At 66.7% G+C, this 55,629-nt stretch carries 53 protein-coding genes (2 of these 53 only partly in view); 21 read left to right on the forward strand and 32 right to left on the reverse strand.

Annotated elements, in window-relative coordinates:
- Positions 1-462, reverse strand: partial view of an Hsp33 family molecular chaperone HslO gene (gene hslO, locus ACX9MO_RS08025; protein WP_462214158.1) — the 5' end (the start) only. 540 nt of this gene lie to the left of the window's left edge; the window shows 462 of its 1,002 coding nt (coding positions 1-462); it begins with the start codon at positions 460-462; its stop codon lies beyond the left edge, outside the window.
- Positions 463-594: 132 nt separating this feature from the next.
- Here hslO and ACX9MO_RS08030 point away from each other — a divergent pair, with 132 nt between their 5' ends.
- A complete protein-coding gene (locus ACX9MO_RS08030; RefSeq protein WP_222490834.1) occupies positions 595-1,035 on the forward strand; it encodes an NUDIX domain-containing protein in 441 nt (146 codons plus the stop codon).
- Between the two features lie 285 nt (positions 1,036-1,320).
- Here the strand turns inward: ACX9MO_RS08030 and ACX9MO_RS08035 are convergent, their stop codons facing one another.
- Positions 1,321-2,583 carry a PP2C family protein-serine/threonine phosphatase gene (locus ACX9MO_RS08035; RefSeq protein ID WP_462214159.1) on the reverse strand — a complete coding sequence of 421 codons (1,263 nt, stop codon included), beginning with the start codon at positions 2,581-2,583 and terminating at the stop codon, positions 1,321-1,323.
- 176 nt (positions 2,584-2,759) lie between these two features.
- On the opposite strand from ACX9MO_RS08035, the gene ACX9MO_RS08040 reads away from it, so the two are divergent.
- Positions 2,760-3,119 (forward strand): Hpt domain-containing protein, encoded by a 360-nt coding sequence (locus tag ACX9MO_RS08040; protein ID WP_462214160.1) that lies wholly within the window; start codon positions 2,760-2,762, stop codon positions 3,117-3,119.
- A gap of 136 nt (positions 3,120-3,255) precedes the next feature.
- Here the strand turns inward: ACX9MO_RS08040 and ilvA are convergent, their stop codons facing one another.
- A complete protein-coding gene (gene ilvA, locus ACX9MO_RS08045) occupies positions 3,256-4,491 on the reverse strand; it encodes a threonine ammonia-lyase IlvA (RefSeq protein WP_222490832.1) in 1,236 nt (411 codons plus the stop codon).
- A 164-nt stretch (positions 4,492-4,655) separates the two neighbouring features.
- On the opposite strand from ilvA, the gene ACX9MO_RS08050 reads away from it, so the two are divergent.
- From ACX9MO_RS08050 to ACX9MO_RS08060, 3 genes are all read left to right on the forward strand, one after another.
- Entirely contained in the window at positions 4,656-5,885 is a 1,230-nt protein-coding gene (locus tag ACX9MO_RS08050; protein ID WP_222490831.1) for an argininosuccinate synthase, read from the forward strand.
- Positions 5,886-6,077: 192 nt separating this feature from the next.
- Positions 6,078-6,557, forward strand: coding sequence for an NUDIX hydrolase (locus ACX9MO_RS08055; RefSeq protein WP_222490830.1), 480 nt, complete (start codon positions 6,078-6,080; stop codon positions 6,555-6,557).
- 25 nt (positions 6,558-6,582) lie between these two features.
- Positions 6,583-8,061 carry an inorganic phosphate transporter gene (locus tag ACX9MO_RS08060; protein WP_222490829.1) on the forward strand — a complete coding sequence of 493 codons (1,479 nt, stop codon included), beginning with the start codon at positions 6,583-6,585 and terminating at the stop codon, positions 8,059-8,061.
- A gap of 6 nt (positions 8,062-8,067) precedes the next feature.
- Here the strand turns inward: ACX9MO_RS08060 and ACX9MO_RS08065 are convergent, their stop codons facing one another.
- The 5 genes from ACX9MO_RS08065 to ACX9MO_RS08085 form a co-directional block, all read right to left on the reverse strand.
- The gene (locus tag ACX9MO_RS08065; RefSeq protein ID WP_462214161.1) at positions 8,068-8,787 is read right to left on the reverse strand and encodes a sulfotransferase-like domain-containing protein; all 720 of its coding nucleotides are present in this window, start codon (positions 8,785-8,787) and stop codon (positions 8,068-8,070) included.
- Positions 8,784-9,692: a D-amino acid aminotransferase gene (locus ACX9MO_RS08070; RefSeq protein WP_462214162.1), complete on the reverse strand. Its 909-nt coding sequence runs from the start codon at positions 9,690-9,692 to the stop codon at positions 8,784-8,786. The genes ACX9MO_RS08065 and ACX9MO_RS08070 overlap by 4 nt, the downstream gene beginning before the upstream one ends.
- A gap of 209 nt (positions 9,693-9,901) precedes the next feature.
- Entirely contained in the window at positions 9,902-10,321 is a 420-nt protein-coding gene (locus tag ACX9MO_RS08075; protein ID WP_222490826.1) for a DUF7282 domain-containing protein, read from the reverse strand.
- Positions 10,322-10,516: 195 nt separating this feature from the next.
- Complete coding sequence (locus tag ACX9MO_RS08080) at positions 10,517-11,386, reverse strand: ribokinase (protein ID WP_462214163.1); 870 nt, start codon at positions 11,384-11,386, stop codon at positions 10,517-10,519.
- Position 11,387: 1 nt separating this feature from the next.
- Entirely contained in the window at positions 11,388-13,643 is a 2,256-nt protein-coding gene (locus tag ACX9MO_RS08085; RefSeq protein WP_222490824.1) for an NADP-dependent malic enzyme, read from the reverse strand.
- A 143-nt stretch (positions 13,644-13,786) separates the two neighbouring features.
- Between ACX9MO_RS08085 and mutS the strand changes: the two genes are divergently transcribed.
- Entirely contained in the window at positions 13,787-16,408 is a 2,622-nt protein-coding gene (mutS, locus tag ACX9MO_RS08090) for a DNA mismatch repair protein MutS (protein ID WP_462214436.1), read from the forward strand.
- 169 nt (positions 16,409-16,577) lie between these two features.
- Here the strand turns inward: mutS and grpE are convergent, their stop codons facing one another.
- Positions 16,578-17,135, reverse strand: coding sequence for a nucleotide exchange factor GrpE (gene grpE, locus ACX9MO_RS08095; RefSeq protein ID WP_222490823.1), 558 nt, complete (start codon positions 17,133-17,135; stop codon positions 16,578-16,580).
- A 9-nt stretch (positions 17,136-17,144) separates the two neighbouring features.
- A complete protein-coding gene (gene hrcA / locus ACX9MO_RS08100; protein ID WP_222490822.1) occupies positions 17,145-18,203 on the reverse strand; it encodes a heat-inducible transcriptional repressor HrcA in 1,059 nt (352 codons plus the stop codon).
- A 115-nt stretch (positions 18,204-18,318) separates the two neighbouring features.
- Here hrcA and rph point away from each other — a divergent pair, with 115 nt between their 5' ends.
- From rph to ACX9MO_RS08120, 4 genes are read left to right on the forward strand one after another with little or no spacing between them, the layout of a single operon-like run.
- Positions 18,319-19,035 carry a ribonuclease PH gene (gene rph, locus ACX9MO_RS08105; RefSeq protein WP_222490821.1) on the forward strand — a complete coding sequence of 239 codons (717 nt, stop codon included), beginning with the start codon at positions 18,319-18,321 and terminating at the stop codon, positions 19,033-19,035.
- Positions 19,028-19,636, forward strand: a complete 609-nt coding sequence (rdgB, locus tag ACX9MO_RS08110) for an RdgB/HAM1 family non-canonical purine NTP pyrophosphatase (protein WP_462214164.1) — start codon at positions 19,028-19,030, stop codon at positions 19,634-19,636. The genes rph and rdgB overlap by 8 nt, the downstream gene beginning before the upstream one ends.
- Positions 19,629-20,786, forward strand: a complete 1,158-nt coding sequence (hemW, locus tag ACX9MO_RS08115; protein WP_462214165.1) for a radical SAM family heme chaperone HemW — start codon at positions 19,629-19,631, stop codon at positions 20,784-20,786. Before rdgB ends, hemW begins: the two co-directional genes overlap by 8 nt.
- Positions 20,786-21,145, forward strand: coding sequence for a YbaN family protein (locus ACX9MO_RS08120; RefSeq protein ID WP_222490818.1), 360 nt, complete (start codon positions 20,786-20,788; stop codon positions 21,143-21,145). The genes hemW and ACX9MO_RS08120 overlap by 1 nt, the downstream gene beginning before the upstream one ends.
- On the opposite strand, the gene ACX9MO_RS08125 is transcribed toward ACX9MO_RS08120, so the two are convergent.
- From ACX9MO_RS08125 to hemJ, 7 genes are all read right to left on the reverse strand, one after another.
- Positions 21,129-22,022 (reverse strand): ParB/RepB/Spo0J family partition protein, encoded by an 894-nt coding sequence (locus ACX9MO_RS08125; protein WP_462214166.1) that lies wholly within the window; start codon positions 22,020-22,022, stop codon positions 21,129-21,131. The two genes, ACX9MO_RS08120 and ACX9MO_RS08125, sit on opposite strands and share 17 nt — an antisense overlap.
- Before the next feature lie 37 nt (positions 22,023-22,059).
- Complete coding sequence (locus ACX9MO_RS08130; protein ID WP_222490816.1) at positions 22,060-22,869, reverse strand: ParA family protein; 810 nt, start codon at positions 22,867-22,869, stop codon at positions 22,060-22,062.
- Positions 22,862-23,425: a 16S rRNA (guanine(527)-N(7))-methyltransferase RsmG gene (rsmG, locus tag ACX9MO_RS08135; protein WP_462214167.1), complete on the reverse strand. Its 564-nt coding sequence runs from the start codon at positions 23,423-23,425 to the stop codon at positions 22,862-22,864. The genes ACX9MO_RS08130 and rsmG overlap by 8 nt, the downstream gene beginning before the upstream one ends.
- Before the next feature lie 47 nt (positions 23,426-23,472).
- Positions 23,473-25,341 carry a tRNA uridine-5-carboxymethylaminomethyl(34) synthesis enzyme MnmG gene (mnmG, locus tag ACX9MO_RS08140; RefSeq protein WP_462214168.1) on the reverse strand — a complete coding sequence of 623 codons (1,869 nt, stop codon included), beginning with the start codon at positions 25,339-25,341 and terminating at the stop codon, positions 23,473-23,475.
- 11 nt (positions 25,342-25,352) lie between these two features.
- Positions 25,353-26,636, reverse strand: coding sequence for a tRNA uridine-5-carboxymethylaminomethyl(34) synthesis GTPase MnmE (mnmE, locus tag ACX9MO_RS08145; RefSeq protein ID WP_462214169.1), 1,284 nt, complete (start codon positions 26,634-26,636; stop codon positions 25,353-25,355).
- Between the two features lie 124 nt (positions 26,637-26,760).
- A complete protein-coding gene (gene rho / locus ACX9MO_RS08150; RefSeq protein WP_222490812.1) occupies positions 26,761-28,032 on the reverse strand; it encodes a transcription termination factor Rho in 1,272 nt (423 codons plus the stop codon).
- Positions 28,033-28,220: 188 nt separating this feature from the next.
- A complete protein-coding gene (gene hemJ / locus ACX9MO_RS08155; RefSeq protein WP_222490811.1) occupies positions 28,221-28,670 on the reverse strand; it encodes a protoporphyrinogen oxidase HemJ in 450 nt (149 codons plus the stop codon).
- A 423-nt stretch (positions 28,671-29,093) separates the two neighbouring features.
- Between hemJ and ACX9MO_RS08160 the strand changes: the two genes are divergently transcribed.
- The 4 genes from ACX9MO_RS08160 to dnaQ are packed head-to-tail and all read left to right on the forward strand — an operon-like array spanning position 29,094 to position 31,798.
- A complete protein-coding gene (locus ACX9MO_RS08160) occupies positions 29,094-29,696 on the forward strand; it encodes a Maf family protein (RefSeq protein WP_462214170.1) in 603 nt (200 codons plus the stop codon).
- Complete coding sequence (locus ACX9MO_RS08165) at positions 29,693-30,526, forward strand: shikimate dehydrogenase (RefSeq protein ID WP_222490809.1); 834 nt, start codon at positions 29,693-29,695, stop codon at positions 30,524-30,526. The genes ACX9MO_RS08160 and ACX9MO_RS08165 overlap by 4 nt, the downstream gene beginning before the upstream one ends.
- On the forward strand, positions 30,523-31,116 hold the full coding sequence (gene coaE, locus ACX9MO_RS08170; protein WP_222490808.1) for a dephospho-CoA kinase: 594 nt from the start codon (positions 30,523-30,525) through the stop codon (positions 31,114-31,116). The genes ACX9MO_RS08165 and coaE overlap by 4 nt, the downstream gene beginning before the upstream one ends.
- The gene (gene dnaQ / locus ACX9MO_RS08175) at positions 31,109-31,798 is read left to right on the forward strand and encodes a DNA polymerase III subunit epsilon (protein WP_222490807.1); all 690 of its coding nucleotides are present in this window, start codon (positions 31,109-31,111) and stop codon (positions 31,796-31,798) included. Before coaE ends, dnaQ begins: the two co-directional genes overlap by 8 nt.
- A gap of 136 nt (positions 31,799-31,934) precedes the next feature.
- Here dnaQ and secB read toward each other — a convergent pair whose 3' ends face one another.
- Positions 31,935-32,438 carry a protein-export chaperone SecB gene (gene secB, locus ACX9MO_RS08180; RefSeq protein ID WP_222490806.1) on the reverse strand — a complete coding sequence of 168 codons (504 nt, stop codon included), beginning with the start codon at positions 32,436-32,438 and terminating at the stop codon, positions 31,935-31,937.
- Positions 32,439-32,549: 111 nt separating this feature from the next.
- On the reverse strand, positions 32,550-33,065 hold the full coding sequence (locus ACX9MO_RS08185; protein ID WP_222490805.1) for an FxsA family protein: 516 nt from the start codon (positions 33,063-33,065) through the stop codon (positions 32,550-32,552).
- A gap of 105 nt (positions 33,066-33,170) precedes the next feature.
- Between ACX9MO_RS08185 and ACX9MO_RS08190 the strand changes: the two genes are divergently transcribed.
- Genes ACX9MO_RS08190 through ACX9MO_RS08200 form a run of 3 tightly spaced genes read left to right on the forward strand, consistent with a single transcriptional unit; the run spans position 33,171 to position 35,478 of the window.
- Positions 33,171-33,833 (forward strand): Tim44/TimA family putative adaptor protein, encoded by a 663-nt coding sequence (locus ACX9MO_RS08190; protein ID WP_222490804.1) that lies wholly within the window; start codon positions 33,171-33,173, stop codon positions 33,831-33,833.
- Entirely contained in the window at positions 33,830-34,882 is a 1,053-nt protein-coding gene (gene mltA / locus ACX9MO_RS08195) for a murein transglycosylase A (RefSeq protein ID WP_462214171.1), read from the forward strand. The genes ACX9MO_RS08190 and mltA overlap by 4 nt, the downstream gene beginning before the upstream one ends.
- Positions 34,879-35,478, forward strand: a complete 600-nt coding sequence (locus tag ACX9MO_RS08200) for a Smr/MutS family protein (protein WP_222490802.1) — start codon at positions 34,879-34,881, stop codon at positions 35,476-35,478. The genes mltA and ACX9MO_RS08200 overlap by 4 nt, the downstream gene beginning before the upstream one ends.
- A gap of 15 nt (positions 35,479-35,493) precedes the next feature.
- On the opposite strand, the gene ACX9MO_RS08205 is transcribed toward ACX9MO_RS08200, so the two are convergent.
- From ACX9MO_RS08205 to hslV, 3 genes are all read right to left on the reverse strand, one after another.
- Complete coding sequence (locus ACX9MO_RS08205; RefSeq protein WP_462214172.1) at positions 35,494-36,576, reverse strand: alpha/beta hydrolase; 1,083 nt, start codon at positions 36,574-36,576, stop codon at positions 35,494-35,496.
- Between the two features lie 172 nt (positions 36,577-36,748).
- Positions 36,749-38,059, reverse strand: coding sequence for an ATP-dependent protease ATPase subunit HslU (gene hslU / locus ACX9MO_RS08210; RefSeq protein WP_462214173.1), 1,311 nt, complete (start codon positions 38,057-38,059; stop codon positions 36,749-36,751).
- A gap of 86 nt (positions 38,060-38,145) precedes the next feature.
- Positions 38,146-38,709: an ATP-dependent protease subunit HslV gene (gene hslV / locus ACX9MO_RS08215; protein ID WP_222490799.1), complete on the reverse strand. Its 564-nt coding sequence runs from the start codon at positions 38,707-38,709 to the stop codon at positions 38,146-38,148.
- 132 nt (positions 38,710-38,841) lie between these two features.
- Between hslV and ACX9MO_RS08220 the strand changes: the two genes are divergently transcribed.
- Positions 38,842-39,756, forward strand: a complete 915-nt coding sequence (locus ACX9MO_RS08220) for a hypothetical protein (RefSeq protein WP_462214174.1) — start codon at positions 38,842-38,844, stop codon at positions 39,754-39,756.
- Between the two features lie 225 nt (positions 39,757-39,981).
- Here ACX9MO_RS08220 and trxA read toward each other — a convergent pair whose 3' ends face one another.
- From trxA to regB, 8 genes are all read right to left on the reverse strand, one after another.
- Positions 39,982-40,302, reverse strand: coding sequence for a thioredoxin (gene trxA / locus ACX9MO_RS08225; protein ID WP_462214175.1), 321 nt, complete (start codon positions 40,300-40,302; stop codon positions 39,982-39,984).
- Between the two features lie 37 nt (positions 40,303-40,339).
- Positions 40,340-43,744 (reverse strand): double-strand break repair helicase AddA, encoded by a 3,405-nt coding sequence (gene addA, locus ACX9MO_RS08230; protein WP_462214176.1) that lies wholly within the window; start codon positions 43,742-43,744, stop codon positions 40,340-40,342.
- The gene (gene addB / locus ACX9MO_RS08235; protein ID WP_462214177.1) at positions 43,741-46,668 is read right to left on the reverse strand and encodes a double-strand break repair protein AddB; all 2,928 of its coding nucleotides are present in this window, start codon (positions 46,666-46,668) and stop codon (positions 43,741-43,743) included. The genes addA and addB overlap by 4 nt, the downstream gene beginning before the upstream one ends.
- The gene (locus tag ACX9MO_RS08240; protein WP_462214178.1) at positions 46,661-47,350 is read right to left on the reverse strand and encodes a nucleotidyltransferase family protein; all 690 of its coding nucleotides are present in this window, start codon (positions 47,348-47,350) and stop codon (positions 46,661-46,663) included. The genes addB and ACX9MO_RS08240 overlap by 8 nt, the downstream gene beginning before the upstream one ends.
- Positions 47,326-48,345 carry an aminoglycoside phosphotransferase family protein gene (locus tag ACX9MO_RS08245; RefSeq protein WP_462214179.1) on the reverse strand — a complete coding sequence of 340 codons (1,020 nt, stop codon included), beginning with the start codon at positions 48,343-48,345 and terminating at the stop codon, positions 47,326-47,328. Before ACX9MO_RS08245 ends, ACX9MO_RS08240 begins: the two co-directional genes overlap by 25 nt.
- Positions 48,335-48,817 (reverse strand): tRNA (adenosine(37)-N6)-threonylcarbamoyltransferase complex ATPase subunit type 1 TsaE, encoded by a 483-nt coding sequence (tsaE, locus tag ACX9MO_RS08250; RefSeq protein WP_462214180.1) that lies wholly within the window; start codon positions 48,815-48,817, stop codon positions 48,335-48,337. The genes ACX9MO_RS08245 and tsaE overlap by 11 nt, the downstream gene beginning before the upstream one ends.
- A gap of 41 nt (positions 48,818-48,858) precedes the next feature.
- Positions 48,859-50,514: a PAS-domain containing protein gene (locus tag ACX9MO_RS08255; RefSeq protein WP_462214181.1), complete on the reverse strand. Its 1,656-nt coding sequence runs from the start codon at positions 50,512-50,514 to the stop codon at positions 48,859-48,861.
- Between the two features lie 190 nt (positions 50,515-50,704).
- On the reverse strand, positions 50,705-52,117 hold the full coding sequence (regB, locus tag ACX9MO_RS08260; protein ID WP_462214182.1) for a sensor histidine kinase RegB: 1,413 nt from the start codon (positions 52,115-52,117) through the stop codon (positions 50,705-50,707).
- Positions 52,118-52,211: 94 nt separating this feature from the next.
- On the opposite strand from regB, the gene ACX9MO_RS08265 reads away from it, so the two are divergent.
- A complete protein-coding gene (locus ACX9MO_RS08265; protein WP_462214183.1) occupies positions 52,212-52,838 on the forward strand; it encodes an SCO family protein in 627 nt (208 codons plus the stop codon).
- A 114-nt stretch (positions 52,839-52,952) separates the two neighbouring features.
- Positions 52,953-53,501 (forward strand): ActR/PrrA/RegA family redox response regulator transcription factor, encoded by a 549-nt coding sequence (locus tag ACX9MO_RS08270; RefSeq protein ID WP_222490789.1) that lies wholly within the window; start codon positions 52,953-52,955, stop codon positions 53,499-53,501.
- A 306-nt stretch (positions 53,502-53,807) separates the two neighbouring features.
- Here ACX9MO_RS08270 and ACX9MO_RS08275 read toward each other — a convergent pair whose 3' ends face one another.
- A complete protein-coding gene (locus tag ACX9MO_RS08275; protein ID WP_462214184.1) occupies positions 53,808-54,287 on the reverse strand; it encodes an N-acetyltransferase family protein in 480 nt (159 codons plus the stop codon).
- Entirely contained in the window at positions 54,284-54,880 is a 597-nt protein-coding gene (locus ACX9MO_RS08280) for an HD domain-containing protein (protein ID WP_462214185.1), read from the reverse strand. The genes ACX9MO_RS08275 and ACX9MO_RS08280 overlap by 4 nt, the downstream gene beginning before the upstream one ends.
- Before the next feature lie 296 nt (positions 54,881-55,176).
- Between ACX9MO_RS08280 and ahcY the strand changes: the two genes are divergently transcribed.
- Positions 55,177-55,629, forward strand: partial view of an adenosylhomocysteinase gene (ahcY, locus tag ACX9MO_RS08285; RefSeq protein ID WP_222490786.1) — the beginning only. The gene runs 939 nt beyond the window's last position; 453 of the gene's 1,392 nt are visible here — the first part of the coding sequence; the start codon lies at positions 55,177-55,179; its stop codon lies off the right edge, out of view.

The raw sequence follows: 55,629 nt of genomic DNA on the forward strand, positions 1-55,629 counted from the left end.
TTCCGCCGCATCCGACAGCGAACCGCCAGCCAGCGGGGTGATCCCCTGGTAGGGTGCCATGCCCTGGCCCTGGTCGATCATGATCGCGAAGTAGCCCTTGCCGACCTGGTCGATCGGACGGCCATCGGTCAGCTTCTCGGGGCTGAACGAGGCATAGCCACGGATCCGCGCCGGTTCGCCGGGGGTCTCGGGGGCATAGTAATCGGTGGCGATCATCCGCACCGGACCGTCGGACTGAACCTGGAGCTGCAATTTCCAGCGCAGCTTGATCGACTCGCCGATCAGCGCCGTGAGCAGCGCCATTTCCGCCACCAGCGCCTCGACAACGGGGGGATAATCGTGCTGTTTCAGGATGCCGTCCAGCACCCCGTCCAACCGGGCCACCCGGCCGCGGATGTCGGAAACGTCCAGCTGGAACGGCAGAACCGTGTCGTCCCAGGCGAGTTTGCTGCCAATGGTCATGAGGTATCCTTCCGCACCTGTTCCTGCTCTACCCCGCCGGGGCGGCAGGAGCAACAAAGCGCGGCAGGTATGACCGATCGGCGCAGGTTTCAAGGGGCGCCCCGGGTCACCAGGTCGAAGAGAGGATCTCAGATGCGGCGCTACGGCGATACCCCCCGGACAGACCGGACCTACACATTGCGCCCCGGCGCCTACGCGATCCTGCCGCGGGACGGCAGCCTGCTGCTGACGCACCAGATGGAGCCGGAGCCCGAATTCCAGCTGCCCGGCGGCGGCATCGACCCGGGCGAGAGCGCGATCCGCGCGCTGCACCGCGAGGTCTTCGAAGAGACCGGCTGGACCATCGCCGCGCCGCGCCGCGCCGGCGTCTACCGCCGCTTCGTCTACATGCCGGAATACGACCTCCATGCCGAGAAGGTCTGCGCCATCTACATCGCCCGCCCGGTGCGCCGCCTCGATGCGCCCTCGGAACCGGGTCACCTGCCGGTCTGGATGCCCGCAGAGGATGCGCTCGCCCTGCTGCCCGATCCCGGCAGCCGCGGTCTCCTCGCCTCGGTTCTCGGCCAGATCTGAAGCCCCCGCTTCATCTTTCCCCAAATACTCCCCCGCGACCGCCCCCCCGCGGGCCGGTCGCGGCCCCTGCCCCCACACCAGCCCAGAGCACACCCTCTCCATCCCGCACCAAAAGTCTTGAACCAAGACTTTTGGGAAGAATTTTCCTTAAAATTCTTCCGCGCCCGGCATCGGCCTCCCGCCCGTCAGAAACCCGCCGCGCCACCGCCCCCTGCCCGTTTTCTGAAAAGAAAACGGACCGGAAAATGTGCATTTTCCGGCCAGCGCCGTGACCGGGCCTCTCCTTCAGCCGGTGTAGTCCAGCAGCACCGCCGAGACATCGTCCGGGAAATCCCGTTGCACGTTGTGCTCCCCCAGCATCCACAGCAGGCTCTCCAGCACGGCCGTGCCGCCCAGACCGCGCAGGCCGCGCAGCATCCGCGCCAGCCCCGCCTCTCCCAGCAGCCGCCCGGCCGCGTCGGGGCATTCGGTGATCCCGTCGGAGGGGATGACCAGCCGGTCCCCCGGTTGCAGCCGGACCTCGACGCTCTCATAGCGCGCCCCGGCGAGGAGCCCTACCGGCAACCCGCCCTGCCCCACGGTCTCGACCCGGCCGGACCGGCGCTGCACGAGGGGATGGGGATGCCCGGCCTGCACCATGTGGACCCGTCCCGTCGTCATATCCGCAAACGCCAGCAACAGTGTCACATAATGCTCGGTCTCCATCTCCTCCAGCATCAGCCGGTTCAGCCTAGCGGCGACCTCGTCCGGCGGGCGCGGGCAATAGCCGCCGCCGGGCGCGGGCGCCAGCGCCACGTTCTGATCGGGCGTCGCGGTGGAGAGATAGCCCGCCAGCCGCGCGGTCATCAGCGCCGAGGAAATCCCGTGCCCCGAGACATCCAGCGCGAAGAGCCCGACCTTGCGGCCATCCACCGGGAAGAACCCCACGAGATCCCCGCCGACCCGTCCCGCGGGCCGCAGCATCAGCGCCACCTGCGCCGGGCCGAAATCGTGGAACCGCTCGCGCACCAGTGAGAGCTGCAGCTTGCGCGCCTCCACCAGATCGCTGTCGAGCGAGTCGTAGAGCGCCTGCAACTCGTCCAGCGTGGACTTGATCAGCCGGTTCTTCTCCCGCAACTCCTCCTGCATCCGCAGGAGCCTCTCCCCCGCGCTGATCCGGGCGCGCAGCTCGCCGCTGTTCACCGGCTTGGTCAGGAAATCATCCGCCCCGTTGTCGAGGCCCCGGGCCACCTGGTCCTTCTCCTGCTTCGAGGTCAGCAGGATGAAATAGCCGTACCGCTCCAGAGCCAGCGCCCGGAAGGCGCGGCAGAAGGCCAGCCCGTCCATCCCCGGCATCATCCAGTCGCTCAGGATCAGGTCCGGCGGTGCCGCGCGGCACAGCTCCAGCGCCTCGGCGCCGCCTGCGGCCTCGCGCACGCGGTAGCCCCAGTTGCGCAGCGAGGTGGCGAGGATATGGCGCTGCATCCGGCTGTCGTCCACGACAAGCACGTCCCGCCCCGGCGGGCCGGCCAGCTGGCCTTGGCTGTCTGCGCGCGTGTTCAGGCTCACCTGCCTGCCTCATGATCGACACCGGTCTGGCGCCGGCGCGACCGGGCCTAGCCCCCCGGCCTTAAGGACCGGTGAACCGATCAAAGCCGCGCAAATTGTCTCTATTCCACAGGGATTCGAGATTTTGTTAAGCCTCCTGCGGTAGACCCGCCCCGCGAGACGGGAGGCACAGGGACATGAACGCGGGAGAGGAGACCGGCAGCGGGCCGCCGGAGATCGACTGGACCAAGGCGGGAGAGTTGCGCGACGACGTCGGCGGCGAGGCGTTCCGCGAGGTGGTCGATCTGTTCCTCGTGGAGGTGGAAGAGGCGCTGGAGGCGCTGATGCACGGGCCCGCGCTGGAGGCGCAGCTGCATTTCCTCAAGGGCGCGGCGCTGAACCTCGGCTTCACGGAATTCGCGGCGCTCTGCCAGCAGGGCGAAACCCTGGCCGGCGCGGGACGCGCCCGGGACGTCCGCCTGCATCCCCTGCGCGCCGCCTATGGCCGTGCTCGGGACCATTTCCTTGCGGAATGGGAATGGCGGCTGGCCGCGTAGGGCCAGCCCCCGTGAGCCGTGAGCCGTGAGACGTGAGACGTGAGACGTGAGACGTGAGACGTGAGACGTGAGACGTGGGTATGCGCTCGGGCCCGACCGCTGCAAGCCTTGGTCAGCACCGGCGCAGGGCTCCGGATCAGATCAGGATATCGGCGAGGATCTTGTCGTTGGTGATGTCGCGATAGGTGAAGCCCGCCGCGTCGAGCCGCCCGAAGAGCCGGGTGAAGTTCTCGGCCTCGCGGGTTTCGATCCCAATCAGGACCGAACCGAAGTTGCGCGCCGATTTCTTCAGGTACTCGAAGCGCGCGATGTCGTCCTGCGGCCCCAGCATGTCGAGGAAATCGCGCAGGGCACCGGGGCGCTGCGGCAGGCGCAGGATCAGGTACTTCTTCACGCCGCGGTAGTGCTGGGCGCGTTCCTTCACCTCGGGCAGACGCTCGAAATCGAAGTTGCCGCCGGAGGTGACGCAGATCACCCGCTTGCCGCGAATCTCCTCGGCCACGTCGGCCAGCGCGTCGATGGCCAGCGCCCCCGCGGGCTCCAGCACGATGCCTTCGACGTTCAGCATTTCGAGGATCGTGGTGCAGACCCGATCCTCGGGCGCGGCCAGAACGTCCTCGATCCGGATCCCGCGCAGCCGCTCGAAAGGCAGCGCACCGATCCGGGCCACGGCGGCACCGTCCACGAAACTGTCGACCTTGTTCAGCGTCACCGGCTCGTCGGCCTTCACCGCCGCGGCAAGGGACGCGCCCCCCAGCGGCTCGACGAAGGTCAGCGCCAGACGGTCGCCGAAGTAGCTGCGCACCCCGGCAGAGAGACCGCCCCCGCCCACCGGCAGGATGATGCGATCCGCCAGATCGGGCAGCTGGGCCTCGATCTCGGCGGCGACGCTGGCCTGCCCCTCGATCACGTCGGCATCGTCGAAGGGCGCCATGAAGTGCCCGTCGATCTGGGCGCAATGGGCCTTCGCCTCGGCCAGCGTGTCGTCGAAATAGTCCCCGACCATGCGGATATCGATGAATTCGCCGCCGAAGACGCGGGTCTTGTCGATCTTCTGCTGCGGCGTGGTCACCGGCATGAAGACGATGCCCTGCACCTCGAAGTGGCGGCACATGTAGGCCATGCCCTGCGCGTGGTTGCCCGCGCTGGCGCAGACGAAGACCGGCCGCGTGCCGGCCGCCAGCACCTTGCGCATGGCATTGAACGCGCCGCGCAGCTTGTAGCTGCGCACCGGGGTCAGGTCCTCGCGCTTGAGCCAGATGTCGGCATCGTACTTGGCCGACAGGTGATCGTTGCGCTGGAGCGGCGTCGCGGGAAAGACGGCGCGCATGGCGTGGGCGGCCTCACGGGCTGCATGTCGAAACTCATCCATGGCCCTTCACTGGCGCAAGCCGGGCGTTTTGGCAAGATCGGCCCCCCGTGCACGGCCCCCCGACGCTCAAATCGCCAGCATTTGCAGGCCCGGACGGGTCCGCATGCTTGTGCCTGACGGCAAAACCCGGTATCGCGCAGCAAACTTCTCACAAGGGAAAAGACATGTCCGCGCCCAAGAAAGTCGTGCTCGCCTATTCCGGTGGCCTCGACACCTCCATCATCCTCAAGTGGCTTCAGACCGAATACGGTTGCGAAGTCGTCACCTTCACGGCCGACCTTGGCCAGGGCGAGGAACTGGAGCCGGCGCGACAGAAGGCCGAACTGCTGGGCATCAAGCCCGAGAACATCTTCATCGAAGATGTCCGTGAAGAGTTCGTGAAGGACTTCGTCTTCCCGATGTTCCGCGCCAACGCCGTCTACGAGGGGCTCTACCTGCTGGGCACCTCGATCGCACGTCCGCTGATCTCCAAGCGCCTCGTGGAAATCGCCGAGGCGACCGGCGCCGATGCCGTGGCCCATGGCGCCACCGGCAAGGGCAATGACCAGGTCCGCTTCGAGCTGTCCTGCTACGCACTGAACCCGGCCATCAAGGTGATCGCGCCCTGGCGCGAGTGGGACCTGACCTCGCGCACCAAGCTGCTGGAATTCGCCGAGCAGAACCAGATCCCGATCGCCAAGGACAAGCGCGGCGAAGCGCCCTTCTCGGTCGATGCGAACCTGCTGCACACCTCCTCCGAGGGCAAGGTCCTGGAAAACCCCGCCGACATGGCGCCCGACTATGTCTTCCAGCGCACCGACGATCCCGTGACCCAGGCCCCCGACGAGCCCGAGTACATCGAGGTCGGCTTTGAAAAAGGCGACGCGGTCAGCATCAACGGCGAGGCGCTGAGCCCGGCGACGATCCTGACCAAGCTCAACGAGCTGGGCAAGAAGCACGGCATCGGCCGCCTCGACTTCGTCGAGAACCGTTTCGTCGGCATGAAGTCCCGCGGCGTCTACGAGACCCCCGGCGGCACGATCCTGCTGGAAGCCCACCGCGGCATCGAGCAGATCACCCTCGACAGCGGCGCGGGCCACCTGAAAGACTCGATCATGCCGCGCTATGCCGAGCTGATCTACAACGGCTTCTGGTACTCGCCCGAGCGTGAGGCCCTGCAGGCGCTGATCGACAAGACCCAGGAACATGTCACCGGCACCGTGAAGCTGATGCTCTTCAAGGGCGCGGCCCGCACCGTGGCCCGCTGGTCGGATCACTCGCTCTACTCCGAGGCCCACGTGACCTTCGAGGAAGACGCGGGCGCCTACGACCAGAAGGACGCGGCCGGCTTCATCAACCTGAACGCCCTGCGCCTGAAACTGATCGCCGTGCGCAACAAGCGCGTCAAAGGCTGATCCCTGCACGAGGTTCGGGCGGCTTTCCGAGGTCGCCCTTACCTTTCCGAAAGGCGTCCGGGATATGCCCGGATAGAGGGCGGGACATCACGAAGTCCTGCCCTTTTTCCTGTCTGAACTGGACGCGAGATTGAAACGCCCCACGTTGAAAGGCTAAACCTTCTAAACCTGTATGCAGATGCGAGTACCGCTTTGATCAACCAAATCTGGACCAACTTCCTGTCTCCCCTCCTCGTGCGCCCTGCCCGCTTCCAGAGCGCGGCACTGTGCTATCGAGAGGGAAAGGCCGGTCGCGAGGTCCTGTTGGTTTCCTCGCTCGACACCGGTCGCTGGATCCTGCCCAAGGGCTGGCCCAAGACGGGCTATGACGCCGGCGGCACCGCGCTGGAAGAGGCCTGGGAAGAGGCCGGCATCAAGCCCGCCGGGCCGCCGCCGGTCAAGATCGGCAGCTATCGCTATGACAAGCGGATGCGCGGTGGTGTTCCCGTGCCGACGGATGTGGCCGTCTTTGCCATCCAGGTGGTAAAGCTGCTGGACGATTATCCCGAGGCCGGCAAGCGCAAGCGCGAGTGGGTGACCCCCGAGGTCGCTGCAACACGGGTGAACGAAGACGGCCTGAAGACATTGCTTCTGGAGGTGCCGCAGATGGCACTGACGGGAAAGATCGCCTGACGGGGCCCCTTCGCGGAACGAGACTTTGACCGAGACGAACGACAAGACCCGCGCGTGGCAAACGCTCGACCGTGACCTGAACCGGATCACGCGCCTCGAAGCGGCCACGCTCTATACTTCGCGCCCGCTGGTCGGTGTCGGGATCTCGCTCGTCTTCGTGACGCTGGCGGCGCTGACCGCACTGATCCTGACCGGGGCCGAACCGGGCTCCTTCGTCGTGGTGATCGCGGCCGCCTTCGGTGCCTACATGGCGCTGAACATCGGGGCCAACGACGTCGCCAACAACATGGGCCCCGCCGTGGGCGCCGGCGCCCTGCCGATGATGGGCGCCATCGCCATTGCCGCGATCTTCGAAAGCGCGGGCGCCCTGATCGCGGGCGGCGACGTGGTCTCGACCATCTCCAAGGGGATCATCGACCCGGCGGGCCTCGCCAGCAGCACCTATTTCATCTGGGCGATGATGTCGGCGCTGCTCTCGGCGGCGATCTGGGTCAATATCGCCACGTGGATCGGTGCCCCGGTCTCCACCACCCACTCCGTCGTGGGCGGGGTCATGGGCGCGGGCATCGCCGCCGCCGGCCTCTCCGTCGTGGACTGGCACCAGATGAGCGCGATCGCCGCCAGCTGGGTGATCTCGCCGCTTCTGGGGGGTATCTTCGCCGCCGCCATGCTGGCCTTCATCAAGTGGAAGGTGATCTACGTCGAGGACAAGATCGCCGCCGCGCGGGTCTGGGTGCCGGTGCTGATCGGGATCATGGCCGCCGCCTTTGCCACCTACCTGGCGCTGAAGGGGCTGAAACACCTCATCCATATCGACATGGCCCGCGCGCTGATCATCGGCGGCCTCACCGGCATCGGCTGCGGTCTGGCCGCCGTGCCGCTGATCCGCCGCCAGTCGAAGGGGCTGGAGAACCGCAACCGCTCACTGAAGATCCTCTTCCGCCTGCCGCTGGTGATCTCGGCCGCGCTGCTCTCCTTCGCCCACGGGGCGAACGATGTGGCCAATGCGGTGGGGCCGCTGGCCGCCGTGGTCTATGCCCAGCAGACCGCCGGCGTCTCCGGCGAGGTCGCGATCCCGCTCTGGGTCATGGTGATCGGGGCGCTCGGGATTTCCTTCGGCCTCGTGCTCTTCGGGCCCAAGCTGATCTCCATGGTGGGCAACCAGATCACCAAGCTGAACCCGATGCGGGCCTATTGCGTCGCGCTCTCCGCGGCTGTCACCGTCATCGCCGCCTCCTGGCTGGGCCTGCCGGTGAGCTCGACCCACATCGCCGTCGGTGGCATCTTCGGCGTCGGCTTCTTCCGGGAATGGCACGCCGAACGGCGCGCCCGCCAGATGCAGGCGATCCGCCCACCCAAGGTCATCGCGCCCGAGGAACGCAAGCGGCGTAAGCTGGTGCGCCGGTCGCATTTCATGACCATCGTCGCCGCCTGGGTCATCACCGTGCCCGCCGCCGCGATCCTGTCCGGCATCTGCTTCGCGATCCTGTCGTTCCTCGGCTGAGGGACCTCAGGCCCTGAGCCGCAGCGGCGCGAGCCTCTCGTAGGAGGGCAGCGCCGCCTCGGCCAGGGCCTTGCCCGCGCCCTCCAGAACCGGCATCGGCCCCTCCGCCCCGGCAAAGCCGGTGGAGCCATGGACGGCGTTGTACCAATGCGCGGCCCAGATGCCGTCCTCCGCCTTGGGGCCGGCGGGCCAGTGCAGCATCGCCGGGTCCCAGTCAAGGCCGAGCGCGTCGCACAGTGCCCTCAGCGTCCCCTCCGGATCCGCGCGCACATCGGCACTGTCGAGGACCACGGGCGCATGGCCCTCTGCCAGCAACTGATCGTAGAGCTCCGCCTGCTGGGTGAAGCCGATCTCTGCCAGTTCCGGGTTCTCGTACTTGGCCGAGAAGGAGGCCACGACGCGCGCGGGATGGCGGATCAGCAGGATATGCTTCATGCCACCGATCCAGTCGCGGCGGATCCGGGGCAGCATGTGCTGCGCCATGTGCTTGTGATAAACGTGGGGCAGATCGCCCGGGTTCGGACCCGTCAGCGCGGCGATCACCGCCTCCGGATCCGTCGGCTGCGAGGCGAGGATCTCCTCCCCCATCGGATGCACCCGCCCGGTCATGGCGAGGTAGGCGGCATAGAAGGGCTCATCCACCGCGCCGCAATCGGCCCGGTTGGCAAAGCTGTACATCATCGCGGTGGAGATGTTCCGCGGACCGGACCAGCAGGCGATCTTCATTGCGCCGCCTCCGCCGCCACGAGGTCCTTGTAGAGCGCCCGGATCCGCTCCGTCACGGGACCGAGCTGCCCAGTGCCGATCCGGCGCCCGTCGATCTCGCTCACCGGGGTCTGGGCCCCAAAGGTGCCGGTCAGGAAGGCCTCGTCCGCGCCATAGGTATCGACGAGGGAAAAATTCCTCTCGAACACGGGGATATCGTTGGCGCGGCAGAGGTCGATCACCTTCTGCCGGGTGATCCCGTTCATGCAGTAATCCCCCGTGGAGGTCCAAACCGCGCCCTTGCGCACGATGAAGAAGTTGCAGGCATTTGTGGTGTTCACGAAGCCATGCACGTCCAGCATCAGCGCCTCGTCCGCGCCGGCCTTCTCGGCGGCAATACAGGCGAGGATGCAGTTCAGCTTGGAGTGGGAGTTCAGCTTGGGATCCTGCGTCATCGGCAGGCCGCGCTGGTGCGGAACCGTGGCCAGCCGGATCGGGCGGCCAAGCGCGGGGCGCGAATGCTCCATGATGATTGCCAACGTCGGACCGGAGCGGCTGAGCGAAGGGTGCTGGAACGGGCGCACCTTGGTCCCGCGGGTGATCATCAGCCGGGCGTGGGCGTCCGTCTCCATCCCGTTGGCGGCACGGGTCTCTTCCAGCGCGGCAATCACACCCGCGCGATCCATTCCGATGTCGAGGTCGATCGCCAGAGCCGCCTCGAACAGCCGGTCGAGGTGATCGTCGAGGAAGGCCCAATGCCCGTCATAGAGACGCAGACCCTCCCAGATGCCATCGCCCAGCATGAAGCCGCTGTCATAGATGCTGACCACCGCGTCGGCCTTGCCGACGATCCGGCCATTGAGCCAGAACTTGAGGTCGTCGTTGCGCGGATCGTGTTCCGCGTCGTGGGTCGTCTGTTCCTGCATGGGCACTCCCTTTCGGGGGCGAGGCTACGCAGGTGTCCCGGGAATGCCAAGCGGCCGGCGCGGCGGCCCGGCCATGGGTGCAAACTTCGTCACGGGCCCTGTCAGAAAGGGATCGGGGCCGAAAAAAGACCGGGGCCCCCAAAAAAAAGACCGGGGCAGGTACGGCTACCGCCCCGGCAAGTCGGGATACACGAGGGAACGTGTGGAGGTTACTTGGCCGTGATCGTCGCCATCACGAGCTTGCCGTCCGGCTTGATCGGCCCATCCTCCGTGGCCCCAAGCGTATATTCGAAGACGCCCGGCGACATGCCGCCCGCCTCCGAATGGACCATCAGCATCAGCATGTCGCCCGAGGCGACATCTTCCTGAAGGATTGCCGCGACATCATGGTTCTCACCGGCCCGCAGCGGCGCATAGCCCACCACCGGGCCCGGCTTCATCTCTGCATCGGTGCGATGCACCACCATCCAGCCATTTTCGCCGGCGGTGATCATCTCGGCGCTGACCACGCCGTTCGAAACGTCCTGATCCATCGCCTTGACCATCGGGGTCATCATGGAGCCGTGGTTGTCGGCCATCGCGGTGGTCGCGGCCATCAGCACGGCGGCGGTCGTCAGAATGGTCTTCATGTATTCTCTCCCTGGGTTCTCATAGGTCCCGGCACAGAGGCTCCGGGGCCCGGGCGATATGCCCGAACTGCCAATAGACACGTTACGCAGGGTCAGGAGTTTCGGACCAAGTGTCCGGATAACATAAGTGTGAAATACAGGATTGTTTCGCGCCGTATTTACAGGGGTTTTGGGCCCGATCAGCCCCGGCCGCGGTCACCCCGCGGCCAGCACCTCGTCCCGCGTGGGGATGGCATCGGCGGTGCCTGCACGGGTCACCTTCAGGGCGGCGGCGCGCTGTGCCAGCGTGATCGCAGTGGCCATGTCCTCGCCCCGGTCGAGCCCGGCCATCAGGTAGCCGGTGAAGGTATCGCCCGCGCCCGTGGTATCCACCACCTGCACCTTCGGCGCGGGAAAATCGCGACTTTCCCCCGATACAGTGTCGATCCAGCGGCAGCCCTCGGCCCCCAGCGTGATTACCACCTGCCTCACCGGCAGCTTCTCGGGCGCCAGCCCGGTGGCGGCCTGCAACTGCTCTGCCTCGATCCGGTTCATCACCAGCAGATCGAGAAGATCGAGCACCTCCTGCACGGCCGCCGCCTCGAACGGGGCCGCCGCATAGGCCACGGTCAGGCCCTTGGCACGGGCTGTTTCGGCAAAGGCCCGTTGCAGGTTCGTCTCGTTCTGGAAGACGGCGATATCGCCGGATTGCGCCGCGTCCAGCGCCGCCACCATGTCCGTTTCGGCAATCTGACGGTTGGCCCCCGGAAAGATCACGATAGAATTCTCGCCCTCGGGATCGAGGTAGATCACCGCGTGGCCCGAGGGGCCCTCGTGCAGCGCCAGATGGGCGACATCGACGCCATATCGCTCCAGCCGCTCCCGCATCCAGACGCCATCGGGGCCCACGGCCCCGATATGCACCGCCCGCGCGCCCGCACGGGCGACGGCGACGGACATGTTCGCCCCCTTGCCGCCGAGGCCCCGGTCATGGGAGAGCGCGGCCAGCGTCTCCCCCGGCGCGGGCATGTGCGGCAGCCTGTAGAACAGATCCGCGTTGACCGAGCCGAGGTTGAAGACCGCCATGTCAGCCGACCTTGGTGGCCGCGAGGACCGCCATGTTCAGGATGTCGTTCACGGTGGAGCCGGTGGAGCAGATCTGGATCGACTGATCCACACCGGCGAGGATCGGGCCGATCACCGTGGCACCTGCCATCTCCTGCATCAGCTTGACCGAGATCGAGGCCGAATGCCGCGCCGGCACCACGAGGATGTTGGCCGGGCCGGTCAGGCGCTGGAACGGGTAGTTGCCCTGGATCTTGGTGTTGAGCGCCACGTCAACGGTCATCTCGCCTTCGTACTCGAAGTCGGCGCCGCGCGCGTCCAGCACTTCCGGGGCGAGGTGCATCTTCTCGGCGCGTTCCGACACCGGGTAGCCGAAGGTCGAGAAGCTGACGAAGGCCACCCGCGGCTCCAGCCCCAGATGACGCGCAACGCCTGCCGCCGCCGTGGCGATATTGGCAAGGTCATGCTCGTCGGGCCATTCATGCACCAGCGTATCCGCGATCAGCACGATCCGGCCCTTGTGCAGCAGCGCGGTGATCCCCACCGCGCCATGTTCCGCATCGGCGTCGAAGACGTGGTTCACCAGTTCCATCACGTGGGCCGACTTCCGCGTCGCGCCGGTGACGAGGCCATCGCCATGGCCATGGGCCAGCATCAGGGCCGCAAAGACGTGACGATCCCGCGCCGCCAGCCGGTGGACGTCGATCATGTCGAAGCCCTTGCGCTGCAACCGGTCGTAGAGGAAGGCCTTGTAGGTCTCGAGGTGTTCGGTGTTGGCGGCGTTCACGATCTCCAGCTCGCCCACGGCGTCGGCCATGCCGGCGGCCTTCAGCTTGGCCTCGACGTCCGACTGGCGGCCCACGACGACCGCATGGCCGAAGCCCGACCGCTGGTAGAGCACCGCGGCCCGCAGCACGCGGGGATCGTCGCCCTCGGCAAAGATCATCCGCGCCTGCGCGTTGCGCGCACGGGTGTTGATCGACCGCAGGATGCTCGCCGTCGGGTCCATCCGGGTCTTCAGGCTCAGCTCGTAGCCGTCCATGTCCACGATCGGACGCCGCGCGGCCCCGGTCTCCATCCCCGCCTGCGCCACGGCGGGCGGAATGCGGTGGATCAGGCGCGGGTCGAAGGGCGTCGGGATGATGTAGTCGCGGCCGAAGGTCAGCGCCTTGCCATAGGCCATCGCCACCTCGTCCGGCACGTCTTCCCGCGCCAGTTCGGCCAGGGCCTGCGCGCAGGCGATCTTCATCTCGTCGTTGATCGCGCGGGCGTGGATGTCCAGCGCACCGCGGAACAGGTAGGGGAAGCCGAGGACGTTGTTCACCTGGTTCGGGTAGTCCGACCGGCCGGTGGCGACGATGGCATCCTCACGGACGGCATGGGCCTCTTCCGGGGTGATCTCGGGATCGGGGTTCGCCATGGCGAAGATGACCGGGTCCTTGGCCATCGCTTCGACCATCGCGGGGGTCACCGCGCCCTTGACCGACACGCCGAGGAAGACATCCGCATCCTTCATCGCCTCTTCCAGTGTGCGCAGGTCGGTCTTCACCGCATGGGCCGACTTCCACTGGTTCATCCCCTCGGTCCGGCCCTGGTAGATGACGCCCTTGGTGTCGCAGACGATGCAGTTCTCGTTCTTCGCGCCCATCCGCTTGAGCAGCTCGATGCAGGCGATGCCCGCCGCCCCTGCCCCGTTGAGGACGATCTTCACGTCCTCGATCTTCTTGCCCGACAGGTGCAGCGCGTTGATCAGGCCCGCGGCGCAGATCACGGCGGTGCCGTGCTGGTCATCGTGGAAGACCGGGATATCCATCTCTTCCTTGAGCCGCTGCTCGATGATGAAACACTCCGGCGCCTTGATGTCCTCGAGGTTGATGCCGCCGAAGGTCGGCCCCATCAGCTTGACCGCGTTCACGAAGGCATCCACGTCCGTGGTGTCCAGCTCGATGTCGATGGAGTTCACGTCGGCGAAGCGCTTGAAGAGCACCGCCTTGCCCTCCATCACCGGCTTGGAGGCCAGCGCGCCGAGGTTGCCGAGGCCCAGCACCGCCGTCCCGTTCGAGATCACGGCGACGAGGTTGCCCTTGTTGGTGTAATCATAGGCCGTCTCGGGGTTCTGCGCGATTTCCTCGCAGGGCACGGCCACGCCGGGCGAATAGGCGAGCGACAGGTCCCGCTGCGTGGTCATCGGCACGGTGGCGGAAATCTCGAACTTGCCCGGGGTGGGTTCGAGGTGGAAGGCCAGTGCGTCTTCGCGCGTGATACGGTTGCGGCTCATGTTGATCCCCTTCTGCGGTCGACGCGTCTTACACAACGTCACGCAGGCTGCCAACCGGCCCCTTTCGCCGCAGCTGCACGGTCGATAGGATGGGCGCCGGAACTTTGGGGGATGCCGTGAACAAGGCCGCAACTGTCACGCCGATGATGGCACAATATCTGGAAATCAAGGCGCAGTACCAGAACGCGCTTCTTTTCTACCGGATGGGCGATTTCTACGAGATGTTCTTCGACGACGCCGTCGCGGCGGCCGAGGCGCTCGATATCGCGCTCACCAAGCGCGGCAAGCACCTGGGCGAGGATATCGCCATGTGCGGCGTGCCGGTCCACGCGGCCGAGAACTACCTGCTGACGCTGATCCGCAAGGGCTTCCGCGTCGCCGTCTGCGAACAGATGGAAGACCCCTCCGAGGCCAAGAAGCGCGGCTCGAAATCCGTGGTGCGCCGCGATGTCGTCCGCCTCGTCACCCCCGGCACCCTGACCGAGGAGAGCCTGCTGGAGGCGCGGCGCCACAACTACCTCGCGGCCTACGCCATGCTGCGGGACGAAGGCGCGCTAGCCTGGGTCGATATCTCCACCGGGGCCTTCCATGTCATGCCCCTGCCGCCGGTGCGCCTTGGTCCGGAATTGGCCCGGCTGATGCCCTCCGAGGTGGTGATCAGCGAAAGCCAAGAGGCCGATTTCGCCGAAACAGTCTCTGAATCCGGCGCCTCGCTCACGCCCTTGGGCCGCGCCGCCTTCGACAGCACCGGCGCCGAGAAACGCCTGCTCTCGCTCTTCGGTGTCGGCTCGCTGGAGGCCTTCGGCAGCTTCACCCGCCCCGAGGTCGCCGCCATGGGCGCGATCGTCGAATGGCTGGAGATCACCCAGAAGGGCAAGCTGCCGCTCCTGCGCCCGCCCGTGCGCGAGGCCGAAGAGCGCACCATGCAGATCGACGCCGCGACCCGGCGCAACCTCGAACTGACCCATTCGCTTGCCGGGGGCCGCGCGGGCTCGCTGCTTTCCGCCATCGACCGGACGGTCACCGCCGGCGGGGCCCGGCTGCTCGAACGCCGCCTCTCCAGCCCCTCCCGCGTGCTCTCCACGGTGCAGGACCGGCTCTCCGCCGTCGATTTCGCCGTGGAACAGTCTCGATTGACGGCGGATCTGCGCGATGCGCTGCGCAAGGTGCCGGACCTCGACCGCGCCCTCTCGCGGCTCTCCCTCGACCGGGGGGGCCCGCGCGATCTCGCCGCCATCCGGAACGGGCTGACACAGGCCGAAACCCTTGCACAGACCCTGTTCGGCCGCGATCTGCCCGATCTCCTCGCCCGGGCCGCCGCCGATCTCACCGGACATGACGACCTGCTCACGCTCCTCGACCAGGCGCTCGTGGCGGAGCCGCCGCTCCTCGCCCGCGACGGCGGCTTCATCGCCCCCGGGTTCGAGCCGGAGCTCGACGACAGCCGCCAGCTGCGCGACGAGGGTCGCGGCGTCATTGCCCAGATGCAGACCCGATACGCCGAGGAGACCGGCATCTCCTCCCTCAAGATCAAGCACAACAACGTGCTGGGCTACTTCGTCGAGGTGACGGCCACCCATGCCGAGAAGATGCTCTCCGAGCCGCTGAACGAGCGCTTCAAGCACCGCCAGACCACGGCGAACCAGCTGCGCTTCACCACGCCGGAACTGAGCGAGATGGAGACCCGGATCCTGAACGCCGGTGGCCGGGCGCTGGAGATCGAAAAGCGGCTCTATGACAGGCTGAAAGAGACCATTCTGGAGAGCGCGCCCCTGATCGGCGGCACCGCCCGCGCGCTCTCCGAGATCGACCTCGCCACCGGGCTGGCCGACCTGTCGCGGGCCGAGAACTGGTGCCGCCCCGACGTGACGGACAGCCGCGCGCTCAAGATCGACGGTGGCCGCCACCCGGTGGTGGAACAGAGCCTGCGCAAGCAGGGCGCGCCCTTCATCGCCAACGATTGCGACCTTTCGGGCGGCGATCAGGCGGAGATCTGGCTGCTCACCGGCCCGAACATGGCCGGTAAGTCGACCTTCCTGCGCCAGAACGCGCTGATCGTACTGCTGGCGCAGATGGGCAGCCACGTGCCCGCCAGCTCTGCCCAGATCGGCCTCGTGAGCCAGCTCTTCTCCCGCGTCGGCGCCTCCGACGACCTCGCCCGCGGCCGCTCGACCTTCATGGTCGAAATGGTCGAAACCGCGGCGATCCTGAACCAGGCCGACGACCGCGCCCTCGTCATTCTCGACGAGATCGGCCGCGGCACGGCCACCTACGATGGCCTCTCCATCGCCTGGGCCACGCTGGAACACCTCCACGACGTGAACGCCTGCCGGGCGCTCTTCGCCACCCACTACCACGAGCTCACCCAGCTCGCCGGCAAGCTCGGCAAGGTGGACAATGCCACGGTGGCGGTCCGGGAGTACGAGGGCGACGTGATCTTCCTGCACGAGGTGCGCCGCGGCGCCGCCGATCGCAGCTACGGGGTGCAGGTGGCCAAGCTCGCCGGCCTGCCCGACAGTGTCGTCGCCCGCGCCCGCACGGTCCTCGACGCGCTGGAGAAGGGCGAACGCGAGGGCGGCACCAAGCCCAAGGCGCTGATCGACGATCTGCCGCTCTTTGCCGCCGCCCCGCCGCCCGCCGCCAAACCCGTGCCGAAAGCCTCCCCCGCGCTTGACCTCCTCGCCACGATCACGCCCGATGACCTCTCCCCGCGCGAGGCACTGGACCTGCTCTACAAGCTGAAGAACGCCAGCGGCGAGAGCTGACCCCCACATCCACTGTTCCAAAATATCCTCGGGGGGCGGGCCGCAGGCCCGGGGGGCAGACAGCCCCCTCCACCCCCGCAGGAAAGACCAACGCACACAAAAAGAGGCGCCAGGAAAACCGCGGCGCCTCTTTACATCTGTGGTTGGCGGGCCTGTTACCCGTGAAACATCAGCCCGGGTTGGACGAAACGCCGACCTGTGCGGGACGCAGCAGGCGGTCGTGCAGCATGAAGCCCTCTGCGGCGACCTGGATGATCTCGCCGGACTTGGTGCCGGGCACGGGGGCCTCGAACATCGCCTGGTGGTGGTTCGGATCGAACTTGTCGCCCACCTCCGGCGAGATCGGCTCGATCCCGTGCTTGCGGAAGACGTTGACCAGTTCGCGCATGGTCAGCTCGACGCCCTCGATCAGCGCGGCGGTGGCCTCGGTCTGCTCACCGGCGGCTTCGAGCGCGCGCTTCATGTTGTCGTAGACCGGCAGCATGTCGCGCGCCAGTTTCGAACCGCCGTAGTTCTCGGCTTCGCGCCGGTCCTTGTCGGCCCGCTTGCGCGCGTTCTCCGCGTCGGCCAGCGCCCGCATGAAGCGGTTCTTCAGTTCGTCGCGTTCGGCGCGCAGCGCGTCAAGCTCCGCGGCTTCGTCGTCGATCTCTGCCATATCCTCGGCATAGGCCTCGGCCTCGGCATCCTCGATATCGTCGAGAAAATCGTCTTTCTTAGGCTCTGCCATGTCTCACCTCTAACTCCGGTCGGAAATCATCCGCCCTACCAGCTGTGCCGTGTAGTCCACGATCGGCACGATCCGACCGTAGTTCAATCGCGTCGGACCAATGACTCCCACGGCACCAATGATCTTTCGGTCAGCGTTCATATATGGAGAAACCACCAGAGAGGAACCCGAAAGTGAGAAAAGTTTGTTCTCCGAGCCGATAAAGATCCGCACCCCGTCGCCCTCTTCGGCCAGCTGCAGAAACTCGGCAATGTCCCGCTTGCGCTCGAGGTCGTCAAAGAGCGTGCGGATGCGGTCGAGGTCCTCTTCCGCGGTGGCTTCCAGCAGGTTCGCGCGGCCCCGGACGATGAGTCGCTCGTAGCTGTCGCCCTCTCCGTCCCAGACCGCGAGCCCGCTGTCGATCAGCTCCTGCGCCAGCACGTCGATCTCCTGCCGGCGGGCGGCGATCTCGCGGCGCATCACGCTTTTCAGGTCGGAAAGTGTCCGCCCCTCGATCAGCGCGTTCATGAAGTTGGCCGCCTCGCGCATGGAGGACGGCGTCTGGCCCGGCGGCGGCGTGAAGAGACGGTTCTCCACGTGGCCATCGGCAAAGACCAGCACCACCAGCGCCCGGTCGGGCGCGAGGCTGACGAACTCGATATGCTTGATCGGGGCCTCGTGCTTGGGCGCCAGCACCAGCGAGGCGCCATGGGTCGCCCCCGAGAGCGCCGCGCCCACGCGGTCGAGCATCGCGCCCACGTCGCCGCGATTGCCCAGCGTGGCGTCCAGCATCTCGCGGTCGGTGCTTTGCAGGTCGCCTACTTCCAGCAGACCGTCCACGAACATGCGCAGGCCCATCTGCGTCGGCACCCGGCCGGCAGAGACATGGGGCGAGTTCAGCAGGCCAAGATACTCGAGGTCCTGCATCACGTTGCGCACCGTCGCGGCCGAGACCTTCTCGGACATCACGCGGGTCAGGCTGCGGGAGCCGACCGGCTCGCCATTCTCCAGATAGCCCTCGACGACCCGGCGGAAGACCTCCCGCGAGCGGTCGTTGAGTTCGTTCAGAATGGAAGTTCCGTTGCTCATCTGTCGAGGTCCTGCCCTTGGCCGCCCATTAAAGAGCCCCTGCCCCAAAGGTCAATCGGGGTTGCGTTCACGAGGTGGCCATGACTATGTCGCCCGCAAACGAAAGGGGTGCCCAATGCGACCGTCAGGACGAGATTTAAGCGAAATGCGCGCGGTTTCAATCGAAACCGGGGTCACGAAACACGCCGAGGGCTCGTGCCTGATCAAGATGGGCGACACCCATGTGCTCTGCACCGCGACGCTGGAAGACCGCGTGCCGCCCTTCATCAAGGGCACCGGTCTGGGCTGGGTGACGGCGGAATACGGCATGCTGCCGCGCTCCACCACCTCGCGGATGCGCCGTGAGGCCGCCATGGGCAAGCAAGGCGGCCGCACCGTCGAGATCCAGCGCCTCATCGGCCGCGCCCTGCGCGCCGGTGTCGACCGCTCGGCCCTGGGCGAGCGCCAGATCACCATCGACTGTGACGTGATCCAGGCCGATGGCGGCACTCGCTGCGCCTCGATCACCGGCGGCTGGGTCGCGCTGCGCATCGCGGTCAACAAGCTGATGAAGACCGGCGCCGTCGTTTCCGACCCGCTGGTCGATCCCGTGGCCGCCGTCTCCTGCGGCATCTACGCCGGTCAGCCGGTGCTGGACCTCGACTACCCCGAGGACAGCGATGCGGGCGTGGACGGCAACTTCATCATGACCGGTTCCAAGCGGCTGATCGAAGTGCAGATGTCGGCGGAAGGCTCCGTCTTCTCCCGTGCCCAGATGGACCAGCTCCTCGACCTCGCCGAAAAGGGCGTGGGCGAGCTGGTGGAAATCCAGAAGGCCGCCGCCAATGCGTAAGTTCGAGGGCAAGGAGCTGGTTCTGGCCAGCCACAACAAGGGCAAGCTGGAGGAGATCACCGAGCTCCTCGCCCCCTTCGGGATCGCCGTCACCTCGGCCGCCGATCACGGCTTGGACGAGCCCGAAGAGACCGAGACGACCTTTGCCGGCAATGCGCGCATCAAGGCACACTACGCCGCCAAGGCGACCGGCCTGCCCGCGCTCTCCGATGACAGCGGCATCTCTGTCGATGGTCTCGACGGTCAGCCCGGTGTCTACACCGCCGACTGGGCCGAAACGCCTGACGGGCGGGACTTCGTCATGGCAATGACCAAGACCTGGACCAAGCTGGAAGAGCGCAACGCCCCCTTCCCCCGCACCGCGGCCTTCAACTGCACGCTCTGCCTCGCCTGGCCCGATGGCCATGACGAGGTGTTCGCGGGCAAGATGCCCGGCGAGGTGGTCTGGCCCATGCGCGGCACCAACGGGCACGGCTATGACCCGATCTTCGTGCCCGCAGGCTTCGACATCACCTTTGCCGAAATGACCTCGGAGCAGAAGAACGCGATCTCGCACCGCGCGGATGCCTTCGACAAGCTCGTGAAGGGCTGCTTTGCCTGAGGACTGGCAGAACGGAGGCTTCGGCCTCTACCTGCACTGGCCTTTCTGCGAGGCCAAGTGCCCCTATTGCGACTTCAACAGCCACGTGGTGCGCCACATCGATCAGCGCCGCTGGCTGGACGCCTATCTGAGCGAGCTGGACCGCACCGCCGCCCTGACCCCGAACCGCATCCTGCGGTCGGTCTTCTTCGGCGGCGGCACCCCCTCCCTCATGGAGCCCGAGATCGTCGCCGCGATCCTTGAACGGATCCGGCGGCTCTGGCCCCAGACCAACGACATCGAAGTGACACTCGAGGCGAACCCCGGATCCGTCGAGGCGGGACGCTTCCGTGCCTACGCGCAGGGCGGCGTGAACCGGGTCTCTCTCGGCGTTCAGGCGCTGAATGACGACGACCTGCGCCGCCTTGGACGGATCCATGACGTGGCACAGGCCCGGGCGGCCTTCGACATCGCCCGTGACGCCTTTGACCGTGTCTCCTTCGACCTGATCTATGCCCGGCAGAACCAGACCACCGCCCAGTGGCGTGCAGAGCTGTCAGAGGCGCTCTCCATGGCCGTGGATCACCTCTCGCTCTACCAGCTGACCATCGAACAGGGCACCGCCTTCGGAGACCGCTACAATCGCGGCAAGCTGCGCGGCCTGCCCGACGAGGACAGCGGCGCCGAGATGTACGAGATCACGCAGGAGCTGACCGAGGCCGCCGGCATGCCCGCCTACGAGGTCTCCAACCACGCCCGTGCAGGCGCGGAGAGCCGGCACAACCTGATCTACTGGAACTACGGCGACTACATCGGCATCGGCCCCGGCGCCCACGGCCGCCTGACACTCGACGGCACACGCTATGCCACCGAGACGGTGCTGGCCCCCGGCAAATGGCTGGAGTTGGTCGAAAGCGGCCAGCCCGCCGGCCCGGTCCGTGCGCTGGAGCCGCTCGACCAGGCCGAGGAATTCCTCATGATGGGCCTGCGCCTGACCGAGGGCATCGACCCGGAGCGCTATCACGTTCTTGCCGGTACCCCTTTGCCGGAAGCAAAAACGCAATATCTGTCTGATATCGGAATGATCCGGCGGGACGGTCCCCGCCTGAAGACGACGAAAGAAGGCAGGCTGGTGCTGAACGCAGTGATCTCGGAATACCTGGGCGGCTGATGCGGACCGTCTGGTTCCTCTGCGGGCTGACGGCGGTCCTGCTGGGCCTTATCGGCGCGGCACTCCCGATCATGCCCACGGTCCCCTTCATGCTGCTGGGGGCCTTCTGCTTTGCGCGTTCGTCCGAACGGCTGCATGACTGGCTGATGAGCCACCCGACCTTCGGGCCGCCCATCCATCATTGGCACGAAACCGGCTCTGTGACCAAGAAAACCAAGCAAATCACGACCATCTCGGTCTTTGCTGGCTTCTGCGTGTCCCTCGCCCTTGGTTTCGCGCCAATTATCCTTTTGATTCAGGCGCTTGTACTCTGCGGCGTCCTGATCTTCATCTGGTCGCGGCCTACCGCCCCGAACTGAGCAGGCTGCACAGCTCATCAAGCTTTTCGAGCGAGTCGTAGCTGATCACGACCTTGCCGCTCTTCTGCCCCTGGCTGTGGTCGATCGAGACCTTCATCCCTATCGTGGCCGACAGGTCGCCTTCCAGCGCCCGCGTATCCGCGTCCTTCTCGAGGCTGCGCGGCTTCTTCTCGGCCTTGGGTTTCTGCTCCTGCCCCAGCTTTACCAGACGCTCGGTCTCCCGCACGGAAAGCCCGCGCTGGATCACCTGGCGCGCCAGTGCCACGGGGTTCTCGGCGGTGATGAGAGCACGCGCGTGCCCGGCGGAGAGCTGCCCTTCCTTGAGGTAGTTCAGGATCTCCTCCGGCAGGTTCAGCAGACGCAGCAGGTTCGCGATATAGGAGCGGCTCTTGCCAAGCGCTTCCGCCACCTTCTCCTGCGTATGGCCGAACCGGTCCATCAACGCGCGGTAGCCCGCGGCCTCTTCGACCGGGTTCAGGTCCGCCCGCTGGATGTTCTCGATGATCGCGACTTCCAGAACTTCCGTATCGTTGAAGTCCCGCACCAGCACGGGGATTTCGTGCAGCTGCGCGATCTGCGCGGCACGCCAACGGCGTTCACCGGCGACGATCTCGTAGTTGCCGTCCTTTTCGCGAACGATCAGCGGCTGGATGATCCCCCGCACGCGGATCGATTCCGCCAGTTCGTCTAGCTGTTCGGGCGTGAAGGTCCGGCGCGGCTGATCGGGGTTCGGCTGAACCCGCTCGATCGGCACCAGAAGGTCAGGACGGCGCACCGCCTCCCCTGCCCCCTGCGCTTCCGTCTCCTCGGGACGGACATCCGCCATGAGGGCCGACAGCCCCCGGCCAAGGCCACGGCCTTTTCTCGCTTCACTCATGCTCTTCCCCTTCTTGTGGGCCCTCTTCCAGGGTGTTTTAGGCGGCGACCCGCTCGTTCTTCCGCATCAGCTCTTCCGCCAACTGGCGATAGGCCTGCGCCCCTTTCGAGGTGGTATCGAAATCCAGCACCGGCATCGCATAGGACGGTGCCTCGCTGACACGCACGTTGCGCGGAATGATGGTGCTGAAGACCAGATCGCCGAGGTTCTCCCGAGCGTCCTTCTCGACCTGCTGGGACAAGTTGTTGCGGGCGTCATACATGGTCAACACAATACCTTCGATCCGAAGGTCCTTGTTGGCGCTCTGACGCACTTCCCGCACCGTCAGCATCAGCTGCGACAGGCCTTCCAGCGCGAAGAACTCGGACTGCAGCGGGACCAACACCGAATGCGAAGCGACCATGGCGTTGACCGTCAGCAGGTTCAGCGAGGGAGGGCAGTCGATCAGGATATAGTCGAAGCGATAACGCTCCATCGCCGGCTGCCGCAGCGCGTCATGCAGCAGGAAACTGCGCTTCTCATTCGCGATCAGCTCGATATCCGCCGAGGACAGGTCCACCGTGGCAGGCACGATGCAGAGCCCGTCGATCTCGGTCGGCTGGATCACATCCTCCAACGCCACTTCGTCGAGCAGCAGTTCATAGGTCGTGTTCTCACGCTCTTCCAACTCGACGCCAAGACCGGTCGAGGCATTCCCCTGGGGATCAAGATCGATCAGAAGGACGTTGCACCCCTGCTCCACCAGAGCGGCGCTGAGGTTGATCGCGGTCGTGGTTTTCCCGACCCCGCCCTTCTGGTTGGCAATCGCGATAATCTTGGGCTGAGAAGAAGTGATAAGGTCAGACACGCGCGATTCCCCTGATTTTCAAGATGGCTGCACCGGGATTAGTCTTACTCTCGACCGCCTCCCAGTGGAAGCGCCACGCGGTTTCGGCGGCAGAAATTTCCTGCTTCCAGCGTGCGCCTTTCTGGAAATAGGCGATTCCCTTGGGCGCGAGATGCCGCTCGGCAAAGCCCAGAAGATCGCCGAGATCCGCGAGCGCCCGTGCCGACAGGAAGTCTGCCTGCTGTGGGTCCGCCTGCTCGATCCGCTGTGCCAGAACACGGCCGGGCGTGTGGGTTTCCCGGAGCACCGAGCGCAGGAAAGCCGCCTTCCGCTGGTCCGATTCGATCAGGGTAACATCCAGATCGGGCTGCTGATCCGCGGCGCAGATCGCGACAACCAACCCCGGAAAGCCCCCGCCGCTGCCCAGATCCACCCATTTCCCCTCTGGCGTTCCCGCAGCTTCGTAGACCTGAAGGCTGTCCAGGATGTGCCGGGTCCAGAGGTCATCCAAAGTGGACTTCGCCACGAGGTTGATCCGCGGGTTCCACTTTCTCAGAAGCTCGGCGTAGGTGTCCAACCGCTCCAATGTTTCACGTGAAACATTGAGCGCCTCCCCTGCCCCGCTCACGCCGACTTCTCGCGTTTGTCGCGACGCAGGCGCGCTAGCAGAAGAGTCACCGCCGCTGGGGTCATCCCATCCACGCGGGCGGCCTGGGCCAGGTTGGCTGGCCGAGCGCGCGTCAGCTTGCCCTTGAGCTCGTTGCTGAGCCCCTCAAGCGCTGTGAAATCGAAGTCCACGGGGATCTCCTGCTGTTCATCACGCTTCATGGCCTCCACATCGCGCTGCTGGCGTTCGATGTAGTTGGCGTAAAGCGCGTCCCGCGCGATCTGCTCACGGGTCTCTCCGTCGATGCTCTTCAGCTCGGGATCGAGAGCCAGAAGCGCCTCGAAGGTCATATCCGGGAAGGCCATCAACTGGTAAAGGCTGCGCCGTGCCCCGTCCTGGTTCACCTTCAAGCCAAGCGCGGACACCTCGCGCGGCGTATAGGTCGCGGAGGTCATCCGCTCCTTCGCCGCCTCAAGCCGCTCCATCTTATCCTCGAAGGCTGCCTTCCGCGCCTCCCCGACCACGCCCCAGGCCAAGCCGAGCGGGGTGAGGCGCTGGTCCGCATTGTCCGCCCGCAGCGACAGCCGGAATTCGGCCCGCGAGGTGAACATCCGGTAGGGCTCGGTCACGCCCCGGCTTGTAAGGTCATCCACCATGACCCCAATGTAGGAATCCGACCGCGAGAAGAGCGCGGGCTCCTGCCCCAAGACTTCGCGTGCGGCATTCATACCAGCCACAAGACCTTGTGCTGCGGCTTCTTCGTAGCCTGTCGTCCCGTTGATCTGGCCAGCCAGGAAGAGGCCCGGCACGGATTTCACCGCAAGCCGAGTATCCAAGGCACGGGGATCGACGTAGTCGTATTCAATGGCGTAACCCGGCTGAAGGATCGTGCTGTTCTCCAGCCCCCGGATGGACGTGACATAGGCCTCCTGCACGTCCTGCGGCAGGGAGGTCGAAATGCCGTTGGGATAGACCGTGTGGTCATCCAAGCCCTCGGGTTCGAGGAAGACCTGATGCGAGGTCTTGTCCGCGAACCGCACGATCTTGTCCTCGATGGACGGGCAATAGCGCGGCCCGACGCCCTCGATATGCCCGCCATACATTGCGGACCGGCCCAGGTTCTCCTGAATGATCTCGTGCGTGCGCTCGTTCGTGTGGGTGATCCCGCAGGCGATCTGCCGGACGGCAACACTCTTGGACAGGAAGGAGAACAGCACCGGTTCATCGTCGCCGGGCTGGCTTTCGAGAATATCCCAGTTGATCGTTCGCCCGTCCAGGCGCGGCGGTGTGCCGGTTTTCAGGCGCCCGAGCGGCAGGTCGAAGCTGTCGATCCGCTCGGCGAGCTTGACCGAGGGCTTGTCGCCCATGCGCCCACCGGGGCGATTGACGTCTCCGATGTGGATCATACCGCGCAAGAAGGTGCCGGTGGTCAGGACCACGGCCCCAGCCGTCAGCTCACTCCCGTCGGCGAGGCGCACGCCGCGCACGGCCTCCCCGTCCATCAGGAAATCAGTCGCTTCGCCTTCGACCACAGTCAGCCCCGGGCAGGCTTCGATCTCGGCCAGCATGGCCTCACGGTAGAGTTTGCGGTCTGCCTGGGCGCGTGGCCCCTGCACGGCAGGTCCCTTGCGACGGTTCAGGAGGCGATACTGGATGCCAGCCTTGTCCGCGACGCGACCCATCACGCCGTCCAGCGCATCCACTTCGCGCACCAGGTGCCCCTTCCCGAGGCCCCCGATGGCGGGGTTGCAGGACATCACGCCGATGCCTTCGCGCTTGAGGGTAACGAGGGCCGTCCGTGCGCCGGCACGTGCCGCTGCGTGCGCCGCATCGCTGCCCGCGTGGCCGCCGCCGATGACGACGACATCGAAGTCCCAATGTTTCACGTGAAACACTCCTACTTGCCGATGCAGAAGCTGGAGAAGATCTCATCCAGCAAATTCTCAACGTCCACGCGTCCTACCAGAGAATCGAGGGCGCGAATAGCGGTGCGAAGCTCTTCCGCCGCGAGGTCGGCCATATCCGGCCCCATGTCGATCCGCAGCTGCGCCTCCTCCATGGTGGCGATGGCGCGGGTCATGGCGAGGCGGTGGCGTTCGCGCGTCGCGATGCCGATGCCGGCAGCCCGGGCGGAGAGGATCTCGGTCACGCGGGCCACGAGGGATGAGACCCCCTGCCCCGTCTTGCCGGAGATCGCGTCACCCGCATCGGGGTGGAGATCCGCCTTGGCACGCAGGACGAGGTCCTGACCTTCAGGCTCCAGATCCGGCGCGTCCCCATCGAGGAGGAAGACGCGAAGGTCAGCCAGTCGGGCCCGCTCCCGGGCGCGTTCGACGCCGATGGCCTCGACATGATCGTCGGTGTCACGGATGCCGGCCGTATCCAGTAGCGTCACGGGCAGACCGCCAAGGTCCATGCGGACCTCGATCACGTCGCGGGTCGTCCCGGCGTACTCCGAGGTAATCGCGGCTTCGCGCCCGGCGAGCGCGTTGAGCAGCGTGGATTTACCGACGTTGGGCGCGCCGACGATGGCGACCTCGAAGCCGGTGCGGATACGCTCGGCCACGCGGGTGCCGTCGATTTCTGCCCGAAGGCTGTCGCGGACCCCGGTCAGAAGGTCTGTCACCTCCGGGGTCACGTCGACGGGCACTTCCTCATCGGCAAAATCGATGGTGGCCTCGATCAGCGCGGCGGCGCGGATCAGGTCGCGGCGCCAGCCTTCGGCGCGGGTGCCCAGTTCACCAGAGAGAACGCGGAGTGCCTGACGCCGTTGCGCCTCGGTCTCGGCATCGATGAGATCGGCGAGGCCTTCGACCTGCGCGAGGTCGAGCCGGTTGTTCTCCAGCGCGCGGCGGGTGAACTCGCCCGCCTCGGCCGGACGGAGCCCCGGTTGCAGTGATAGTTCACGCAGGACCGCAGCGATGACCGCGGGGCTGCCGTGAAGATGAAGTTCCAGCGATTCCTCACCCGTGAAACTGGCCCCCTCCGCGAAAGGCAGCACCAACGCCTCGTCGAGGTGGGTGCCGTCGGCGGAGATCAAACGGCGGACGGCGGAGTGGCGCGCAACAGGCAGGGAGCCGGCGAGCGTGCGGCCGGCGGCCCAGGCCTCGGGCCCGGACAGACGTATGACGGCCACGCCGGCCTTGCCGGGGGCGGAAGCGAGGGCATAGATCGTGTCCATCGTGTCACGTCCGAATTGCGGTGCGGCGGGCGACCCGCCAGGGAAAGCCGGGGCCGGAAAGCAAACGGACAGGCCGGTGAGATCACCGCGCCTGCCCTGTCTTGCTCCGTGCCGGGTGGCAGGATCAGGTGTTCATCGAGTCGAAGAATTCCCCGTTCGTCTTGGTCTGCTTCAGCTTCGACAGGAGGAATTCGATCGCGTCCGTGGTGCCCATCGGGTTGAGGATGCGGCGCAGGACGAAGGTCTTCTGCAGGTCGCCCTTGTCGGTGAGGAGATCCTCTTTCCGCGTACCGGACTTGAGGATGTCGATCGCCGGGTAGACGCGCTTGTCCGCGATCTTGCGGTCGAGCACGATCTCGGAGTTACCCGTCCCTTTGAATTCTTCGAAGATGACCTCGTCCATCCGCGAGCCGGTGTCGATCAGCGCGGTGGCGATGATGGTGAGCGAACCGCCCTCTTCGATGTTCCGTGCGGCACCGAAGAAGCGCTTGGGACGCTGCAGCGCGTTGGCGTCGACACCACCGGTAAGCACCTTACCTGAGGACGGCACCACAGTGTTGAATGCACGACCAAGTCTTGTGATCGAGTCGAGAAGGATAACAACATCTCGTTTATGCTCGACAAGGCGCTTGGCCTTCTCGATCACCATTTCGGAGACGGCGACGTGGCGGGTGGCAGGTTCGTCGAAGGTGGAGGAGATCACCTCGCCCTTCACCGAGCGCTGCATGTCCGTCACCTCTTCGGGACGTTCGTCGATCAGTAGGACGATCAGGTAGCACTCCGGGTGGTTCTTCTCGATCGAGTTCGCGATGTTCTGCAGCAGGACGGTCTTACCGGTCCGCGGCGGTGCCACGATGAGCGACCGCTGCCCCTTCCCGATCGGCGCGACAAGGTCGATGACCCGGGCGGAGCGGTCCTTGATGGTCGGGTCTTCGATTTCCATCTTCAGCCGCTCGTCGGGATAGAGCGGGGTCAGGTTGTCGAAGGCGATCTTGTGGCGGGCCTTCTCCGGATCCTCGAAGTTGATCGAGGACACCGTGGTCAGGCAGAAGTAGCGCTCGGTCTCCTGCGGGGCCTTCATGAGGCCCTCGATGGTATCCCCGGTGCGCAGGGAGTACTGGCGGATCATGTCGGGCGAGACATAGATGTCATCGGGGCCCGGCAGGTAGTTGGCTTCGGTGGAGCGCAGGAAGCCGAAACCGTCCTGCAGCACCTCGAGAACGCCGTCGCCGCCGATCTCCCAGCCTTCCTCGGCCATTTCCTTGAGGATCGAGAACATCATCTCGCCCTTGCGCATGGTCGAGGCGTTCTCGATCTCGAGCTCTTCGGCCATGGCAAGAAGGGCCTTGGGGCTCTTTGCCTTCAGGTCGGAGAGGTTCAGGCGTTCGGTGGTCATATGCGAATATCCCGGATCGGCCCGGTGAAGCGCGGGCGCGCGATCGTTCGTTTGGTCATGTGTATCGTGGAATCCCCTGTCCGGACGGACGGGCTTGCGGTCACAGATAGGCGCAGCCCCCCGCTGAGTCAACGGATTCGCTGGGATCTAAAAAGCCGGAACGGGGCGAGATGGCGCTGTAGGGCCCCTCAGAAGCGCAGGACGACCGAAAACACGATCACGATAAGCAGGATCGTGGGAAGCTCGTTCATCATGCGGTAGCGGCGCCCTGCGAGCTGGTTCTCCCCGCGCTCGAAATCCTTGCGGCGCAGTGCGAGCCAATGATGGAACCACGTCATGGCGAGGATCGAGGCGCCCTTGGTGTAGGGCCAGACGGCGCTCCAGTCGACGATCCCGGGCGTGAAGACCAGCATGAGGCCGAAAATCCACGTGGCGATGCTGGCCGGGTTCATGATCGCCCGCAGCAGGCGGCGTTCCATGATCTTGAAGAGCGCGTCGGTGTCACTCCCCTGCTCTACGCTTTCCGCGTGATAGACGAAAAGCCTCGGCAGATAGAAGATCCCGGCCATCCAGGCGACGACGGACACGATGTGCAGCGCCTTGGTCCAGGGATACAGGGAAATCAGGATATCGGTCATGGGGGCCTCGCTGCTCGGACCTCTCTAATAATTAAATAAGAAAGAAAATAAAGATTGATGATGTAAGTAGGGATCCCCGAGTCCGGTGGATTATTAGTTTACCCTTGGACTTATCCCCCAAGACTCCAGTCTGTGGATAAGTGTGTGAAGCTAATCTGAGTCTTGGTGAGCTTCCTCGCGCAAGTATCTGTAAGAATTTCCTGAATCGCTCTGAGACACGGTTTTCCGGCTTGGGGGTAATTGGGGGATAGGCCGAGGTTAAGCCGAGTTTTACCGGTTCACCAGTTATCCCTGTCCACGGCGGGACAGCGGCAGGATTGAGGGTGCATGGAGGTGTGTAGATCCGCCCGCTTGCATGTCGGACCGGTTTTCCCCAGAAAGTCTGCCCATGGTTCAGGGCAAAACCTCCACCGGGATATCCACATGACCTCAACGCTCGTCCTCGCCTCCGGTTCCACGATCCGGGCGGAAATGCTGACAAACGCCGGGCTCAGCTTCGACGTGGTGAAGCCGCGGGTGGATGAGGAGGCCCTGAAGGCCGCCCTTCTGGCGGAGGGCACCAAGCCGCGCGACCTGGCCGATGCGCTGGCCGAGATGAAGGCGCAGCGCGCCGGCATGAAGGCGACGGCCGAGCAGCTGGTGATCGGATCGGACCAGGTGCTGGAGATCGAGGGCGAGGTGCTTTCCAAGCCTGCCGACCGGGACGAGGCCGCGGCCCACCTGCGCCGCCTGTCCGGCAAGCCGCACATGCTGCATTCCGCCGCCGTGATCTTCGAAGACAACCGCCCGGTCTGGCGCGCCGTTTCGACCGTCCGGCTGCGGGTGCGGGATCTGAGCGACAGCTATATAGAGAGCTACCTCGACCGGAACTGGCCCGAAGTCGGCTATTGCGTGGGTGCCTACCAGGTCGAGGCCGAAGGGATCCGGTTGTTTTCCCGGATCGACGGTGAATACTTCGCCATACTGGGGCTGCCCCTGCTGGACCTGCTGAACTACCTGACCGTGCGAGGACTGATCGAAACATGAGCGAGCACCGCATTCCGCTGGCGGGCGTGATCGGCAACCCGATCGCCCACTCCAAATCGCCGCACTTGCATGGCTTCTGGCTCAAGCGCTATGGGCTGAGCGGGCATTACGTGCCGCTTCACGTCGAGCACAATGACCTGGAGCAGGTGCTGCGCAGCCTGCCCAAGATGGGGTTCGTGGGCTGCAACGTGACCGTGCCGCACAAGGAGAAGGCGCTGGCGCTGGCCGACGTGGTCACCGACCGCGCGGCGCTGATCGGGGCGGCGAACACGCTGACCTTCCGCGCCGACGGCAAGATCCATGCGGACAATACGGATGGGTACGGCTTTATCGAGAACCTGAAGCAGGGCGCGCCCGGCTGGGATGCGAGTGCCGCGCCGGTGGCCGTGCTGGGCGCGGGCGGTGCCGCGCGGGGTGTGGTGGCTGCGCTGCTGGATGCTGGCGTGCCGGAAATCCTGATCGCCAACCGCACCCGCAACCGGGCCGAGAAGCTCTACGACGATTTCGGCAAGCGCCTGCGGGTGGTGGATTGGGTGCAGGCCGGCAACATGATCGAAGAGGCAGGCGCATTGGTAAACACCACCTCCCTCGGGATGGTCGGACAGGCCGAGCTGCGGGTGCCGCTGGATGCGCTGCGCCCGGACATGGTGGTGACCGATCTGGTTTATGCCCCGCTGGAAACCCGGCTTCTGAAGGAAGCGCGCGCGGTGGGGTGCACCGTGGTCGACGGCCTAGGCATGTTGCTGCATCAGGGCGTGCCCGGCTTCGAACGCTGGTTCGGCCAGCGGCCCGAGGTGGACGAGGAAACGCGGGCCGCGGTGCTGGCATGAGCTTCCTCCTGGGCCTCACCGGCTCCATCGGCATGGGCAAGAGCACGACGGCGCAAATGTTCGTGGACGAGGGCTGTGCGCTCTGGGATGCGGATGCTGCGGTGCATCGCCTTTACGCCCCCGGCGGCGCGGCGGTGGCACCCATGGCGGAGGCCTTTCCGGAGGCTGTTGCTGAGGGTGGCATTGACCGTGGCGCGTTGAAACGCGCGATTGCCGCGGACCCCGGCGCGCTGAAGCGGATCGAGGCCATCGTGCATCCCCTCGTCGGCGCCGACCGGCAGGCTTTCCTCGCGGAAGCCACGGCGGATATCGTGGTGCTGGACATTCCCCTGCTCTACGAGGGCGGATCGGACCGGCGCATGGACGCCGTGGCCGTGGTCAGCGTGTCGCCGGAGCTTCAGCGCGAGCGGGTCCTCGCCCGCGGCACCATGAGCGAGGCCCAGTTCGAGGCCATCCTGGCCAAGCAGATGCCCGACGCGGAGAAACGCGCCCGGGCCGATTACGTGATCGTCACCGACACGCTGGACCACGCCCGCGCGCAGGTCCGCAACGTGGTGGCGGATATCCGGAGGAAGAGCGCCGATGCGTGAAATCGTGATGGATACGGAAACGACCGGCTTCAACCCGGAACAGGGTGACCGGATCGTCGAGATCGGCGGCGTCGAGCTGTTGAACCACATGCCCACGGGCAACACCTACCACGTCTATATCAACCCGCAGCGGTCCATGCCGCTGGAGGCCTTCGAGGTGCACGGGCTGGGGGATGAGTTCCTCGCTGACAAGCCGCTCTTCAAGGATGTCGCGCAGGGCTTCCTCGACTTCGTGGGCGATGCGAAACTGGTGATCCACAACGCCAGCTTCGACATGAAATTCCTCAACGCCGAGCTGGGTTGGCTCGGCCTGCCGAAACTGCCGTGGGAACAGGCCATCGACACGCTGGAAATGGCGCGCAAGAAGTTCCCCGGGGCCCCGGCCACGCTGGACGCGCTCTGCCGCCGTTTCGGGATCGACAACTCCTCGCGGACGCTGCACGGGGCGCTGCTCGACTCCGAGATCCTCGCCGAGGTCTACCTCGAGCTGATCGGCGGGCGGCAGCCGGATTTCGGCCTGTCGCTGAACGTGGGCGGCGGGGCGGACGGGGCAGAGGCGGACGACTGGCGCCCGCGCCCGCGTCCGACCCCCCTGCCCGGTCGGATCACCGAGGAAGAAGCCGCCGCCCATGCGACCTTCGTGGAGAAACTGGGCGAGGCATCCGTCTGGAAACGGGGCTGAGGCCCCTCAGTCTGGCATCGGGGCAAGGGCCCCAGCCATCCGCAATAGAACATCCGCAATAGAACATCCGCAATAGAAAAGGCGGGGCACATGGCCCCGCCCTGTCGGTCTGCCGGCACCCGGCAGGACCGGTCGATCAGTTCGGCTGTGCGGCCGCCTGCTGTTCCTGCGCGCGGCGCTGGATTTCCTGGCGGTAGAGCTGCACGAAGTCGATCGTGTCGAGGTTCAGCGGCGGGAAGCCACCGTCGCGCGTCACGTCCGAGACGATGCGGCGCAGGAACGGGAACAGCATCCGCGGGCATTCGATCATCAGGAAGGGGTGCAGCTGGTCCTGCGGGATGCCGTCGATCAGGAAGACACCGGCATATTCCACTTCCAGCAGGAAGAGCGGCTGATCGGTGTCCTTGGCGTTCGAGGTCACCTTGGCCTTGATCACCACCTCGTAGTGGTTCTCGCCCGAGGCGCGGCGGTTGGCGTCGAGGCCGACCTGCACCTTCACGTCCGGCTGGACGTTGCCCTCGGCGGGCTTGCGGGCAAGGATGTTCTCGAAGGAGAGGTCCTTGATGTACTGCGACAGGATGTTCATCCGCACTTGCGGTTGCTGTGCGGGCTGCTGCGCGTCGGTGCCGGTCTCGGCCATTTTCGTTCTCCAAAAGGCTTAGGTCGCGACGTTCCTAGCAAGTCGGGACAGGTCGCTCAATGCTTTGTGCTCTGCCCGTGAACGCGACGCCGGGACGCAGAGCCGATTGCCTCAGTGCTTGGTCCAGGCGGAAGGACGGTGCGTCGGCTTCTTGGGCAGTTCCTTGTCGCCGAAATCATCGGGGTCGACCTCGGAATATTCGCCGTCGATCACGTCACCGCCCATGGGGCCACGGCGCGGTTGCTGCGCGGGACCGGCGCTGAAGCTGGAGAAGCTCTGCACCTTCACGTGGCGACGCAACGTCTTGAAGACGGCGTGACGCACCGGCGGCATCAGCAGCAGCAGGCCCACGGTATCGGTGAAGAAGCCCGGGGTCAGCAGCAGGACACCGGCAAAGAGGATCATCGCCCCTTCGGCCAGCGGCGCCGTCGGATCCGTCATCTCGTTGAAGGACCGCTTGATCTTGTCCATGGCCTGCGCGCCCTGCGACCGCATCAGGTAGGAGCCCAGAAGCGCCGTTCCCAGCACGATCGCAAGCGTCCAGCCGAGGCCGATCAGCCCGCCAACCTGGATGAAAAGTGCGATCTCGATCATCGGAACCGCGATGAAGGCGATCAAAAGCCACATATCTTGCCTCTCCTCTGGGTCTGGCGCGGTAGACGTGGCCGCGCACAGCACCTACATAGGGACGGAACCCAAGCGTTACCATGGTTGGACCTGAAAGAGGATTTGATGAACTCGCCCATCCTTCAGCTGCTCGTGCTGGCCGGCATTGCCGTTTTCCTTATCCTTCGCCTGCGCTCCGTCCTGGGAACCCGCGAAGGCTTCGAGAAGCCACAGGCGCCCCGTGGCGAGGCAACCGGCCCTGCCCCCGAACGCAAGTTCGAGGTGATCGAGGGTGGCCCGGATCCAGACATCACCGATCATGTCCCCGAGAACAGCCCCGCTGCCACCGCCCTTGGCCAGATGAAGCAGGTCGAACCCTCCTTCTCGGTCAACGAATTCCTCGGCGGCGCCCGTGGCGCCTACGAGATGATCCTGATGGGCTTCGAGCGTGGCGACATGGCCGATATCAAGCCGTTCCTCGCCCCCGAGGTCTATGACAGCTTTGCCGAGGTGGTGACCGCCCGCGAGGCACAGGGGCTGAGCATCGAGGCAGAGTTCGTCGGCGTGCGCGAACTGCAGCTGGTGGATGCGGAATACGATCCCAACAGCCGTCTGGCGGAGCTCACCGTGCGCTTCGTCGGTCAGCTGACCTCGGTCGTGCGCGACAACGGCGGCGAAGTGATCGAAGGCACCCCGGGCGAGATCAAGACCCAGCGGGACGCCTGGACCTTTGCCCGCACCATGGGCAACGACGATCCGAACTGGCAGCTGGTCGCGACGGGCGAATGATCCGCGCCGGGCTGGCAACACTTGCCGCGGCGCTGGCCATGACCGGGTTACCCTCCAAACCGGTGGCGGCGGATGTCGTCACCTCGATCCTCGACTTCTCCCAGCTTGACGGCTGGGAGGAGGACGACCACCAGACCGCGATGCAGGTCTTCCTCTCCACCTGCGGAGACATGGACGATCCCGACTGGCGCGCGCTCTGCGCCCTCGCCTCGGTCCAGCAGGGCAATGCCAAGACCTTTTTCGAGCTCTTCTTCGTGCCGGTCCTGATCCGGGACGAGGACACGCCCGCGCTCTTCACCGGCTATTTCGAGCCCGAGCTGGAGGGGGCCCGCGCGCCCGACGAACGCTTCCGCTACCCGGTCTACCGGATGCCACCGGAGGCCCGCGCCACAGACCGCTGGCTGTCCCGTGCCGAGATCGAGAGCGACACGGCGCTTGCCGGCCGCGGGCTTGAAATCGCATGGGTCGATGACCCGGTAGAGCTGTTCTTCCTGCAAATTCAAGGTTCTGGCCGCATCCACCTGCCGGGTGGGGACTACGTCCGGGTGGGCTATGCCGGGGCCAACGGCCACGATTACCGCTCGATCGGGCAGGAACTGGTGCGCCGCGGCGTCTACCAGCCGCATCAGGTCTCGGCGCAGGTGATCAAGAACTGGGTCCGCCGCAATCCCGAGGACGGGCAGACGCTGCTGCACCACAACCCGTCCTACGTCTTCTTCCGAGAGGTGAACGAGGTGCCGCCGGAGTTCGGGCCGCTCGGCGCGATGAACCGGTCGATCACCAAGGGTCGGTCGATCGCGGTCGATCCGGCCTATGTGCCGCTCGGTGCGCCGGTCTGGATCGAGAAGGAAGGCGCGGTGCCGATGCACCGGCTGATGATCGCGCAGGACACCGGCTCGGCCATCAAGGGGCCGCAGCGCGCGGATGTCTTCATGGGCACGGGCGATGCCGCCGGACGCGAGGCCGGACGGATGCGTGACGGCGGCCGGCTGATCGCGCTGCTGCCGATCCAGCGCGCCTATGCCATGTTGCCGCCGGGGGTCGAATGAAGAAACGACGCCTGCGTGAGGAGGATCTGGAGCTCTGGCAAAGGGTGGCGCGCTCGACCGAGCGGATGCACCCGGAGGCCAAGCCGCCCAAGGTCGAGGGCAAGACCCCCGCGCCCAAACGTCCCGACCCGCAGCCCGTGGCCCAGCCCGGGCTGAAACCGTTCCGGCTGGGCCAGAAGTCCTCGGCCACCGGGCCGTCCCACGACCTGCTGCCCGCCCTGCCCGACCGGCTGGGCCGCGCGGCGGTGCAGATGGACCGCAAGGCGCATACCAAGCTCAAGCGCGGCAAATTGCTGCCCGAGGCGCGGATCGACCTGCACGGCATGACCATGGCCCGCGCCCACCCGGCGCTGATCGGCTTCATCCTGCGCTCGCACCACGAAGGGCGGCGGCTGGTGCTGGTGATCACCGGCAAGGGCAAGGACCGCGACGAGGATGGCCCGATCCCCGTGCCGCGGGGCGTGCTGCGCCACCAGGTGCCCCATTGGCTCCAGATGCCCCCGCTTTCGGCCCTGGTGATGCAGGTGAGCGAAGCGCACCTCAAGCATGGCGGCGGCGGGGCCTACTACGTCTACCTGCGCAAGAACCGCGGCTGATCCGCCGCGCCGGGCTCACTGGGTCAGCGGGGACAGCACGAAGCGCGTGGCCTGGCGCACGCTTTCGAAGGCCCCCGGCAGGGCCCCGCCCGATCCGCTGGCATCGCGGAACGTCTGGTCCAGCACATCGCGATTGGCCAGCAGCTTTATCAGCGCCGGCGAGGAGATCGCGACGAAGTGGCTGTCGCGTGCCGAGATCGGGAAATTCGTCACATCCACCAGCGTCACCGGCAGATCCGAGACACGCGAGGCCTCCTCCAGCATCCCCAGCCGCGTGCTCTGCACGTTCAGCTGGCTCGACAGTTGCAGGGCCCGGTCGCGCGCAGAGGTGAAGATGTAGAACGGCTGCGGCAGCGGGTCGATCCGCCGCGCCTGATCTTTGAAGACGTCCACGTCGATATCCGGCGCCATGAGGATCACCGCGTTCACCAGCCGCGCCGGCAGGCCCGGTTCCGCGATCGACATCTGGCGCAGGGTTTCCATGATCAGCATCGTGCCCATGGAATGCCCGACAAGGATCACGGAATCCGCCCCCGAGGCCCCCGCATCGCGGATCAGCCGCTCGAGGGAATCCCGCGAGTAGAGCATGCTCTCGCGGTCATGGGTGTAACCCAGCGTGCGCCCGGCAGTGGGCCACGAGAAGGCGACGGGCACCGCCTCGAGCGCGAAGTCCTTCTGCACCTGCGCCAGCCGGAAGACACCGTCCGTGAAGCTGTTGTTGTAGCCGTGGACAAAGATCACCAGATCGCGTTCGCCCCTCGGCAGCGCGGTCAACCGACGACGCACCTCGGACCGGAAAGCCTCGCGCCCCGGCAGGGCCGCCACCTTCTGCAGCACGAAATCACGCTCGGGATCGGGGTGGGAGTAGCTGAAGGTGACCGAGCCGACCTCCCGCGTCGCCGGGATCGACACGCCCACGTCGAGGAAGTGATCGGCCCGGTCGCGCTCCCAGCCGGGAATGCCGTCTTCCGGGATCACCCGGTTGGTCTGGACCAGCATCCGCTCCACCTCTCCCTCCGCCTCGGGGAAGACCTGCGACAGGTTCCGGTTGGCGCAGGCTGTGAGCAGCAGCAGGGACAGAAGGACGAAAACACGCATGACGACACTCGCAACGGCACGAGGAGGACGGGCAAAGAAAATCGGGGCACCCACAAGGATGCCCCGATGCTAGCAATCTGCCTTTCGACCCGCCAGCCGCCCGCGCGGCGACATTACGTTACGCGGAGCGTGACAGGCGGCGCGTCACACGCTGCCCGTCACAGGCTTCCCGTCAGAGCACGTAGCGGCTCAGGTCCGCGGAATGGGCCAGCTCGCCCACGTTCTCCTCGACGAACTCGGCCGTCACCTCGATGGCCTCGCCGGCGCGGTCGGGCGCGGTGAAGCTCAACTCCTCGAAGACCTTCTCGATGATCGTGTAGAGCCGCCGCGCGCCGATGTTCTCGACCGACTGGTTCACCTCTGCAGCCAGTTTCGCCATGGCGAGGATGCCGCCCTCGGTGAATTTCACCTCGACCTCTTCGGTCTTCATCAGGGCCGAGTATTGCAGCGTCAGCGCGTTGTCGGTCTCGGTCAGGATACGGACGAAGTCTTCCTCGGTCAGGGCGCGCAGCTCGACCCGGATCGGCAGGCGGCCCTGAAGTTCGGGCAGCAGGTCCGAGGGCTTGGCGATGTGGAAGGCGCCGGAGGCGATGAAGAGGATATGGTCGGTCTTCACCGGGCCATATTTCGTCGAGACGGTCGTGCCCTCGATCAGCGGCAGCAGGTCGCGCTGCACGCCCTCGCGGGACACGTCGCCGCCGCGCGCATCGGAGCGGGCACAGACCTTGTCGATCTCGTCGAGGAAGACGATGCCGTTCTGCTCCACCGCTTCCATTGCGGCGCGGTTCACGGTCTCGTCGTCCAGCAGCTTGTCGGCCTCTTCGCCGATCAGCACTTCGTAGCTCTCCGAGACCTTCATCTTGCGTTTGACGGTGCGCCCGCCAAAGGCCTTCCCGAAGATGTCGCCGAGGTTCATCATGCCCATCTGGCCGCCGCCGGGCTGGCCGGGGACTTCGAACATCGACATCGGGTTGGACGTGTCGGAGATCTCGAGCTCGATCTCGGTCTCGTCCAGCTCGCCGGAGCGGAGCTTCTTGCGGAACATCTCGCGCGTGCCCTCGCGGGCATCGGCGCCGGCGATGGCCTCGATCACGCGTTCCTCGGCCGCCTTGTGGGCATTGGCCTTCACGTCCTCGCGCATCCACTCCCGGGTCTGGGCAATGGCGCTGTCCACGAGATCGCGCACGATCTGCTCCACGTCGCGCCCGACATAGCCCACTTCGGTGAACTTGGTCGCCTCGACCTTGATGAAGGGCGCGCGCGCCAGCTTGGCCAGACGGCGGCTGATCTCGGTCTTGCCGACGCCGGTCGGGCCGATCATCAGGATGTTCTTGGGATAGACCTCGTCCTTCAGGTCATCGGGCAGCTGCTTGCGGCGCCAGCGGTTGCGCAGCGCCACGGCCACGGCGCGTTTGGCGTCCTTCTGGCCGATGATGAAGCGATCCAGCTCGCTCACGATCTCGCGGGGGGTCAGGTCGGTCATGAGGGGGTCCTCAATACTTGGGGATGTCGGCAGATAGAGGCAGGCAAAATTCTTCCAAGAACTTTGCCAAGAATTATCGAAAATTCTTAGCCGCCGATCTTTTCCACCGTCAGATTTCCATTGGTGAAGACGCAGATGTCGGCAGCGATCGCCATGGCGCGGCGGGCCACGTCCTCGGCGGAATGCTCGCTGTCCATCATGCCGCGCGCGGCGGCGAGGGCGTAGTTCCCGCCGGAGCCGATGGCAGCCACGTCATGCTCCGGCTCCAGCACGTCACCGGCGCCGGTGATCACGAAGATGTCCTTGCCGTCCGAGACGATGAGCATCGCCTCCAGCTTCTGCAGGTACTTGTCCGTGCGCCAGTCCTTTGCCAGCTCCACGCTGGCGCGGGCCAGCTGGCCGGGGGTCTGTTCCAGCTTGGCTTCCAGCCGTTCCAGCAGGGTGAAGGCATCAGCGGTGGAGCCGGCGAAGCCCGCTACCACGTCGTATCCACCGGGCGAGAGGCGGCGCACCTTGCGGGCCGTCCCCTTCATCACCGTGTTGCCCATCGAGACCTGCCCGTCGCCGGCAATCACCACCTCTCCGCCCTTGCGAACGCCGATGATCGTTGTGCCGTGCCAGTTGGGAAAGCCGCTGTCGCGCTCTGCCATGTCAAACTCCGTCTCTGTCAGGGGGGTATATGCGGGCTCTGACCCTGCGCTGCAAGGGTGGCGGCGGGAAGCGGCCTTTGCGGCCGGGTCGCGGCGCTTGTTCGCCCCGCCCCGCGCGGCTAGCGTCGCCCCATGAGCGAGACGCGGCGGATCACCTTCTATCTCGACGACGATCTGCGCCCTTCCGTGGCGGCGGGAGAGCATAACTTTTTCGCGCGCCTTCAGGGGGTTCTGGAGGACGCGGGCTATGCGGTCAGCCTCCGGCCCAGCGGTGCCGCGGCGCGGCTGGAGGCCCCGCTGCGGGAGGGGTGGGCGCTGTTTCACATGGAGGCCCCGACCCATGCCCGTGCCCTGACGGTGCGTCGCGCCTACCATTATCCGTTCTGGGCCATCGAGACGACGGACCGCCGCTGGGACTGGCACGTCTCCCGCACGCCCTTCCCGTCCGGGGAGGTTCCGCGCCGCGAGGCTGACGGCTTCCACCGTCGCTGGGCCCGGCGGCTCTTCGGTGATGCCCCCGAGGCGGCGTGCCGGGACGCCATGGTCTATATCCCGTTGCAGGGCCGTCTGGCGGAGCGGCGCAGTTTCCAGTCCTGCACGCCGCTGCAGATGATCGAGGCCACCCTGTCCGCCGATCCGCAGCGCGCCGTCGAGGCCCGGTTGCATCCGAAGGAAATCTATACGCCACAGGAGCTTGCGGCGCTTGACGCCCTGGCGGCCCGGTATCCGCGCCTGACAGTGGGGATCGGCGGAATGGAGGAGGCCCTCGCCCGCTGCGCCTACGTGGTGACGATGAATTCCTCGGTGGCCTTCGACGCGATGTTCTTCGGCAAGCCTGCGATCCTCTTCGGGCAGATCGACTTTCACCACGTCATGCTGGCCGCCACGCCGGGGGACCTTTCGGCCTTTGATCGGGTCATGGACCACGCGCCGGATTTCGCCGGATACCTCTGGTGGTACTGGCAGCGCATGTCGGTGAATGCCGGGCATGAGACGGCAGAGGTCCGGATCCGTGCCGCCCTCACGCGCTGCGGCCTGCCGTTGTGAGGTCCGCCCTATCAGGGATCAGTCTGTCCTGAATGGCATTGCGTCGGGGCCGGTGTCGCCGGAAAATTCGAATTTTCCGGACCGGATTTTTCGAAAAATCCGGGGGGCGCTGCCCCCTTGGCCCCGTGCCGGGGCCAATTCCCCCGGAGTATTTCGGGAAAGATGAAAGCAGAAAAGGCGCCCGGGTGGGGGCGCCTTTCCGTTTTGGTCTGGAGGCGAGGCCTCTTAGATCGAGTCTTCGATCCAGCTTTGCAGGGCGGCCTTGGGGGCGGCGCCGGCGCGGTTCGAGACCACTTCGCCGTTCTTGAAGATGAAGAGCGCGGGAATGCCACGCACGCCAAGCGCCATGGGCGAGTTGGGGTTCTGGTCGACATCGACCTTGGCGATCTTGATCTTGTCGCCGAACTCCTCGGCCAGCTCTTCGAGAGCCGGGCCGATCTGCTTGCAGGGGCCGCACCACTCGGCCCAGAAGTCCACGACCACGGGCACGTCGGAATTCTTCACTTCGGCTTCGAACGTATCGTCCGTCACGGCAACGGTTGCCATTGATCTTCTCCGGGTTACAGGAAGTTTAAAACTTGGCTCAGAACGTAAGGTCGCCCCTCTGTGCCGTCAAGGCAGGGCCTGCGTGCGCAAGGGCGCGGGCCACAAGATCTTGCGGCAGGCGCATGAGCGTGGCGTTGCGGGTCCAGAGCAGCGCAGTTTCGATCTGCCTTTCCGGGAAGACCTGCGCCAGGGCGGCCGCATAGGCCCCCATCTGGCGCAGCAGCCCGTCGGGGACCTGTGCGATCTCGTCGGGAACCGAGGCGTTGGTCTTGAAATCCACGGCGAGGACGTGGCTGTCGGTCACGATCAGCCGGTCGATGATGCCGTGGATACGGGCGTCGATCTCGGGCAGATGGGCGGTGATCGGGACCTCGACGAGGGCCTCTTTCGCGAAGAGCGGTTGCAGCGCCGGGGCCGTGAGCACGCGCTGTGCCTCGCCAAGGAGCAGCACGCGTTCCGCCTCGCCCGCCGCATCAGGGCCGGATGCCAGCAGGCGGGCGGTGGCGTCGGTCCAGGTCGCTTGCTCGGTTCCGGCAAGATGTTCCAGCAGCAGGTGGACCTGGCGGCCGCGGCGCTTCGCGGCCTCCTCGTCGAGGCCTGCCTCGCCGGGAAGCGCCTTGGCGCCGCCGAGGTCCGAGGGGCTGATGGTGCCAAGGGGCCGGACCGGTGCGGCGGCGGGCGTCGTGAAATGCGCGGGCAGGTCGAGGGTTTCGACCGTGCGGAGCTTGCGCTCACCGGCCACGAGGGAGGCCCAGTCGCCGCGTTCCAGCCGCAGGCCGGCCCCGCCGGGGGCCTCCAGCGGCTGCGCGCCGAGTGCCTGAAGCCCCGCGCCGATGCGGTCGTACCAGGTGTCGCCGGACTTGCCGAGGTCACCCGCGGCTGCGGCGATCAGCCAGACCTCGGCCCGGGTCAGCGCGACGTAGAGCAGCCGGTCCTGTTCCTGCCGCTCGGCCTCCAGCACCGCCTCGCGCATGGCGCGCATCGGCGCGGGCATCTCGGCGGCGGGCAGGGACCAGAGCCTCTGGTCGCCCTGCCGCATCATCAGCCCCGGCCCCTTGTCGCGGCGCACCCCGGTGTCGGGAAGGATCACGATGGGCGCCTCAAGCCCCTTGGAGCCGTGCACCGTCATCACGCGAATGCGGTTGCCCGCACTGTCGAGCTGGCGCTTGATCTCAAGCTCGTCGGTTTCCATCCAGACGAGGAAGCCCGTCAGGCTGGGCACGGCGGAGCGTTCGTAGGACAGCGCCTGATCCAGCAGCGCGTCGATCCCGTCCTCGGCCTCTTCGCCGAGGCGGGCCAGCAGCTTCCGCCGCCCGTCATGGCGGGTGAGGATACGTTCGATCAGGTCGTAGGGCCGCAGGAAATCCGTCTGCCCGCGCAGGTCGTTCAGCACCGCCATGGTTGCGGGATACTCCGCCGCGCGCTCCCGCAGCGCGGGCCAGAGGTGGCGGTGCGTGCGCTTGTGGGCGAGGTCGAAGAGCGCCTGTTCGTCCCAGCCGAAGAGCGGCGATTTCAGCGCCGTGGCAAGAGAGAGGTCATCCTCCGGCGCGGCGAGGAAGTTGAGCAGCGCCGCAAGGTCGCGCACTGCCAGTTCCGCGCCCACCTTGAGCCGGTCGGCGCCCGCGATCGGCAGGCCCGCTTCCTTGCAGGCGCGGATGATCTCGTTGAAGATCGTGGCACGGCGGCGCACGAGGATCAGGAAATCGCCGGGCTCCACCGGGCGGCCCTCATACGTGCCCGTATGGCCGATTTCCTTCGGCATCGGGGTCTTGGCCTCGATCATCCGCTTGATCTGCTGGGCCACGCGCCGCGCCAGTACCACGTCGTGATGGTTCTGCCCCAGCTGGTCCACGGGATCGAACCAGTCGCGTTCGTCCTTGTCGTCAACCTTGTCCACCAGCGGCCAGAGGTCGACCCGGCCCGGCATCTCGGACTTGAAGGCGATGTGGCGTTGCTCGGGTGTGAAGCCCGCCTCGACCCGGCCCTCGAAGACCGTATCCACCAGCGTCAGAACGGCGGGGGACGAGCGGAAGCTGTGGGCCAGTTCGAGCTGTTGCAGCGGCGTGTCCGTCCGCGCGAGCCTTTCCGCGAAATCGGCGCGCATCCGGTCGAACTCCCGCGGGTCGGCGCCCTGGAAGGAGTAGATCGATTGCTTCTTGTCGCCCACCACGAAGATCGTCCGGGTCTTGTCGGCGCGCGCGCCCTCGCCCGAGGTGAATTCCCGCGCCAGCGTCTGGATCACGTCCCATTGCGTCGGGCTGGTGTCCTGTGCCTCGTCCACGAGGATATGGTCGATCCCCCCGTCGAGACGGAAGAGCACCCAGGCCGCCACCGCCGGATCTGTCAGCAGATCGCGGGTGCGCAGGATCAGGTCATCGAAGTCGAGCCAGCCGCGCAGCTGCTTGGCGCGTTCGTATTCCGGCAGGAAGGCCGCGGCGAAGGCATAGAGCGCGCGGGTCCGCTCTGCCGCGACGAGGGCGAGGCGGCGGTCACGGGCGCTCTCGACCCGGCGCATGAGGTCTTCGAGCGCGGGCAGATCAGAGCCGAGGGCGACCTGCATCTTCTTGGTCGGGAAGCTGCCGATCTTGGCGGTGAAGGGCTCCTTGGCGGATCCGCCGGTGAGGAAAATGCCCTCCAGCTCGGGCAGGGCCGAGAGGTCCATGGTCAGGCCGGTGAGCCGGGTGGCGTTCTTGACGTCCGTGGCGCTGCCGCCTGCGATCACCTCGCGGACGCGGGCCAGCAGGTCGGCCTCACCGCCGAGGAAGACATCCCCCTGCAACCGTGCGGCATCGTATCCTTCCGGCAGGTCCAGCACATCGGCCAGCTTGGCCTCGTTCACACCACCGGCCATGGTCGCGCCTTCACGCGACACGGCGGCGGTCAGCTGGTCCAGCGTTTGGCCCGAGAAATGCGCCGCCACCCGGCGCAGCAGTGCCTCCTGCGGGCCGGCGGCCATGCGTTCGACGATATCGGCGCGCAGCAGCTCGGCGGCGCGGTCCTCCATCTCGGTGAACTGGGGCGAGACGCCGGCCTCCAGCGGGAAGCGGCGCAGCACGCCCGCGCAGAAGGAGTGGATGGTCTGGATTTTCAGCCCGCCCGGGGTCTCGATCGCGCCGGCAAAGAGACGGCGCGCGGTGCGCAGCACCTCGTCCTCCACCGCGCCCTCGTGGCCCAGCGAGGCGAGCTGCCCGCGCAGCTTGTCGTCGGGCAGCATGGCCCATTCGCCAAGACGGCGGAACAGGCGGTTCTGCATCTCGCTGGCGGCGGCCTTGGTGTAGGTCAGACACAGGATGTGCTGCGGGCGCACCCCGTCCAGCAGCAGCCGCGCCACCCGGTCGGTCAGCACACGGGTCTTGCCGGATCCGGCGTTGGCAGAAAGCCAAGTGGAGCGGTGCGGGGCGGCGGCCTGCACCTGCCGTTCGCTGGCGGCATCGCGCTTCATTCCAGCACCTCCTTCTTGGGGTCGCTGGTGGCGTCCCATTCGCCAAAGCGGGCCAGCTGGTCGTAATCGCCCACATCCTCGGCCCGGAACATGGCCCGGCGCGAGGTGTAATGCTGATCCGGCTGCGCATAGGCGGTGATCAGCGTCACGAATTCCTCCCAGACCTTCTCGGGCGTTTCCTCCTCCAGCGGCGCTGCCAGTTCGCCCGCCTTGGAGCCGAGGCCGATGAAGGCGGCACGTTCCACCTGTCGCGGGGTCAGGTTCTCGAAAGCGCCGCGATCCAGCATGGCGGCCTCCAGCAGCAGTTGCTTGTCGAAGTAGGTCTGCGCGTCCTTCGAGGGCGGCGCGCCGGTCTTGTAGTCGTAGATATGCCCCAGCCCACGGTCGTCGATGTCGATCCGGTCGGCGGTGCCGGAGAGGGTAAAGTCGATCTCCGGGATCTCGGCGCGGCCCTTCACCTCGAAGGCGGCGGGGCGGGCCTGCTGCTGGCGGCGCTGTTCGTCGGCGACGAAATCCTCGGCCACGCGCTCCAGCCGGGCGCGCCAGAGCAGCCGGGCCTCGGCCCAGGGCACGTTCTCTTCGAGCTGTTCATCGAGGATCTCCATCAGCCGCGCGGCACTCAGCTGCGACGGATCCGTCAGGCTGTCCTTGATGAAGGTCTCCAGTGCACCGTGAACGACGATGCCACGCAGAAGGGCGTCGGGCATCTTCATCAGCGGATCGAGGGCGCGGAGCTTCAGCACATGCTTGGCGTAGATCGCGTAGGGGTCGCGGATCAGGCGCTTGATCTCGGTCACCGAGAGGCGGCGCGGACGGGCGGTGGCGGGTGGCATCGGCGCGGGACGGGGCGCGGGGGCGACGGGCGTCACTGCCTCCAGCGCCTTGGCGCGGGCCAGCCAGAGCGCGCCGCGCGCCTTCATGTCCGTCAGAACGGGTGCGCCACTCTCCAGCCCGGCCAGCAGGTTGGTCAACCGGCTCACCCAGCGGGAGGGCACGGTTTCCGCATCCTGCGAGCGGATGGCGCGGGTGATCCAGACCTCGCGCGCGGCCACGGCCTGCTGGAAGTCATGGGCGGCCAGCCCGATGCGCCGTTCCGGCAGCAGCAGCCCGGCGTCATGGCGCATCTGCCGGTTGAGCCACGGATCCGGCTTGGGCGCCTCGGGCCAGGAGCCCTCGTTGAGCCCTGCGAGGATCACGAGGTCGGCGCCCTGCACCCGCGCCTCCAGCGTGCCCCAGATCAGGATGTTCGGGTGGCCCTCGTCCCGGTCGCGGACCTCGCCGGTGCCGAGGACGGAGTTGAACAGGTTGCCGTAGTCGAGAGGGTTCATCGCCCCGCCGTGGACGCCCTCCTCGATCAGCGTCTCGGTCAGGCGCAGCGCCTCGCGGCCCGCGGCCTTGTCCCAGAGCCCGCCGGATCCGTCGCCCCGGCAGCCCTGCGCGATGTTCTGCGCCAGCACCCTGTGCCGCGCGGCACGCTCTGCCAGCGGCATGTCGCCCGGCAATTCCTGCCCGGCGAAGCAGCCTGCCAGCCACGCGCCCCAGTCCTTGGCGATCTCCTCCTCGCGGCTGTCCGCAAAGGCGGTGAGCGAGGCGGCATCCGGGAAGGGCGGACCATGGCGGCGCAGGTGCAGTTCCAGCTCGCGGGTCAGCAGGATGTGCAGACCGCGATCCACACCACTGTGCGTCAGGGGATGTTTCAGCAGGGTCAGCAGCGCCTCGGCCGTCAGCGGCGCCTGGAAGAGCGCGGCCACATGGCGCAGGAAGCGCCCCGGCGGCGAGAGTTGCAGCGGCATCCCTGCGCTGTCGTCCGGCAGGATATCCCAGCGGTCGAGCGCCGCGGTCACCTGCCGCGTCAGCATCCGGTCGGGGGTGATCAGCGCGGCGGTCTGGCCGTCCTCCGCCGCCTGACGCAGGCGCATGGCGATGGCCAGCGCCTCGGCCCGGGCCGAGGGTGCCTCGACCAGCGTCACGTCGGCAAAGGCGGTGTCGAGATCGCCCAGCCTCGGCCCCTCTTCCAGCCATTGATCCGTCACCGGCGCGGGCCTGAGCGCAAGCGAGAGCGCGCGGTTGCGGGCAGGGTTCACCGCCGCGCCGGGCCAGGGGCGGATATCCCCGGCCTTGAGGTCGAGCGACTGCATCAGCTTGTGGAACCGGTACTGCGGATGGTCCTCGGCGGTCAGCGCGTCATCGAGGTGATCCCAGGTGTCCTGCCCCATGTCGAAGTCGAAGCCGGGCAGGACCACGGCGCCCTGCGGCAGGCGGGCCACCGCCTCCATCAGCATATGGGTCGTGCCGCGCGACCCGGTGGAGCCGGCGAGGATGATCGGTACCTGAGGCGGGTTCGCCTGCCATTCGGCCACCAGCCGCTCGGCCACCATACGCTGGCGTGTCTCGCCATCGGGGGCGCTGTCGGCCTTGTTGGCAAAGGCCTGCGCGATGGTCAGGAACTGCTGCGCCCGGGCCCAGTGACCCGAGAGGTCCGACACGTCGAGCGCGGCGATATCCTCGGGGCCGACGCCTTCGCCATGCATCTCGTCCATCAGCCCGGCGAGGCTGTCGGCAAGGTCATAGAGCGCGGCCCGCGGGGCGAGGTCCGGCTGGGCATCCAGCAGCGCCTGGATGAGCTGCACCAGTTCGAGGCGACGGCGCAGGGGCGGCACCGGCGCGGGGATCTCGGCCAGCGCGGCGGCCGCGCCAAGGTCGGTGATCAGCCCGATGCGGGGCAGCAGGCTGGCGGGGCCTTCGTCGAAGATGTCCCGGATCCGGCGCTGCATGCGGCGGGTGTTCACGATCAGCTGCACCCGCGGCAGGGCGAGCGGATCGCCGGGGTCCACCATCTGGCGCAGCCCTTCGACAAGGGCGCGGGAGAAGTCGGCCCCGTTCGGCAGGGCATAGACGCGGGGCGTGTCGGAGGGCTCAAACATCGGTCAGCAGGGCCTCGGCGAGCGGGATGCTCTCGGGCTGGCCCACGTCGCACCAGTGGCCGGGATATTCCAGTGCGAAGAGGCGGCCCTGCGCCTGCATCCGGTCCCAGAGGAGGTTGAGCGAGAAGGCGGGCTCGGCGATCTCTTCCAGCCCCTCGGTCCGAAGGATCTGCGCGCCGAGGTAGGTCATCCCCGGCCCGCGTGCGGTGATCCGCCCTTCGGCATCGGTGAGGAAATCGCCCTTGCCCTTGTGGCCCACGGCACGCTCCACCGGGATGCAGAGCAGCAGGGCGTCCATCCGCGCCGGGTCCCATGCGTCGCGCAGCAGGGCGAGCGGATTGGGCCCGGACCAGATCGCATCGGTGTTCAGGGTAAAGACCGGTCCCTCCCCCAGCAGCGGCAGCGCATGGCGCAGCCCGCCCCCGGTTTCGAGGATATCCGGTGCCTCCTGCGAGACGCGCACGCCGCGGGGCTCCAGCCAGGCCGCCATCTGCGCAGCCCGGTAGTGGGTGTTGGCCACCACGGTGCCGATCCCGGCCTCGCGGACAAGCGTCAGGGCATGGTCGATCAGGGGGCGGCCGCCCACATCGACCAGCGGCTTGGGCCGGTCGGCGGTCAGCGCCTTCATCCGCGTGCCGAAGCCCGCGGCAAACATCATCACGGCGTCCGGAGTGTCGCGCATTGGTCCTTCAGTTTCTTCAATACGTCCGCGTCGGGGGCGGGCAGCGCCGCGAGGGCCTGCGTCAGGTTGGGCAGGTTCACGGCAGCGAGGTCACGTTGCAGATGGGCCCAGACCCGGGGGATCAGGTCCACGTAATGCGCCTTGCCGTCACGCAGGCAGAGCCGCGCAAAGACGCCGACGATCCGCAGGTTCCGTTGCAGGCCGATCAGCGCATAGGCGGGCAGGAAGCCAGCCCGGTCCAGCCCGCGGGCTGCGCAGAAGCGGGTGATCATCGCCTCTTCCAGCTCCAGCGGGACATCGCGGCGCGCGTCCTGCAGCAGCGAGACGAGGTCATAGGCGGGGTGGCCCAGCATCGCGTCCTGGAAATCCAGCAGGCCGATCCGGGCGGTGCCGTCACGGTCGGGCAGCCAGAGCAGGTTCTCGGCGTGGTAGTCGCGCAGGATCACCACCGGCTTGGCGGTGAGCGCGGCAAGTGCCTGTCCCAGCGGCTTCATCGCCTCGGCCCGGGCCACGGGATCGGGGCCGGACACACCGGCCAGATACCAGTCGAAGGCGAGCGCAGCGAGGTCGGTCATGACCTGCGCGTCATAGGGTTTCAGCCCCTCGGGGGGCGTGGCGTCGTGCAGTTCCGACAGGACGTCGATCGCCCCGGCATAGAGCCGGGTTTCGAGCTCGGGCTTGCCGGGGATGACCCGGGCGAAGAGATCATCGCCGAGGTCTTCGAGCAGCAGCAGCCCCGCCGCTTCCTCGGCGGCCATGATCCGGGGCGCGGAGAGGCCGAGGCCCGCAAGCCAGTCGGCCATCCGCACGAAGGGGCGCACGTCCTCGCCCTTGGAGGTATCGGCATCCATCAGGACGGCGGGGGTGCCGTCCGGGGCATGAAGCCGTTCGTAGCGGCGGAAGGAGGCATCGCCCGCGAGGTGGCTGCGGGTCGCCTCGCCCCAACCCGCCTGAGCGAGGAAGGTGGTGATTTCGGTGTCGCGCTCAGATGTCACGCAGGAACTCCAGCAGGTCGGGCCGCGGATCGGTGAGGCGCAGGGTCAGGGCCCGGCTTTCCTCTCCGGTGGCGGTAAATGTCAGGTGGGTCGCGCCCGGCGGCACGAGGTCGCCCAGCCGGTCGGGCCATTCGATCAGGCAGATCGCGGTTTCGAAGGCCTCGGTCAGGCCCAGCTCCACCGCCTCGTCCGGGCCAGTGAGCCGGTAGAGATCGGCGTGCCAGATCTCGCCCTTCTCCGTGTCATAGACCTGCACGAGTGTGAAGGTCGGCGAGGGCACGTCCTCGGGTTCGGTCAGCAGCGACTGGATCAGGGAGCGGGCGAAATGGGTCTTTCCGGCGCCGATCGGCCCTTCCAGCAGCAGCACGTCGCCGGGCTGCAACCGCGCGCCGAGGCGGGCGGCCAGATCGGCGGTCGCCTGCGGGTCGGACAGGTCGAGGGAACGGCAGAGGGGGGCATCGGGCGCGGACATGGCGGCGACCTTACAGTCCGCGCGCCGTCCTGCAAGCGGGATCAGTCCTGAAGCGCGGCGCTGGGCGCCGGGCTGGCAATCTCCTGCGGATGGAAGGCCACCAGTGTCGCCCCGCCGGACAGCGGAACGATCCGGCAGTCCAGCATGTTGCCCGCCGTGAGGCGCACCTGCGCGGTCCATTCGCTGCGCGGCCCGTAGGCGCTGACGAAATCGCGGATATCGCCCCAGACCGGACTGGGATCGCAGGCCCCCTGCCAGTCGCGGGTGGCGTCGAGCACCGAAACATCGAGCGGCGTTTCGTCCGGGGCGGTGTTCCAGAGCGCGCGGTAGGCGGTGTTGCAGAAACTGACGAGGCCCTGTGGCGAGAAGACCACCACCGCCTCCGCCATGGTGTCGAGCACCGCCTGCTCCAGTTCCAGCTGCTGCCGGAACTGGCGGGTCAGGGCGATCTCGGCGCTGATATCCTCGATCAGGAAGGCGACAGCCCCCTCGGGATGGGGCCGGCCGGTGACCCGGTATGTGAGCCCGTTGGGCAGGGTCCAGGTCTCCTCGTAGGTGCCGTCCTTCGCGGCTTCGAACAACTCGGTCAGCCGGGCGCGCCAATTGGCGTAGCTCTTGGGCTCCGGCATCATCTGCCGGTCGCGCAGCGCGTCGAAGAAGCTGCGGAAACCCGGCTTGCGCGACAGGAAATCGGCGGGCAGCGCGGTCAGGTCCAGAAGCGCGGGATTGAACAGCGCAAGCCGCTGGTCCCGGTCAAAGATCGCCAGCCCGATGGAGAGCTGGGCGAAGGTCTTGCTGAGGGTCTGGACGAAGTTCCGCTGGGCCGCTTCGGCCTGCACCACCGGGGTCACGTCGGTGGCGAAATGCATCCAGCCGAGGCGCGAGGACAGGATCGTGACATCGTACCAGCAGGGGGTGTCCGTGCCGGGCGCGATCTGCACCCGCGCGGTGGCGCGCTGTCCGTTGGGTGGCAGAGGCAAGCCGGTGTCAAGGATCGCGGGCACGGTCTTGCCACGACGCACCGCCCCGCCGCGCACGGCCTGAACGCGCCCCGCCACACTGCGCCCCGCCCCAACGCGCAGGGCAGTCGGCCCGCCCTCCCGCCTGCTGCACAGACCTGCATAGGCATCGTTGATCCACAGGATGTCACCCGCCGCATCGGTCAACCAGATCGGGTTGGGCGCATGGAGAGCCGCGCAGCGCAGGGTCGAAAGCTCCGACTGACGCAGCAGGCGCACATGGCGATCGGCGGAAGTGGCAGGGCGGTCCCCGGTGATGCGCAGCCGCAGGACGCCCTCGGCGCGCTCCAGCTCGAGCACGGCGCGGTCCCCTGCGGCGACGGAGGCCAGACGCAGGCGGAGGTTCGGCGACATGTCCTCCGGGCGTTCCGGCAGACCCGGAAAGCGCCGCTCCATCATGCGGAGGAGGCGGGTCCAGTCGTCCTCTGCCGGATCGGCCCGGGCGAGGATCTCGCGGCCGACATCGGAGGCGTCGAAGAGCCGGCTTTCATGGAACAGGAAGGACACGTCCTCGGGGTCCCGTGGCTCTCCGGTCTCTGTGACCTCGTGCAGGAGGAGCGGCAGGGTGGTGTGCCGTCGCTCCGGTCCGACGCGGGCAAGGCCCCAGAGCATGGCACCAGCTATCACGCCGCTCAGGACCACAAGCGTGATCACGAGCTCCAGACCGATGACGGACATTCGTGTTCCCCCTGACACAATACCGGTCAGGTTTGACTTCAAAGGTTAATAAAGGGTTAACAGAGCCCGCGTCAGGGGCGCCGCCGCTGCCCGGGCGGGGATTTCCGGTCGGGCCCCCCCCGATCCAGGGAAAAACCTGCACCGAAAATGCGCCATTTCCACATCACGCATCCCGCGCCAACGCGGGATGTCAGATCTCGATCGGCTGATTCTTCCCGATCTTCACCGCGTTCTCCCCGTCCCGTGCGTCGATCTTGCTGCGTGGCCAGGTCACTTCGACGATGGCCCCGGTGCGGGCGCCGGGGGGCTGCGGCCCCGTCGTCTCGTCCGAGCCATTGGCAAAGCTCAGTTCCGCGCCCGTCCGCTCCAGCAGGGTCTTGGCGATGAAGAGCCCGAGCCCCATGCCCTCGTACTCCGGCCGCTGACGCAGGTCGCGCTGGCTGCGGCGGCGGCGCATGAAGGGATCGCCGATGCGCCCGATGACCGAAGGGGAATAGCCAAGCCCGTCGTCGGTGATCCGTACAAGGATGCGGGTTTCGCTCCACTCCGCTTCGACCCAGATGCTCGTGCGGGCGAAGTCCACGGCGTTCTGCACGAGGTTGCGCAGCCCGTGGATGACCTCCGGGCGGCGCAGGATGGCGGGCTGCGGCCCCTCCTGCCTTGGCCCCTCCTGCCCCGGGCCGTCATCTTCGTCGAAATGGATCGTCTTGCCGCGGGTGGCATGGGGTTCCGCCGCCTCGCGCAGAACCGCGCTCAGGGGGGCTTGCCGCAGGTGCAGGTCATCCTTCCCGGCCCGCCCCATGGAGCGCAGGATATCCCGGCAGCGGTCCGCCTGCTCGCGGATCAGCCGGGCGTCCTCCTGCAGTTCGGGCCGGTCGTCCAGTTCCTCCATCAGCTCGGCTGAGGTCAGCTTGATCGTCGCCAGCGGCGTGCCGAGTTCATGGGCCGCCGCGGCGACGACACCGCCCAGGTCGGTCAGCTTCTGTTCCCGGGCGAGCGCCATCTTCGCGGCGGTCAGCGCATCGGACATGGCGTGCATCTCGCTGGCGATCCAGCGCGAGTAGATGCCGAGGAAGATCACCCCGATCACGATGGCCAGCCACGACCCGAAGAGGAAGATCGGCAGGATCTCCAGCTCGGACCCGTCGTGGTAGAGCAGCGGCATGTGGTAACGCGCCAGCACCGTGACAGAGACGATGGCCGTGGCGCCGATGAAGATCAGCGACCGCAGCGTGAGCGCCACCGCCGAGACCGTCACCGGGCCCATGATCAGCACCGAGAACGGGTTGTTCAGCCCCCCGGTGAGGTAGAGCAGAAGGCTCAGCTGCAGCAGGTCGAAAAGCACCAGAAGCAGGTTTTCCACCTCCGTCAGGCGCTTGCTTTCCGGGAAGACCACGCCCGCGATCAGGTTGCCGGCCAGCGAGATCCCGACGACGAAGTAGGCCAGCCCGAATTCGAGCTGCAGCTGGTAGACGTATTGCGCCACCAGCAGCGCCGAGACCTGCCCGAAGATCGCGCCCCACCGCAGCATCGTCAGGGTTCTCAGACGAATCCAGCTGCCGCGTTCCTGTCCCGCCAGCACGCGTTCGATCGTATCGGGCACCCGTGCGCTCCTGTCCCATTGCATCTGCCGGTCCAGAGGGTAGATCTCCGGCGGAGCGCAGGCAATGGCTGCCCCGCGCCGAGGAGGAGTGCCCATGACCCGCATCGTCGCCATCGCCGCCGCCGGTATCCTGATCGCCCTGATGGGGGGTCTCTGGCTGGCCACGACGCTGGGACGCAGCGATGACACGTTCGCGCAGTGCCGCAGCGGCGCCGTCGCGGGCGGTGCAGCCATCGGCGGGCCCTTCACGCTGGTGGACGAGACCGGCAGGACCGTCACCGACGCGGAGGTGCTGGACGAACCGGCGCTGGTCTACTTCGGCTATACCTTCTGCCCCGATGTCTGCCCGATGGACGCGGCCCGCAACGCCGAGGCCGTCGAACTGCTGGAAGAGCGCGGCTACGAGGTGAAGCCCGTCTTCATCTCCATCGACCCGGAGCGCGATACCCCGGAGCAGCTGGCCGAATTCACCGACTACATGCACCCCCGGATGCTGGGCCTGACCGGCTCCGCGGAGCAGGTGAAGGCCGCGAGCCAGGCCTACAAGACCTTCTACCAGAAGCAGGACCCCGAGGATGCGGACGACGAGTTCTACCTCGTGTCGCATTCCACCCAGACCTATTTCATGCTGCCGGGCACTGGTTTCGCAGACTTCTTCAGCCGCGAGGCGACGCCGGAACAGATGGCCGACAAGGTGGCCTGTTTCCTCGACGCGCTCTGACGGTGTCGTGACGTGGCCGTGAGGCCGGCCGGACCCGCGCACAGGTTTGACGCTGGCCCGGCTTGGGGATAAAACATCTGCCATTGTATATGGTTGTATGCCCGGGGAGCCCCGATGACCGAATTGCCCGAGATCGGACCCGACAAGTCCCTGCTTCTGCTGGACGATGACGAGCCCTTCCTGCGCCGTCTCGCCAAGGCGATGGAGAAGCGCGGCTTCGACGTGGAAACGGCCGAGACCGTCGCCGCGGGCAAGGCCATCGCCACGGCCCGCCCCCCCGCCTACGCGGTCTGCGACCTGCGGTTGGAGGATGGCAACGGGCTCGACGTGGTGGAGGTGCTGCGCGAGAAGCGGCCCGATTGCCGGATCGTCGTGCTGACCGGCTATGGCGCGATTGCCACGGCCGTGGCCGCGGTGAAGATCGGCGCCACCGACTACCTGTCGAAACCGGCGGATGCCACGGACATCACCAATGCCCTGCTCTCCAACGGGGGCGACCTGCCGCCGCCGCCGGAAAACCCGATGTCGGCCGACCGTGTGCGGTGGGAGCACATCCAGCGGGTCTATGAGCTCTGCGACCGCAACGTGAGCGAAACCGCGCGGCGGCTGAACATGCACCGCCGGACGCTGCAGCGCATCCTCGCCAAACGCTCGCCCCGCTGAGGGGCGCGCCCAAGAATTTTAAGCAAAATTCTTGGGAAAAGTCTTTTTCAAGACTTTTCCCGATCGCCATGAACGGCCTGCGAGGCGGCCCGGGGCGCTGGCCGGAAAATTCGAGTTTCCCGGACCGGAATTTTTGAAAATTCCGGGGGGCGGCTCTCCTGGAGCGGGCGCGCGGGACAGTGACTGGGTGCGACAGGCGCTGCGTCTATCGAGCAGATGGTTCGCCGTTGCGCCCGGGGCAGCGGCGTAGGGGGCGCTGCCCCCGTCGCTTCGCGACTCCCCCGGAGTATTTCGGGAAAGATGATTTCAGAGCTCGTAGCGCTTCACGACCTTGTCGATCCTTGTGCCGTCCTTCAGCTGGCGATCCCGGATGCGATGATGATCCTCGAAACCGCGGCTCTGGTAGTAGGCCAGCCCGCCCGTGTTGTCGGCGCGGATCTCGGCATCTATGGCGAGGTATCCGAGCTCCTTCGCGGCGCGTTTCGTGGCCTCGAAGAGCGCCGAGCCGATGCCGAGGCCAGCGTGGCCCAAGCGGGCGAAACTCGCGATATGGGCGATATCGGGCGTCTCGGGCAGCGGGTCGATCCACTGGAAGCCGAGGAGGGTGCCAGCGTCATCTTCCGCCAGATGCCAAGCGGCGCGGTCCGAGCCGGTCATCCACTCGGCTAGCATCGCGCGGGAGACCGGGCGCGTCAGGGCGGTGGTGCCGCCCTTGGCGATGATCTCGTTCAGGAGTGCCGCCATCGGCCCGGTGTCGAGCGGCCCGGCCCGGCGTACGTGGATCATGGCATCTGCGCCAGCAGGGTGGCATGGCGGGCGGTGTAATCGGTGCGGGTTTCCACCGGGGGCCTGAGCACGATGGAGAGGCCCTCCATCAAGGCAGGCTGGGGGCGGCCGAAGAATTTCGTCGCTTCCGCCTCGGAGAAGCCCGCGATCTCGGTCGCTTCCATCCAGGCGCTGATCTGGTCGGCCTTCTTGATCTGCTTCTTCACCGTCTTCGGGATGGCCGCGGGCAGGCCGAAGCGCAGGTGGATTGCCGTGGTGAGCCGTGCGTCCAGTTCCCCGTAGGAGGGGCCGACGGCGGCCTTCACCGGGCTGATCATGTCGCCGATGACATATTCGGGTGCGTCGTGCAGCAGGGCGGCGAGGCGCCACTTCACCGGGGCGTCGGGGCAGAGGCGGCCATAGATCTCCTCGACCAGCAGCGAATGCTCGGCCACGGAGTAGGCGTAGTCGCCGTGAGTCTGGCCGTTCCAGCGCGCCACGAAGGCGAGGCCATGGGCGATGTCCTCGATCTCGATATCGACGGGGGTCGGGTCCAGCAGGTCGAGGCGGCGCCCCGAAAGCATTCTCTGCCAGGCGCGTTGCGGTTTGGCCATGTCATCATCCGGGTCAGCTGCGTGCCGCGATCTGGCGCAAACCGGGGGCGGAGGTCAACCGGGACGGAGGCCGGGAAGGCGGGCCCCCGCCGGGATGGACCGCTGCAGAGGGCCGGAGCAGGGGGGGACCAGAAGCGCCCAATTTCCGGGCATCCTCCGTTTACGCCCCTGTCATGGCTCTCTGGCACAGGGGGAGAACCTGTCCTGACGGTCCCCGCACAGGGCCTCACATTGAGGCTTGCCGCGGGAAATGATACCAGACGGCACGAACGTAGCAAAAAACGGAATTTATGAACATGGCCGCTGACTACATCGTCAAGGATATCTCGCTGGCCGCCTACGGGCGCAAAGAGCTGGACATTGCAGAAACTGAAATGCCCGGCCTGATGGCCCTGCGCGAGGAATATGGCGAGAAGAAGCCGCTGGCCGGGGCGCGGATCGCCGGTTCGCTGCACATGACCATCCAGACCGCAGTGCTGATCGAGACGCTTGTCGCTCTCGGTGCTGAAGTGCGCTGGGCGTCGTGCAACATCTTCTCTACCCAGGACCATGCCGCCGCCGCCATCGCGGAAAGCGGCACGCCGGTCTTTGCCGTCAAGGGCGAAACCCTCGAGGAATACTGGGACTACGCCGACAAGATCTTCCTCTTCGAGGACGGCGCGAACATGATCCTCGATGATGGCGGCGACGCCACCATGTACATCCTGCTGGGCGCCCGCGTCGAAGCCGGTGAGACCGACCTGATCGAG

This window comes from Pseudooceanicola profundus (genome assembly GCF_054919315.1).

Bases quoted from the DNA above. Each gene is read 5' to 3' on its own strand.
- ACX9MO_RS08030 (WP_222490834.1), top strand. From the start codon at position 595: ATGCGGCGCTACGGCGATACCCCCCGGACAGACCGGACCTACACATTG.
- ACX9MO_RS08040 (WP_462214160.1), top strand. From the start codon at position 2,760: ATGAACGCGGGAGAGGAGACCGGCAGCGGGCCGCCGGAGATCGACTGG.
- ilvA (WP_222490832.1), bottom strand. From the start codon at position 4,491: ATGGATGAGTTTCGACATGCAGCCCGTGAGGCCGCCCACGCCATGCGC.
- ACX9MO_RS08050 (WP_222490831.1), top strand. From the start codon at position 4,656: ATGTCCGCGCCCAAGAAAGTCGTGCTCGCCTATTCCGGTGGCCTCGAC.
- ACX9MO_RS08065 (WP_462214161.1), bottom strand. From the start codon at position 8,787: ATGAAGATCGCCTGCTGGTCCGGTCCGCGGAACATCTCCACCGCGATG.
- ACX9MO_RS08070 (WP_462214162.1), bottom strand. From the start codon at position 9,692: ATGCAGGAACAGACGACCCACGACGCGGAACACGATCCGCGCAACGAC.
- ACX9MO_RS08075 (WP_222490826.1), bottom strand. From the start codon at position 10,321: ATGAAGACCATTCTGACGACCGCCGCCGTGCTGATGGCCGCGACCACC.
- ACX9MO_RS08080 (WP_462214163.1), bottom strand. From the start codon at position 11,386: ATGGCGGTCTTCAACCTCGGCTCGGTCAACGCGGATCTGTTCTACAGG.
- ACX9MO_RS08085 (WP_222490824.1), bottom strand. From the start codon at position 13,643: ATGAGCCGCAACCGTATCACGCGCGAAGACGCACTGGCCTTCCACCTC.
- mutS (WP_462214436.1), top strand. From the start codon at position 13,787: ATGATGGCACAATATCTGGAAATCAAGGCGCAGTACCAGAACGCGCTT.
- grpE (WP_222490823.1), bottom strand. From the start codon at position 17,135: ATGGCAGAGCCTAAGAAAGACGATTTTCTCGACGATATCGAGGATGCC.
- hrcA (WP_222490822.1), bottom strand. From the start codon at position 18,203: ATGAGCAACGGAACTTCCATTCTGAACGAACTCAACGACCGCTCGCGG.
- rph (WP_222490821.1), top strand. From the start codon at position 18,319: ATGCGACCGTCAGGACGAGATTTAAGCGAAATGCGCGCGGTTTCAATC.
- rdgB (WP_462214164.1), top strand. From the start codon at position 19,028: ATGCGTAAGTTCGAGGGCAAGGAGCTGGTTCTGGCCAGCCACAACAAG.
- ACX9MO_RS08120 (WP_222490818.1), top strand. From the start codon at position 20,786: ATGCGGACCGTCTGGTTCCTCTGCGGGCTGACGGCGGTCCTGCTGGGC.
- ACX9MO_RS08125 (WP_462214166.1), bottom strand. From the start codon at position 22,022: ATGAGTGAAGCGAGAAAAGGCCGTGGCCTTGGCCGGGGGCTGTCGGCC.
- mnmE (WP_462214169.1), bottom strand. From the start codon at position 26,636: ATGGACACGATCTATGCCCTCGCTTCCGCCCCCGGCAAGGCCGGCGTG.
- rho (WP_222490812.1), bottom strand. From the start codon at position 28,032: ATGACCACCGAACGCCTGAACCTCTCCGACCTGAAGGCAAAGAGCCCC.
- hemJ (WP_222490811.1), bottom strand. From the start codon at position 28,670: ATGACCGATATCCTGATTTCCCTGTATCCCTGGACCAAGGCGCTGCAC.
- ACX9MO_RS08160 (WP_462214170.1), top strand. From the start codon at position 29,094: ATGACCTCAACGCTCGTCCTCGCCTCCGGTTCCACGATCCGGGCGGAA.
- ACX9MO_RS08165 (WP_222490809.1), top strand. From the start codon at position 29,693: ATGAGCGAGCACCGCATTCCGCTGGCGGGCGTGATCGGCAACCCGATC.
- coaE (WP_222490808.1), top strand. From the start codon at position 30,523: ATGAGCTTCCTCCTGGGCCTCACCGGCTCCATCGGCATGGGCAAGAGC.
- dnaQ (WP_222490807.1), top strand. From the start codon at position 31,109: ATGCGTGAAATCGTGATGGATACGGAAACGACCGGCTTCAACCCGGAA.
- secB (WP_222490806.1), bottom strand. From the start codon at position 32,438: ATGGCCGAGACCGGCACCGACGCGCAGCAGCCCGCACAGCAACCGCAA.
- ACX9MO_RS08185 (WP_222490805.1), bottom strand. From the start codon at position 33,065: ATGTGGCTTTTGATCGCCTTCATCGCGGTTCCGATGATCGAGATCGCA.
- ACX9MO_RS08190 (WP_222490804.1), top strand. From the start codon at position 33,171: ATGAACTCGCCCATCCTTCAGCTGCTCGTGCTGGCCGGCATTGCCGTT.
- mltA (WP_462214171.1), top strand. From the start codon at position 33,830: ATGATCCGCGCCGGGCTGGCAACACTTGCCGCGGCGCTGGCCATGACC.
- ACX9MO_RS08200 (WP_222490802.1), top strand. From the start codon at position 34,879: ATGAAGAAACGACGCCTGCGTGAGGAGGATCTGGAGCTCTGGCAAAGG.
- ACX9MO_RS08205 (WP_462214172.1), bottom strand. From the start codon at position 36,576: ATGCGTGTTTTCGTCCTTCTGTCCCTGCTGCTGCTCACAGCCTGCGCC.
- hslU (WP_462214173.1), bottom strand. From the start codon at position 38,059: ATGACCGACCTGACCCCCCGCGAGATCGTGAGCGAGCTGGATCGCTTC.
- hslV (WP_222490799.1), bottom strand. From the start codon at position 38,709: ATGGCAGAGCGCGACAGCGGCTTTCCCAACTGGCACGGCACAACGATC.
- ACX9MO_RS08220 (WP_462214174.1), top strand. From the start codon at position 38,842: ATGAGCGAGACGCGGCGGATCACCTTCTATCTCGACGACGATCTGCGC.
- trxA (WP_462214175.1), bottom strand. From the start codon at position 40,302: ATGGCAACCGTTGCCGTGACGGACGATACGTTCGAAGCCGAAGTGAAG.
- addA (WP_462214176.1), bottom strand. From the start codon at position 43,744: ATGAAGCGCGATGCCGCCAGCGAACGGCAGGTGCAGGCCGCCGCCCCG.
- addB (WP_462214177.1), bottom strand. From the start codon at position 46,668: ATGTTTGAGCCCTCCGACACGCCCCGCGTCTATGCCCTGCCGAACGGG.
- ACX9MO_RS08240 (WP_462214178.1), bottom strand. From the start codon at position 47,350: ATGCGCGACACTCCGGACGCCGTGATGATGTTTGCCGCGGGCTTCGGC.
- tsaE (WP_462214180.1), bottom strand. From the start codon at position 48,817: ATGTCCGCGCCCGATGCCCCCCTCTGCCGTTCCCTCGACCTGTCCGAC.
- ACX9MO_RS08255 (WP_462214181.1), bottom strand. From the start codon at position 50,514: ATGTCCGTCATCGGTCTGGAGCTCGTGATCACGCTTGTGGTCCTGAGC.
- ACX9MO_RS08265 (WP_462214183.1), top strand. From the start codon at position 52,212: ATGACCCGCATCGTCGCCATCGCCGCCGCCGGTATCCTGATCGCCCTG.
- ACX9MO_RS08270 (WP_222490789.1), top strand. From the start codon at position 52,953: ATGACCGAATTGCCCGAGATCGGACCCGACAAGTCCCTGCTTCTGCTG.
- ACX9MO_RS08275 (WP_462214184.1), bottom strand. From the start codon at position 54,287: ATGATCCACGTACGCCGGGCCGGGCCGCTCGACACCGGGCCGATGGCG.
- ACX9MO_RS08280 (WP_462214185.1), bottom strand. From the start codon at position 54,880: ATGGCCAAACCGCAACGCGCCTGGCAGAGAATGCTTTCGGGGCGCCGC.